General features: G+C 61.5%; 47 protein-coding genes and 1 pseudogene (2 of these 48 cut by a window edge). 27 read left to right on the top strand and 21 right to left on the bottom strand.

The features are described from left to right. Positions 1-648 carry the 3' portion of an imidazole glycerol phosphate synthase subunit HisF gene (hisF, locus tag INQ47_RS09720; protein WP_252461077.1) on the top strand. It extends 123 nt beyond the left edge of the window, so only the last 648 of its 771 coding nucleotides appear in the window; its start codon lies off the left edge, out of view; the stop codon is at positions 646-648. Positions 649-765: 117 nt separating this feature from the next. Here the strand turns inward: hisF and choV are convergent, their stop codons facing one another. The 3 genes from choV to INQ47_RS09705 form a co-directional block, all read right to left on the bottom strand. Next, positions 766-1,944 (bottom strand): choline ABC transporter ATP-binding protein, encoded by a 1,179-nt coding sequence (gene choV / locus INQ47_RS09715; RefSeq protein ID WP_404701587.1) that lies wholly within the window; start codon positions 1,942-1,944, stop codon positions 766-768. Then, entirely contained in the window at positions 1,941-2,789 is an 849-nt protein-coding gene (gene choW, locus INQ47_RS09710; protein WP_252461091.1) for a choline ABC transporter permease subunit, read from the bottom strand. Before choW ends, choV begins: the two co-directional genes overlap by 4 nt. A gap of 81 nt (positions 2,790-2,870) precedes the next feature. Next, positions 2,871-3,818 (bottom strand): choline ABC transporter substrate-binding protein, encoded by a 948-nt coding sequence (locus INQ47_RS09705; protein WP_021782637.1) that lies wholly within the window; start codon positions 3,816-3,818, stop codon positions 2,871-2,873. A 452-nt stretch (positions 3,819-4,270) separates the two neighbouring features. Between INQ47_RS09705 and INQ47_RS09700 the strand changes: the two genes are divergently transcribed. Together INQ47_RS09700 and INQ47_RS09695 are read left to right on the top strand one after the other, a co-directional pair. Next, entirely contained in the window at positions 4,271-5,647 is a 1,377-nt protein-coding gene (locus INQ47_RS09700) for an L-serine ammonia-lyase (protein WP_404701586.1), read from the top strand. Between the two features lie 501 nt (positions 5,648-6,148). Then, a complete protein-coding gene (locus tag INQ47_RS09695) occupies positions 6,149-7,255 on the top strand; it encodes a GlxA family transcriptional regulator (protein ID WP_176683577.1) in 1,107 nt (368 codons plus the stop codon). Positions 7,256-7,376: 121 nt separating this feature from the next. On the opposite strand, the gene INQ47_RS09690 is transcribed toward INQ47_RS09695, so the two are convergent. The 5 genes from INQ47_RS09690 to choX form a co-directional block, all read right to left on the bottom strand. Beyond that, positions 7,377-7,634 (bottom strand): hypothetical protein, encoded by a 258-nt coding sequence (locus INQ47_RS09690; protein WP_021782639.1) that lies wholly within the window; start codon positions 7,632-7,634, stop codon positions 7,377-7,379. 810 nt (positions 7,635-8,444) lie between these two features. Then, positions 8,445-8,915, bottom strand: coding sequence for a thioesterase family protein (locus tag INQ47_RS09685; protein WP_252461081.1), 471 nt, complete (start codon positions 8,913-8,915; stop codon positions 8,445-8,447). 10 nt (positions 8,916-8,925) lie between these two features. After that, on the bottom strand, positions 8,926-9,891 hold the full coding sequence (locus INQ47_RS09680; protein ID WP_252461082.1) for an L-carnitine dehydrogenase: 966 nt from the start codon (positions 9,889-9,891) through the stop codon (positions 8,926-8,928). Between the two features lie 149 nt (positions 9,892-10,040). Next, complete coding sequence (locus INQ47_RS09675) at positions 10,041-10,925, bottom strand: 3-keto-5-aminohexanoate cleavage protein (protein WP_252461083.1); 885 nt, start codon at positions 10,923-10,925, stop codon at positions 10,041-10,043. A 123-nt stretch (positions 10,926-11,048) separates the two neighbouring features. Beyond that, positions 11,049-11,993 carry a choline ABC transporter substrate-binding protein gene (gene choX / locus INQ47_RS09670; protein WP_404701585.1) on the bottom strand — a complete coding sequence of 315 codons (945 nt, stop codon included), beginning with the start codon at positions 11,991-11,993 and terminating at the stop codon, positions 11,049-11,051. 144 nt (positions 11,994-12,137) lie between these two features. Between choX and INQ47_RS09665 the strand changes: the two genes are divergently transcribed. After that, positions 12,138-13,085 (top strand): GlxA family transcriptional regulator, encoded by a 948-nt coding sequence (locus INQ47_RS09665; RefSeq protein WP_404701584.1) that lies wholly within the window; start codon positions 12,138-12,140, stop codon positions 13,083-13,085. Positions 13,086-13,088: 3 nt separating this feature from the next. Here INQ47_RS09665 and INQ47_RS09660 read toward each other — a convergent pair whose 3' ends face one another. The 3 genes from INQ47_RS09660 to INQ47_RS09650 form a co-directional block, all read right to left on the bottom strand. Beyond that, a complete protein-coding gene (locus INQ47_RS09660) occupies positions 13,089-13,706 on the bottom strand; it encodes a hypothetical protein (RefSeq protein WP_021782646.1) in 618 nt (205 codons plus the stop codon). Positions 13,707-13,779: 73 nt separating this feature from the next. Continuing rightward, a complete protein-coding gene (locus tag INQ47_RS09655; protein WP_003255705.1) occupies positions 13,780-14,472 on the bottom strand; it encodes a hypothetical protein in 693 nt (230 codons plus the stop codon). 138 nt (positions 14,473-14,610) lie between these two features. Next, the gene (locus tag INQ47_RS09650; protein ID WP_404701583.1) at positions 14,611-15,027 is read right to left on the bottom strand and encodes a lysozyme inhibitor LprI family protein; all 417 of its coding nucleotides are present in this window, start codon (positions 15,025-15,027) and stop codon (positions 14,611-14,613) included. A gap of 285 nt (positions 15,028-15,312) precedes the next feature. On the opposite strand from INQ47_RS09650, the gene INQ47_RS09645 reads away from it, so the two are divergent. The 6 genes from INQ47_RS09645 to INQ47_RS09620 all read left to right on the top strand — a co-directional run bounded on the left by INQ47_RS09645 (position 15,313) and on the right by INQ47_RS09620 (position 23,118). After that, a complete protein-coding gene (locus tag INQ47_RS09645; protein WP_209968655.1) occupies positions 15,313-16,290 on the top strand; it encodes a dipeptidase in 978 nt (325 codons plus the stop codon). Between the two features lie 76 nt (positions 16,291-16,366). Further along, positions 16,367-16,897, top strand: coding sequence for a DUF5943 domain-containing protein (locus INQ47_RS09640; protein WP_003255698.1), 531 nt, complete (start codon positions 16,367-16,369; stop codon positions 16,895-16,897). Between the two features lie 15 nt (positions 16,898-16,912). Further along, positions 16,913-18,973, top strand: coding sequence for a dimethylglycine demethylation protein DgcA (dgcA, locus tag INQ47_RS09635; RefSeq protein WP_323600710.1), 2,061 nt, complete (start codon positions 16,913-16,915; stop codon positions 18,971-18,973). A 179-nt stretch (positions 18,974-19,152) separates the two neighbouring features. Continuing rightward, positions 19,153-21,105 carry a dimethylglycine demethylation protein DgcB gene (gene dgcB / locus INQ47_RS09630; protein ID WP_021782649.1) on the top strand — a complete coding sequence of 651 codons (1,953 nt, stop codon included), beginning with the start codon at positions 19,153-19,155 and terminating at the stop codon, positions 21,103-21,105. Then, positions 21,105-22,337 carry an electron transfer flavoprotein subunit alpha/FixB family protein gene (locus INQ47_RS09625; RefSeq protein ID WP_404701582.1) on the top strand — a complete coding sequence of 411 codons (1,233 nt, stop codon included), beginning with the start codon at positions 21,105-21,107 and terminating at the stop codon, positions 22,335-22,337. Before dgcB ends, INQ47_RS09625 begins: the two co-directional genes overlap by 1 nt. 10 nt (positions 22,338-22,347) lie before the next feature. After that, positions 22,348-23,118, top strand: coding sequence for an electron transfer flavoprotein subunit beta (locus tag INQ47_RS09620; protein ID WP_252461089.1), 771 nt, complete (start codon positions 22,348-22,350; stop codon positions 23,116-23,118). 1,236 nt (positions 23,119-24,354) lie between these two features. On the opposite strand, the gene gbcA is transcribed toward INQ47_RS09620, so the two are convergent. Continuing rightward, positions 24,355-25,647, bottom strand: coding sequence for a glycine-betaine demethylase subunit GbcA (gbcA, locus tag INQ47_RS09615; protein WP_112251420.1), 1,293 nt, complete (start codon positions 25,645-25,647; stop codon positions 24,355-24,357). 295 nt (positions 25,648-25,942) lie between these two features. On the opposite strand from gbcA, the gene gbcB reads away from it, so the two are divergent. Continuing rightward, on the top strand, positions 25,943-27,043 hold the full coding sequence (gbcB, locus tag INQ47_RS09610; RefSeq protein ID WP_176683566.1) for a glycine-betaine demethylase subunit GbcB: 1,101 nt from the start codon (positions 25,943-25,945) through the stop codon (positions 27,041-27,043). 108 nt (positions 27,044-27,151) lie between these two features. Here gbcB and INQ47_RS09605 read toward each other — a convergent pair whose 3' ends face one another. Next, positions 27,152-28,777 carry a methyl-accepting chemotaxis protein gene (locus INQ47_RS09605; RefSeq protein WP_404701581.1) on the bottom strand — a complete coding sequence of 542 codons (1,626 nt, stop codon included), beginning with the start codon at positions 28,775-28,777 and terminating at the stop codon, positions 27,152-27,154. A gap of 265 nt (positions 28,778-29,042) precedes the next feature. Between INQ47_RS09605 and INQ47_RS09600 the strand changes: the two genes are divergently transcribed. From INQ47_RS09600 to mcpH, 4 genes and pseudogenes are all read left to right on the top strand, one after another. Then, on the top strand, positions 29,043-29,273 hold the full coding sequence (locus tag INQ47_RS09600; RefSeq protein ID WP_003255686.1) for a hypothetical protein: 231 nt from the start codon (positions 29,043-29,045) through the stop codon (positions 29,271-29,273). Next, a complete protein-coding gene (locus tag INQ47_RS09595; RefSeq protein WP_003255684.1) occupies positions 29,270-29,572 on the top strand; it encodes a cell division protein ZapA in 303 nt (100 codons plus the stop codon). The genes INQ47_RS09600 and INQ47_RS09595 overlap by 4 nt, the downstream gene beginning before the upstream one ends. Before the next feature lie 91 nt (positions 29,573-29,663). After that, positions 29,664-29,744, top strand: a pseudogene (locus INQ47_RS09590) (cell division protein ZapA); the annotation flags it as partial. A gap of 179 nt (positions 29,745-29,923) precedes the next feature. Further along, a complete protein-coding gene (gene mcpH, locus INQ47_RS09585) occupies positions 29,924-31,861 on the top strand; it encodes a methyl-accepting chemotaxis protein McpH (protein WP_404701580.1) in 1,938 nt (645 codons plus the stop codon). Between the two features lie 34 nt (positions 31,862-31,895). Here mcpH and INQ47_RS09580 read toward each other — a convergent pair whose 3' ends face one another. Next, positions 31,896-32,936: a low specificity L-threonine aldolase gene (locus tag INQ47_RS09580; RefSeq protein WP_404701579.1), complete on the bottom strand. Its 1,041-nt coding sequence runs from the start codon at positions 32,934-32,936 to the stop codon at positions 31,896-31,898. Between the two features lie 338 nt (positions 32,937-33,274). Here INQ47_RS09580 and INQ47_RS09575 point away from each other — a divergent pair, with 338 nt between their 5' ends. The 7 genes from INQ47_RS09575 (at position 33,275) to fdhA (ending at position 42,329) form a co-directional block, all read left to right on the top strand. Beyond that, positions 33,275-34,528, top strand: a complete 1,254-nt coding sequence (locus INQ47_RS09575) for a serine hydroxymethyltransferase (protein ID WP_021782655.1) — start codon at positions 33,275-33,277, stop codon at positions 34,526-34,528. A 15-nt stretch (positions 34,529-34,543) separates the two neighbouring features. Further along, positions 34,544-35,794 (top strand): sarcosine oxidase subunit beta family protein, encoded by a 1,251-nt coding sequence (locus tag INQ47_RS09570; protein ID WP_003255680.1) that lies wholly within the window; start codon positions 34,544-34,546, stop codon positions 35,792-35,794. A gap of 14 nt (positions 35,795-35,808) precedes the next feature. Further along, positions 35,809-36,144 (top strand): sarcosine oxidase subunit delta, encoded by a 336-nt coding sequence (locus tag INQ47_RS09565; protein ID WP_103443359.1) that lies wholly within the window; start codon positions 35,809-35,811, stop codon positions 36,142-36,144. Further along, entirely contained in the window at positions 36,141-39,155 is a 3,015-nt protein-coding gene (locus INQ47_RS09560; RefSeq protein WP_021782656.1) for a sarcosine oxidase subunit alpha, read from the top strand. Before INQ47_RS09565 ends, INQ47_RS09560 begins: the two co-directional genes overlap by 4 nt. A 170-nt stretch (positions 39,156-39,325) precedes the next feature. Then, the gene (locus INQ47_RS09555) at positions 39,326-39,958 is read left to right on the top strand and encodes a sarcosine oxidase subunit gamma (RefSeq protein ID WP_014589391.1); all 633 of its coding nucleotides are present in this window, start codon (positions 39,326-39,328) and stop codon (positions 39,956-39,958) included. 12 nt (positions 39,959-39,970) lie between these two features. Next, complete coding sequence (gene purU / locus INQ47_RS09550; RefSeq protein WP_003255675.1) at positions 39,971-40,828, top strand: formyltetrahydrofolate deformylase; 858 nt, start codon at positions 39,971-39,973, stop codon at positions 40,826-40,828. 301 nt (positions 40,829-41,129) lie between these two features. Then, a complete protein-coding gene (gene fdhA, locus INQ47_RS09545) occupies positions 41,130-42,329 on the top strand; it encodes a formaldehyde dehydrogenase, glutathione-independent (RefSeq protein ID WP_011953256.1) in 1,200 nt (399 codons plus the stop codon). A gap of 156 nt (positions 42,330-42,485) precedes the next feature. Here the strand turns inward: fdhA and INQ47_RS09540 are convergent, their stop codons facing one another. Further along, positions 42,486-43,049 carry an RHS repeat-associated core domain-containing protein gene (locus INQ47_RS09540; RefSeq protein WP_404701578.1) on the bottom strand — a complete coding sequence of 188 codons (564 nt, stop codon included), beginning with the start codon at positions 43,047-43,049 and terminating at the stop codon, positions 42,486-42,488. 227 nt (positions 43,050-43,276) lie between these two features. On the opposite strand from INQ47_RS09540, the gene INQ47_RS09535 reads away from it, so the two are divergent. Then, positions 43,277-43,849 carry a DUF2780 domain-containing protein gene (locus tag INQ47_RS09535; RefSeq protein WP_252461515.1) on the top strand — a complete coding sequence of 191 codons (573 nt, stop codon included), beginning with the start codon at positions 43,277-43,279 and terminating at the stop codon, positions 43,847-43,849. 124 nt (positions 43,850-43,973) lie between these two features. On the opposite strand, the gene INQ47_RS09530 is transcribed toward INQ47_RS09535, so the two are convergent. Beyond that, positions 43,974-44,861 carry an acyltransferase gene (locus INQ47_RS09530; RefSeq protein ID WP_404701577.1) on the bottom strand — a complete coding sequence of 296 codons (888 nt, stop codon included), beginning with the start codon at positions 44,859-44,861 and terminating at the stop codon, positions 43,974-43,976. A gap of 181 nt (positions 44,862-45,042) precedes the next feature. Here INQ47_RS09530 and INQ47_RS09525 point away from each other — a divergent pair, with 181 nt between their 5' ends. The 4 genes from INQ47_RS09525 (at position 45,043) to creD (ending at position 49,242) form a co-directional block, all read left to right on the top strand. Beyond that, complete coding sequence (locus INQ47_RS09525; RefSeq protein WP_021782660.1) at positions 45,043-45,543, top strand: ATP-dependent zinc protease; 501 nt, start codon at positions 45,043-45,045, stop codon at positions 45,541-45,543. A gap of 147 nt (positions 45,544-45,690) precedes the next feature. Next, positions 45,691-46,371: a two-component system response regulator CreB gene (gene creB / locus INQ47_RS09520; RefSeq protein WP_404701576.1), complete on the top strand. Its 681-nt coding sequence runs from the start codon at positions 45,691-45,693 to the stop codon at positions 46,369-46,371. Next, positions 46,371-47,807, top strand: a complete 1,437-nt coding sequence (creC, locus tag INQ47_RS09515; protein ID WP_252461511.1) for a two-component system sensor histidine kinase CreC — start codon at positions 46,371-46,373, stop codon at positions 47,805-47,807. The genes creB and creC overlap by 1 nt, the downstream gene beginning before the upstream one ends. A 106-nt stretch (positions 47,808-47,913) precedes the next feature. Continuing rightward, complete coding sequence (gene creD / locus INQ47_RS09510; RefSeq protein WP_404701575.1) at positions 47,914-49,242, top strand: cell envelope integrity protein CreD; 1,329 nt, start codon at positions 47,914-47,916, stop codon at positions 49,240-49,242. Positions 49,243-49,408: 166 nt separating this feature from the next. Here creD and INQ47_RS09505 read toward each other — a convergent pair whose 3' ends face one another. The 5 genes from INQ47_RS09505 to aceE form a co-directional block, all read right to left on the bottom strand. Continuing rightward, complete coding sequence (locus tag INQ47_RS09505; protein ID WP_021782663.1) at positions 49,409-50,032, bottom strand: glutathione S-transferase; 624 nt, start codon at positions 50,030-50,032, stop codon at positions 49,409-49,411. A 3-nt stretch (positions 50,033-50,035) separates the two neighbouring features. After that, positions 50,036-50,704, bottom strand: coding sequence for a peptide-methionine (S)-S-oxide reductase MsrA (msrA, locus tag INQ47_RS09500; protein WP_003255654.1), 669 nt, complete (start codon positions 50,702-50,704; stop codon positions 50,036-50,038). A 166-nt stretch (positions 50,705-50,870) separates the two neighbouring features. Then, complete coding sequence (locus tag INQ47_RS09495) at positions 50,871-53,561, bottom strand: bifunctional diguanylate cyclase/phosphodiesterase (protein ID WP_252461508.1); 2,691 nt, start codon at positions 53,559-53,561, stop codon at positions 50,871-50,873. A gap of 285 nt (positions 53,562-53,846) precedes the next feature. Continuing rightward, positions 53,847-55,481, bottom strand: a complete 1,635-nt coding sequence (gene aceF / locus INQ47_RS09490; RefSeq protein WP_404701574.1) for a dihydrolipoyllysine-residue acetyltransferase — start codon at positions 55,479-55,481, stop codon at positions 53,847-53,849. Between the two features lie 13 nt (positions 55,482-55,494). Continuing rightward, positions 55,495-57,671: the 3' portion of a pyruvate dehydrogenase (acetyl-transferring), homodimeric type gene (gene aceE / locus INQ47_RS09485; RefSeq protein WP_404701573.1), read on the bottom strand. The gene runs 469 nt beyond the window's last position; the window shows 2,177 of its 2,646 coding nt (coding positions 470-2,646); the start codon falls outside the window, past its right edge; the stop codon is at positions 55,495-55,497.

Genomic DNA, 57,671 nt, shown 5'->3' with positions numbered 1-57,671 from the left:
GAGCAAGGTGCCGACGAAATCACCTTTCTCGACATCACCGCCAGCGTCGATGGCCGCGACACCACGCTGCATACCGTCGAGCGCATGGCCAGCCAGGTGTTCATCCCGCTGACGGTCGGTGGTGGCGTGCGTACCGTGCAGGACATCCGCAACCTGCTCAACGCCGGTGCCGACAAGGTCTCGATCAACACCGCCGCGGTGTTCAACCCGGAGTTTGTCGGCGAGGCGGCGGACCGTTTCGGCTCGCAGTGCATCGTTGTCGCCATCGATGCCAAGAAAGTGTCCGGGCCAGGTGAAGAGCCGCGCTGGGAGATTTTCACTCACGGCGGGCGCAAGCCGACCGGGCTGGATGCAGTCGAGTGGGCGAAGAAGATGGAAGGCCTGGGCGCTGGCGAGATCCTGCTGACCAGCATGGACCAGGACGGCATGAAGAACGGCTTCGACCTGGGGGTCACCCGCGCTATCAGTGATGCGCTGGGCATTCCGGTGATTGCCTCGGGGGGTGTGGGTAGCCTGCAGCACCTGGCAGACGGCATTCTGGAAGGGCACGCCAGCGCGGTGCTGGCGGCCAGCATCTTCCACTTTGGCGAGTACACAGTGCCGGAGGCCAAGGCCTACATGGCTTCGCGCGGGATTGTCGTTCGCTGATCCATTGATCGGGGCTGCTTTGCAGCCCTTCGCGGGCACGCCCGCTCCCACAGAGATCTCAGCAAACCTGTGGGAGCGGGCGTGCCCGCGAAGGGCCGCGAAGCGGCCCCAATTACCTCAGCCGAGGGTCTTGCCGAGCAGCGCGTGGTAAAGCTCGGTATCCCCGAGAATCCCCACCACCTTGTCGTTATCCTGCAGCACCAGCTTGTTGCCGGTCTGATAACGAATCTGCAGTGCGTCACGCATGCCAATATCGGCGTGCACCACAGTCGGCCTGCGCTCCAGCAACTCCACATCTTGCCCCGGTGCCCATTTCTGCATGTCCAGACCGTTCTGGCCCTGGCGTGCACGCTTGAGCGCGCCGCCTTCGCCAAGGTCCAGCCACGAGTCGATACCTGGGTCCAGGCACACCGAGCCATTGACCCGTTTGCAGTTGTCCAGGCTGCGCATCAGGCTGCGGCCGCACAGCACGTTAAGCGGGTTGGTATGGGCGACGAAGGTGCGCACGTATTCGTCGGCCGGGTTCAGCACGATCTCCTCCGGCTTGCTGTACTGGATGATCCGTCCGTCTTTCATGATCGCAATGCGGGTACCCAGTTTCAGCGCTTCGTCCAGGTCGTGGCTGACGAACACGATGGTTTTGCTCAGCTTGGCCTGCAAGCCAAGCAGCTCATCTTGCAGGCCCTGGCGGATCAGGGGATCCAGCGCCGAGAACGGTTCGTCCATCAGCAAGATGTCGGCATCCATCGCCAGCGCCCGGGCCAGACCCACGCGCTGTTGCATGCCGCCAGAAAGCTCATCCGGCTTCTTGTTGCGCCACTGGGTCAGGCCCACCAGCTCAAGCTTCTCGTCGACCAGCTTGCGCCGTTCCTTTTCCGGACGACCCTGCATTTCCAGGCCAAAGCTGATGTTCTCGCGCACCGTCAGCCAGGGCATCAGGGCAAACTTCTGGAACACCATGGCGATGCGCTTGGTGCGCATCATCTTCAGTTCGGCCGCGGAGCAGTTGGCAATGTCGATGTGCCTGCCTTCGTGCTCGACGAACAACTTGCCGCGGCTGACGGTGTTGAGGCCGTTGATGCAGCGCAGCAGGCTCGACTTGCCCGAGCCGGACAAGCCCATCAGCACGCAGATCTCGCCTTTGTTGATATCGAGGTTGGCCTTTTCGACACCCACCACCAGGCCGGTCTGCTTGAGGATCTGCTCGCGGGTCTGGCCTTGGTCCAGCAGCGACAGTGCCTCGCGCGGCTTGTTGGAGAAGATGACGTCGACGTCTTCGAAACGAATGATGCTCATGCCTCACCCCTTACCGGCAGTTCCGGTTGCTTGCAGATACGGTCGAGCATGATTGCCAGCAGCACGATCGCCAGGCCCGCTTCGAAGCCCAGGGAGATATCGGCGGTGTTCAGTGCGTTGACCACAGGTTTGCCCAGGCCGTCAGCGCCGACCAGGGCGGCAATTACCACCATCGACAGCGACAGCATGATGCATTGAGTGACACCGGCGGCGATGCTTGGCATCGCGTGCGGCAGTTCGATACGGGTAAGCAGTTGACGACGCGAGCAGCCAAAGGCCTTGCCGGCGTCCATCAACTCTTGCGGCACGTCGCAGATGCCCAGGTAGGTCAGGCGAATGGGCGCGGCGATGGCGAACACCACGGTGGAGATCAGCCCCGGTACCACGCCCAGACCGAACAGGGTCAGGGTAGGGATCAGGTAGACGAAGGTGGGCACCGTCTGCATCAGGTCGAGCACCGGGCGCATGGCGGTATAGAACATCGGTTTGTGCGCGGCGAGGATGCCCAGTGGTACGCCGATCAACACACATACCACCGTGGCGAAGGTGACCTGCGCCAGGGTTTCCATGGTTTCCTGCCAGTAACCCAGGTTGAGGATCAGCAGGAACGACAGGGCAACGAACGCCGTCAGCGCCCACTTGCGCTGGATCAGGTGCGCCAGGGCGGCGAACAGGGCGATGAGAACGAGCGGGTTGAACCAGGTAAGGGTACTGGTGACCCCGTAGATCATGAACTCCAGGCCTTGCGCGATGGCGTCGAAGTAATTCGCGCCATGCTGGGTCAGCCATTCGACGAACGACGCGATGTACTGGCCCAAGGGTATTTTCTGATCGATAAGCATGATAGCGAGCTTCCACCTGCATAGATTGAAATCAACCCGGAGCAGGCACGGTCCTGCCCCGAGGTAGCGCCACTGCGTAGTTCGTTATTGCGTAAGCTTGGCCTTGGCCGCCTCCAGGCCGGGTTTGCCATCAACGGTGGTTACGCCGGCCAGCCAGGCATCCAGCTTGCCTGGGTTGTCCTTGATCCATTTCCTGGCGGCGGCTTCGGGTTTCATCTTGTCGTCCAGGACATAGCCCATCATGGTGCTTTCATCCTTGAGCTCAAACGACAGGTTTTTAAGCAGTTGGCCAACGTTGCTGCATTCCTGCGTATACCCCTTGCGGGTGTTTGTCAGCACGGTGGCCTTGCCGAAGTCGGGGCCGAAGAATTCGTCCCCGCCGGTCAGGTACTGCATCTTGAAGCGGGTGTTCATCGGGTGTGGCTCCCAGCCCAGAAACACCATTGCCTCGCCGCGTTTCTGCGCGCGATCAACCTGCGACAGCATGCCCGCCTCGCTGGACTGCACGATCTTGAAACCGGCGTCCTTCAAGCCAAAGGCGTTCTTGTCGATCATGCTCTGGATGGTGCGGTTGCCGTCGTTACCCGGTTCGATGCCGTAGATCTTGCCGTTCAGTTCCTTCTTGAACTTGGGAATGTCGCTGAAATCCTTCAGGCCCTTGTCATACAGCGCCTGAGGGACTGCCAGGGTGTACTTGGCGTTTTCCAGGTTGGCGCGCACGGTTTCTACCGTGCCGGCGTCGCGGTATTGCTTGATGTCGTTCTCCATGGTCGGCATCCAGTTGCCGAGAAACACGTCCAGGTCCTTGCCGGTGGCCAGCGACTTGTAGGTCACCGGTACCGAGATCATGGTGGTGTGGGTCTTGTAACCCAGGGCTTCGAGCACAACGCTGGTGGTCGCGGTCGTGACTGTGATGTCGGTCCAGCCGACATCGGAGAAGCGTACAGTCTGACACTGCTCGGGTTCGGCTGCCTGGGCCAGCAATGGCGCGGACAGCAGCGCAACCAGCAACAGCGAGGGTGAACCTTTCATGGATGGACTCCTGAGATATTGTCTTCGGGTTCGCGTGGGTCGCCGGGCTTTCTGAGGGTCCGGTCGACCAGGCCTGCAGAGGGCAGGATGCGTGGCCGTGCTTTACGAGTCGCTTTCGATAATCCTCCAGCGCCGGGCAATCGCCTACTGGTGGGGTCGTATCCAGTACGGAACGGGTCGTATCCAGTATGGGCGATGTCGCTTATGGATTTTTCCACCCCCTCACACGCATTTTTGCGTCACCAGGCCGCTGGAAAACGGCGCGGTGGCCTCAGTTTTCGGTTGAAAACAGCGCGGCGCTGCTGGACAAAAGTACGTCGGTTGCAGACGGCGAGGTAGGCGGTAAAAGCCCGATGATGCTGGCATTCAAGGCGGCCCGCTGTTTGAGCCTAGCAGCTAACCCGCCCTGCGCATGGCGCGCAGAGACAAGCCCAGCAAGAGGTGATTCGACAATGGCCATCAGCGTGTTCGACCTGTTCAAGATCGGTGTCGGGCCCTCCAGCTCCCACACCGTCGGCCCCATGCGTGCTGGCGCCCTGTTCGTTCAGGGCCTGCGCGAACGCGGCGAGCTGGAACGTGTAAAACGGATCGAAGTGCGCCTGTATGGCTCGCTGTCGGCCACCGGTATTGGTCATGGCACCGACAACGCCACCATCATGGGCCTGATGGGCGAGTGGCCTGACGCCATTGACCCGACCCAGATCGTGCCGCGTATCGCCGACCTGCGCGAAACCAACACCCTGCAGCTGGATAGCCGCTTGCCCATCGAGTTTGTCTGGGCCCGCGACATGCTGCTGCTGGACGAGAACCTGCCGTATCACCCCAACGCCATGACCCTGATTGCCGAAGGCGAGCAGGGCGAGTTGCACCGCGACACCTATTACTCGGTGGGTGGCGGCTTTGTGGTCGATGCAGCCCAAGCCGCCAGCGGTGTGCTGGATGCTGACCAGACAGTGCTGCCGTACGACTTCAACAGCGCCGCCGAACTGCTGCGCCTGTGCAAACAAAACGACCTCAGCGTGTCGCAATTGATGATGGCCAACGAGAAGGTCTGGCGCAGCGAGGAAGAAATTCGCGCTGGCCTGCACAAGCTCTGGGAGGCCATGCAGGAATGCGTCAACAACGGCCTCAAGTACGAGGGCACGCTACCCGGCGGGCTGAACGTGCGCCGCCGCGCCGCCAAGCTGCACCGCAGCCTGCAGGAAATCGGCAAGCCCAACGTGATCGGCTCGACCATGAGTGCCATGGAATGGGTCAACCTGTTCGCCTTGGCGGTCAATGAAGAAAACGCCGCTGGCGGGCGCATGGTGACCGCGCCGACCAACGGCGCGGCGGGCATCATCCCGGCTGTGCTGCATTACTACATGCGTTTCAGTGATGAGGTTGATGAGTCCAGCGTTGTCGACTACTTCCTGGCTGCCGCCGCCGTGGGCATCCTGTGCAAGAAGAACGCCTCGATCTCTGGTGCCGAAGTGGGCTGCCAGGGGGAAGTCGGCTCGGCCTGCGCGATGGCCGCAGCGGGCCTTGCCGAAGTCCTCGGCGCCACTCCGCCACAGGTTGAGAACGCCGCTGAAATTGCCCTGGAACACAACCTTGGCCTGACCTGCGACCCGGTTGGCGGGTTGGTGCAAGTACCCTGCATCGAGCGCAACGCGATTGCAGCGGTGAAGGCCATCAACGCAGTGCAGATGGCGTTACGCGGTGATGGTGAGCACTTCATTTCCCTCGACCAGGTAATCCGCACCATGCGCGATACCGGGGCCGATATGCACGACAAGTACAAAGAGACCTCGCGCGGCGGCCTCGCGGTCAGCGCTATCGAGTGCTGATTTGCTGATCTGACCTCCAGTGCGTCTTCGCGAGCAAGCCCGCTCCTACAGGAACTGTGCAATCCCTGTAGGAGCGGGCTTGCCCGCGAAGACGCCCTTGAGGCTGATGCGGGTGCAACACAACCGCCAATGCCTCTTTATGGTGCAGTGATGAGCGCCCCGTCTACCGTTCGTCGGATGTCGCGATCAGTGTTGGCGTTGTCGGTGACACTTAAGGGTGTCGCTTCTGGGAAACCCACGCGGCGCGTGTCACTAAACTGCTCAACCGTTACAGGCAACGCGCTAGCTCGCCTGTTTTGGACGACTGGCCAACACGATGCAAGTACTTGAAATGCCCAATAAAGGCGTCGTTTTCAGGTTTTTTTGGATGGCCGTTCAAGTTTAGGCACGGCGTTTGCGTTGAGATTGGCAAGCCTACCCCCGGAAAATGACCGAGGGGTCATAACAAGAAGTAAGTGCCCGCCTGAGGCACACCCTGCATTTGTGTGAGGAGAAATCGCGATGACGTCGTACAACTCCGGGAATCCAACCCAGAACCGCACAACACCCCAGTCCATCGGGTTTCTTCTATTGGACAATTTCACCCTGATTTCCCTGGCATCGGCGGTCGAGCCGCTGCGCATGGCCAACCAGCTGTCTGGCCGTGAGCTGTATCGCTGGCACACGCTGACGGTCGATGGCGGTCAGGTGTGGGCCAGCGATGGTCTGCAAATCACACCGGATGCCGCAATCAGCAATGCTCCGCCCATCGATACCGTGATTGTCTGTGGGGGTGTTGGCATCCAGCGTTCCGTCACCCGTGAGCACGTCACCTGGTTGCAAGCCCAGGCCCGTCAGTCGCGCAGGTTGGGCGCCGTGTGCACCGGCAGTTGGGCGCTGGCCTGCGCTGGCCTGCTCGACGGCTTCGATTGCAGCGTGCACTGGGAATGCCTGGCCGCAATGCAGGAAGCCTTCCCGCGGGTGAACATGAGCACCCGTCTGTTCACCCTTGACCGCAACCGCTTCACCAGCTCCGGTGGCACCGCGCCGCTGGACATGATGCTGCACCTGATCAGCCGTGATCACGGCCGCGAGCTGTCGGCGGCGATCTCCGAGATGTTCGTCTACGAGCGTATTCGCAACGAGCAGGATCACCAGCGTGTGCCGCTCAAGCACATGCTTGGCACCAACCAGCCGAAGTTGCAGGAAATCGTCGCGCTGATGGAGGCCAATCTGGAGGAGCCGATCGACCTGGACGAACTGGCGGTGTATGTGTCGGTTTCGCGACGCCAGCTGGAGCGCCTGTTCCAGAAGTACCTGCACTGCTCGCCGTCGCGCTACTACCTGAAGTTGCGCCTGATCCGTGCGCGGCAGTTGCTGAAGCAGACGCCGATGTCGATCATCGAAGTGGCATCGGTGTGCGGCTTCGTGTCGACCCCGCACTTCTCCAAGTGCTATCGCGAGTACTTTGGCATTCCGCCGCGTGACGAGCGTGTGGGCTCCAACACCGCGCAGCAGGTGGCCATGATGCCGATTCCTCAGGCCATGACCCTGTCGCCGCACAGCGGGCCGATGGCGGCCCTGAGCCAGGCGCGCAACGAGTCGACATTTGCCAGTGTAAGGCTCTGATATCGAGTCGACTTTTTCACGGGACAAGCCCACCCCCACAGATCACCCGCTGAACTTGAGTCAGCGGGTGATCTGTGGGGGTGGGCTTGTCCCGTGAAGGGGCCGTTTTGGGGTAAATGAATTACGCGCGTTTGTTGAACTGCGCCAGCGCCGGCAACAGCTGCTTGTCGATGGCCTGGCGCACTGCCGGCAGGATCGTCGCACTACCGGTGTACATCTGCTCCACCATCCCCTTCAGCGCTCGCGCATTGGGCTCGTTCAGTCCACGAACCACCGCTTCACAAGCCTGTTCGGCACTGGCCCCGGCAGGAATATCGAAACCGCGCGCGCGCAAATGGCCGGCGAGGTCGTCCTGATCAATCAAATCCGCATGCATCATGGCTGTTGTCCCTTTTATCGCTAAGAGAGTGCTGCTGTGATTTACGACCGATTCTGTGACGTGCGCGACAGCCTCGCAAGGACAGAATGTCGCCATGGCTGCTTTGGCTAAGAACAGGTCGTTTACGACTAAATCCCCTACCAGGCAAGCACGCACACTGAAGCCATTCACGGTACAGAGGGTTTGGTCACCCTCGCTCACGCACAGTGGATGTTGCTCGCTCTTGGCCCCGGTAGCTCACGGCTTTCCGGGGTTATTTTTTTGCAACTTTTATTTATATTGGTTTTTGGGAATCGATGTCCGTGGACGTGTAAGGCTCCGATATCTGGAGCATGGACATGGACCGGAAAAATTAAAGTTTTGCTTGTTAGGTGCTGTGTTTATTTTTTGTAGGGTGTACAGCCTCGGAGCATTCGAATTATCTCGAAGGTTTAGCCGGCACGCTATTTCAGATTAAACCTGATCAGCGCCGTGAAGCACTTGAAAGTGCTAGCAAGGATAATGATGTCGATCCCGTGTGGGCTGAGGTAAAGACTTCGACAGTGGATTACCCCGAGCAAGTTATGTCCGTCAACATTTTTACAAGGTAAAGAGTTGTTAGGCGGGAAATAACTTCTCTGGGGGGCATAACCACGGATGTACATTCTGGCGGTGGTAAACCAGAAGTGTTCAGATTTACAAGAAGACTGACCGGGCCAATATATAGAGCGTTCGCTATGGTTGTCCGCTTCTGTACTGTCTGATTGTTGCGAGTGAAGGCGCCAGGGTGCTTCGTATCTATGGAGACCTTGGCGCCGGCTCCCTGGTCATTCAAGAAGGAAGCTTTAAGGTGCGGCCGATGTATTGCGGCGCCGGCGCCCCCTCCTGTTGCTCTACCAAGTGGTTCAATTGGTAAACAGTGGTGTGCCCAAAAGGCGCTGACTGCGGCCCCGCCAGGTCCACGTGCAGTAACATCTGCTCGCTCGCCGCCAGGACCTCGTCGAACCCTGCCCGGTGCAGGCTGTGATACACGTGAAGACGCTTGTGGTCGAACCCGATGATCTGCGTTTGCACCCACACCTCAGTATCCAGCTTCACCTCGTGCAGATAATTGATATGCGCCTCCAGCGTGAACAGCGAATTACCGCTTTGCCCGCGGCTATCGGCGTCCAGGCCGATGCGCTCCATCAGGGCATCGGTCGCGTAGCTGAAGATCAGCAGGTAGAAGGCATCCCGCAGGTGGCCGTTGTAATCGACCCAGTCCTCCTGGACCGTGGTGCGGTAGGTGATCAGAGCGGGCATCGTGGCCTCCTTAATCGCTGAATGACAGGCCGTGGCTGGCCTTGCTGGTTTTCACCGCTTCGAGCACCGCCAACAAGGTATCGTCACGGTAGCGTTCCAGTGCAGCGATACTGCGCTCGCCCTGTTGCTCAGAGGTGCCGCTCACCACATCGTCGATCAGCTTGTCGGTCAGTTCCGGTGCTGGCAAGTACGTCCAGGGCAGCTTCAGGGCAGGGCCGAACTGTGACATGAAGTGGCGCATGCCGGCATCGCCACCGGCCAGGGTATAGGTCAGAAACGTGCCCATGAACGACCAGCGCAAGCCTGCGCCGAAGCGAATCGCGTCGTCGATTTCGCCCGTGGTGGCAACGCCGTCGTTGACCAGGTGCAGGGCCTCGCGCCAGAGGGCTTCGAGCAGGCGGTCGGCGATGAAGCCTGGCACTTCCTTGCGCACATGCAGCGGGCGCATGCCGAGTGCGGTGTAGATGGTTTTGGCAGCTTCAATGGCCTCGGGTGAGGTGCGGCTGCCGCCGACGATCTCGACCAGCGGCAGCAGGTACACCGGGTTGAACGGGTGGCCGACAACGCAGCGCTCAGGGTGAGTGGACGACTCGTAGAACTCGCTGGGCAGCAGGCCCGAAGTGCTTGAACCGATGATTGCGTCAGGCTTGGCTGCGGCGCTGATTTTGGCGTGCAGGTCGAGCTTGAGGTCCAGGCGCTCTGGTGCGCTTTCCTGGATGAAATCGGCGTTGCGCACGCATTCCTCGATGGTTGCCACGAACTTCAGGCGGTCTTGCGATGCGCCAGGGGCCAGGCCTTGCTTTTCCAGTGCCGGCCAGGCGTTGGCGACACGTTTGCGCAGTGCCTGTTCGGCGCCGGGCGCCGGGTCCCAGGCCACCACGTCCAGGCCATGGGCCAGAGCGCGTGCGACCCAGCCGCTGCCGATCACGCCGCTACCCAGGGCGGCGAAGGTTCTGATTTCAGTGATAAAGGGCATAGCTAGTCCTCAGGGTAAAACACAGTCATCAGGGTTAATGCCTAACCCTGTGGGAGCGGGCATGCCCGCGAACACCGGCGCGGCCGGTGCCATCCATCGCGTTGCCCGCTCCCACAGGGTCTTCGGCGCATTTGCGATCGTTGAAAGGATCAGCGGCGCTTGAGGTTCATTTTTTCCCGGCCTTCTGCCGGGCTGAGCACGCGGCCACCCATGCGGGTGATGATCTCGCTTGCGCGTTCCACCAGTTGGCCATTGCTGGCCAGCACGCCACGGTCCAGATACAAGTTGTCTTCCAGGCCAACCCGCACATTGCCGCCGAGCAACACGGCCTGCGCGGCCATGGGCATCTGCATGCGGCCGATGCCGAAGCCGGCCCAGGTGACGTTGGCAGGCAGGTTGTCGACCATGGCCTTCATGGTGGTGGTGTCAGCCGGTGCGCCCCACGGGATGCCCAGGCACAGCTGGAACAACGGGTCTTCGAGCAGGCCTTCCTTGATCATTTGCTTGGCGAACCACAGGTGGCCGGTGTCGAAGATTTCCAGCTCGGCCTTCACACCCAGTTCGGTAATGCGCTTGGCGCCGGCGCGCAGTTGGGCCGGGGTGGACACGTAGATCGAGTTGCCGTCACCGAAGTTGAGGGTGCCGCAATCGAGGGTGCAGATTTCCGGCAACAGTGCTTCGACATGGGCCAGGCGCTCCAGCGGGCCGATCAGGTCGGTGCCCGGGCCGAACGCCAGCGGCGTTTCACCCGGGCCGATTTCCAGGTCGCCGCCCATACCTGCGGTGAGGTTGACGATGATGTCCACGTCGGCTTCGCGGATACGCTCCATGACTTCACGGTACAGCGCCACATCGCGGCTGAAACGGCCGGTCTGCGGGTCGCGGACGTGGCAGTGGACCACGGTGGCACCTGCTTTGGCGGCTTCCACGGCGGCTTCGGCGATCTGCTTGGGGGTAACCGGGACCAGGTGGCTTTTCGAGGCGGTGTCGCCTGCGCCGGTAAGGGCGCAGGTGATGATGACGTCGTGGTTCATGGTGCAGTTCCTTGTGATGTCGGTGTTGGCTTTTTCGCGGGCATGCCCGCTCCCACAGGATCAATGTGATCCCGAGTGTGGCGCTGTACCTGTGGGAGCGGGCGTGCCCGCGAAAGGGCCCTGTCAGTTGGCGGTAAGCTTGAGGTTGTCCGCGGCCGGCTTGCCATCGAAGGTGGTCACACCCTCAAGCCAGCGGGCCTTGTCCTCTGGGTGGTCCTTGAGCCACTGGCGGGCTGATTCCAGCGCGTCCTTGTGGTCGAGCAGTGGCTGCATCATGCGGCTCTCGTCCTCGGCGCTGAACTTCAGGTTGGCCAGCAGGCGGTGGGCATTGGGGCAGCGTTCGGCGTAGTCCGGCGCCGTCACCGTCCACACCGTCGCACGGCCTTCGTCAGGGCCAAGCGCATCCTGGCTGTCACCCAGGTAGGCCATGTCGATGTTCACGTTCATCGGGTGCGGCGCCCAACCGAAGAACACCACGGCCTCCTTGCGCCGCACCGCGCGGTCGACGGCGGCGAGCATGCCGGCCTCGCTGGACTCGACCAGCTGGAACTTGCCCAGGTCGAACTGGTTCTTGGTGATCATTGCCTTGATCTGGGTGTTGGCGCCGGAACCCGGTTCAATGCCATAGATCTTGCCGCCCAGCTCTTTCTCGAACTTGTGGATGTCGGCGAAGGTCTTCAGGCCCTTGTCGTAGAGGTATTTCGGCACGGCCAAGGTGGCGCGCGCGTCTTCCAGGCTTGGCTTGTCCAGCACTTTGACCTGGTTGGCATCGATGAACGGGGTAATGGTCTGAGTCATGATCGGGTTCCAGTAACCCAGGAACATGTCCAGGCGTTTGTCGCGGATGCCGGCGAAGATGATCTGTTGCGAGGCACTGGTCTGTTTGGTCTGGTACCCCAGGCCGTCGAGCAGTACCTGGGCCATGGCGCTGGTGGCAATGACGTCGGTCCAGTTGACCACACCAAGGCGCACGTTTTTGCACGCGGCGGGCTCGGCGGCGAAAAGCGGGGTGGCAACGATGCTGCTCAGGGCAAGGGACAACAGGCTGCGGCGGATCAAGCTTTGCATGGTGGCTCTCCATCGGCAGTGCATATTGTTATTGAGGGCGGCCTCTGCGGACCGTGTGAATACGCTACGCTGGCGCTACCTTGCCCAAGCGCACGCTAGCGACAGGAATTAGCACCTGGGCGACCAGTTTCTGTGGAGGAGGGGATGATGGAGACGATAGCCTTTCTGTTGGTGCCCGGGTTTTCCGCCATGGGGTTCATTTCGGCGGTGGAGCCACTGCGGGTGGCCAATCGTTTTGGTGGGCAGTTGTACCGGTGGCAGGTGCTAAGCCTGGATGGTGAGGCGGTGCTGGCGAGCAATGGCATGTCGATCAATGCCGATGCCGCCTTGGGGGAGGGGGAGCCGGCCAACATCCTGCTGGTGGTTGCGGGCTTCGAGCCACTGGCCAATGTCGCACCCAAACTGCTGCATGCGCTGCGCCGGCTCAACCACGAAGCTGTCATGCTCGGTGGTATCGACACGGGCGCGATGGTGCTGGCCGAGGCAGGGCTGCTCGAGGGCTACCGGGCGACATTGCATTGGGAGGCGCTTGAGGCATTCAAGGAACGCTATCCAGGCCTTCAAGCCACCCAGGAACTGTTCGAGATTGACCGCAGCCGCATCACCTGTGCCGGCGGAACGGCCTCGATCGATTTGATGCTGCACCTGATTGCCCAGTCTCACGGCAGCGAACTGGCGGTCAAGGTGTCCGAGCAGTTCGTGCTGGGTCGTATCCGTCAGCGCCAGGACCACCAGCGCATGCAGATCGGTGCGCGTTATGGCATCAGCAACAAGAAGCTGATCCATGCCATTGGCGAAATGGAAAAGCACATCGAGCCACCACTGAGCACGCTGGATCTGGCTGCCGCGATCAAGGTGACAAGGCGTCAACTGGAGCGTTTGTTTCGCATGCACCTTGATGCAACACCGAGCAGTTTCTATCTCGCGTTACGGCTGGACAAGGCGCGGCAGCTGCTGGCCCAGACTGACATGTCGGTGACTGAAGTCAGCCTTGCCTGTGGGTTTGAACTGCCATCGTATTTCACGCGGCGCTACAAGCTCAGGTTTGGAAGGTGCCCGCGGGAGGAGCGTCGGCCTGGGGGTACAAAGTGAGCTTCAATCCAGCTCGCGCTCGAGAATCGCCCTCAGTTTTTCACGATTCCTTGCTTGCAGATCCTTGCGAAGCGAGGCAAAACCCGCTGCATTGAAGCGTGCACCCAGATGGTCGAATATCAGGTTCAACTTTCTGGTGGGCTCGACCGGGTCGGTAATGCAGTAGGTGTAAAACAGGATCGCCACCGGAACCTGATCCCCTTCATGGTCCATTTCGATGCTTAGATGTGAAGAGGCGTTCATTACGGTGAAAGTATGCGTACCTGCCGACTGCAGAGCGGCTTGAACATTTTCTTCAAGGCTCTTGAACCAAGGCCCTTTCTCGCGGGGCGGGGGTAGATAGCCACTGTACACATCGCTCAATGCAAGCAGGTGCGGCTCATACACAATGGTTTTATGTGTATGTTCGAACAGGGTGAATTTCAATGATTGCAAGGTGGCGAGAGCGACAGCGAACCATTGCTGAGGCTGGGTCTCCATCGAGTATTTTTCATTGGCCATTGCTTGTGAATAACGCAGGCATAGCTGCAAATCTTCCCATGTCTCGAGTGTCAGCCAGGGCGCAGGCTTGATTCTTAGCCGCTCCTCGAATATTCGGGTGTCCAGGCTTGTATCGCCCATGTGGCATTGTTCCTCGATGGATGCATATGACCAGAACCGGGTACCAGCGCGCACTGGTACCCGGCCTCGCTAATCAGATAGCGAGAAACGCGGCGATGTCGCCTTTGATCTTCTCGTTCACAAGATCACGTGCAGCGTCGAAGTGACGAACGCTGAACGTGCCCTGCTGCGACGCGCGATAGACGCGGGTAGAGGTTTTGTCGACCTTGCGGGTCAGGGCGCCTTCACGCTCGACTTTCGAGTCGTAGCTGGCCTGGAAGCTGGTCATGTGCATCGCCGGCAGGCCTTGTGGCGTCATTTCGCACTGGGCGACCACGAAGTTGCTCGATTTGCCGGATTCGCTGTGGCTGTGCTTTTCCAGATGCGCCTTGACTTCGGGTTTCTGCACGACAATTTGCAGAACACGCCTGGCGCAGGCTGCGCGACGAGGGTCCGCGGAGACACTGATGGTGACGGACTTGGTGATCAGCTCTGCCAAGGTCAGGTTGTCCTCATCAATGGCATCTTCGGCATGTGCAGCACCTGTCATGGTCCAGCCGAACTTGATCAGGCCATCGTTGTAGAAGTTGTACCACTCGCGCTGCTGGGTTTCCTTGTCGAACTTCTTGTTGGCCAGTTCGGTCATCAAACGCATGCCGGCCAGGATGTCTTCTGCAATGTTGGCAGGGACATTGTCAGCGAAGACGCAGATGGTCTGGCCGGTAGCGGCTACGCGCTCTTGACCCTCTTTGCGGATTTTTTCCATTTCAACTTTGATGTCAGCCACTTTGTAATTCCTTGATAGTTGTGAGTTCCAAGACACACATGGTGAGCACGTGGTCTGAGGGCACTATTGAGTAATTACGCAGGGGACATCAGCGGCATGTTGTTCCTCTGGAGTTGATCGTTCACTCGCGCGTACTGATCAATCTTCGGGTGCCAGCTCGTCACTGTTTTGCAGGCCCAGGCTGCGCAAGTACTCCGCTCGCTCATCGCTGTGCTGTGCAATGCAGCTGTTCCAGGCGATCTGGTAGGCCTTGCTGCCTGGTTGTTCAGCATGGGTTTCGACCTTGCAGTCTGCATCGCGCAGTTGGCTCCAGACTTGCTCGGCTGCCTCTAATCGCGACATCAGGCCAGTCTCGTCGCCAAACTGATCACGCATGCGCGCGACCAGGTCGTCGTAGGCCGACTGCAGCTCACGCTCGGCGATCTGCTTGTTGAATGCTGCGCAGGCGAAGGTCTGCTGGTCGGTCTCCACATTGTCGCAAGGTGTGCTTTCTTCCTCGCCGGCCTGGGCCCCGCTCACGATGGCCAGCAGCACCAGCCATGCCATTGATTTCATCCGCTTTCTCCTCAACAGGCTGTCGAATCGCAGGGATTCTCGCTCAGCCTGAGGCCAGGTGGTAGCTCCCTGACCAAATGTTCATGCAGCGGTCGCAAATGGCGTTATCGAGACTGCCTCTCATCGCCGAAAGACGCGCCAGACGTGCTCATGTCGCGCATTGACGCTTTCGGCAAACCCCCTGTCGTTTTTGCACCGGGGCGCCTCGGGGCACAGGCATATGCTGGCCTCAAAGCGCCGGCAGAAGGTTTGGCGCGACCCAACTCTATAAAAGGGGACAGCCTGATGAGCCCAGCCGAATTACACTCCGACAGCATCGTCATTGATGGCCTGATCATCGCCAAATGGAACCGCGAGCTGTTCGAAGACATGCGCAAAGGCGGCCTCACTGCTGCCAACTGCACGGTGTCGGTCTGGGAAGGGTTCAAGGCTACCGTCGACAACATTGCGTCCAGCCAGAAACTGATCCGCGACAACAGCGACCTGGTGATGCCGGTGCGCACCACCGCCGACATCCGCAAGGCCAAGGAGTTGGGCAAGACCGGCATCCTCTTCGGCTTCCAGAACGCCCATGCGTTCGAGGACCAGATCGCTTATGTGGACGTGTTCAAGCAGCTGGGCGTGGGCATCGTGCAGATGTGCTACAACACCCAGAACCTGGTTGGCACCGGCTGCTACGAGCGTGACGGCGGGCTGTCCGGCTTCGGCCGCGAGATCGTTGCCGAGATGAACCGTGTCGGCATCATGTGCGACCTGTCCCATGTTGGCTCCAAGACTTCCGAAGAAGTCATCCTCGAATCGAAAAAGCCGGTGTGCTACTCGCACTGCCTGCCCTCGGGCCTGAAAGAGCACCCGCGCAACAAGTCGGACGAAGAGCTGAAGTTCATCGCCGATCACGGCGGTTTCGTTGGCGTCACCATGTTCGCGCCGTTCCTGGCCAAAGGCATTGACTCGACTATCGATGACTACGCCGAAGCCATCGAGTACACCATGAATATCGTCGGTGAAGACGCCATCGGTATCGGTACCGACTTCACCCAGGGTCACGGCCAGGACTTCTTCGAATACCTGACCCATGACAAGGGCTACGCCCGCCGTCTGACCAACTTCGGCAAGATCATCAACCCACTGGGAATTCGCACCGTCGGCGAATTCCCCAACCTCACCGAGACCTTGCTCAAGCGCGGCCACTCCGAGCGTGTGGTACGCAAGATCATGGGCGAGAACTGGGTAAACGTCCTCAAGGATGTCTGGGGCGAGTAAGCCGCTCTCCAAGCCTGATAGCCCCTGCCAGCAACGCCGGGGCACCCACAAAAAATTTTTATGGAGTTGAGTTTCCATGGCCAAAATCGCCCCGCAATTGCCAATCGAAGTCGACAGCGAGACCGGTGTCTGGACCAGCGACGCCTTGCCGATGCTGTATGTGCCTCGGCATTTCTTCGTCAATAACCATATGGGCATCGAGGAAGTGCTGGGTGCCGACGCCTATGCCGAAATCCTCTACAAGGCTGGCTACAAGTCCGCCTGGCACTGGTGTGAAAAAGAGGCCGAGTGCCATGGTCTGGAAGGCGTAGCGGTGTTCGAGCACTACATGAAGCGTCTGAGCCAGCGTGGCTGGGGCCTGTTCGAGATTCAGGATATCGACCTGGATAAAGGTACCTGCAGCGTCAAGCTCAAGCACTCTGCGTTCGTGTACGTCTATGGCAAGTGCGGCCGCAAGGTCGACTACATGTTCACCGGCTGGTTCGCTGGCGCGATGGACCAGATTCTCGCTGCCCGCGGCAGCAAGATCCGCACCGTGGCCGAACAGGTCTATGGTGGGTCGGAAGAAGGCCACGAAGATGGCCTGTTCGTTACAAAGCCGTTGTAAGCCGGAGATAGCGTCATGGCATTCGAAGCAATGTTCCAGCCGATCCAGATCGGCAAACTGACCATCCGCAACCGTGTGCTCAGCACCGCGCACGCCGAGGTCTACGCCACTGACGGCGGCATGACGACCGACCGCTATGTGAAGTACTACGAAGAGAAGGCCAAGGGTGGCATCGGCCTGGCCATCTGTGGCGGCTCGTCGGTGGTGGCCATCGACAGCCCGCAGGAGTGGTGGGCATCGGTCAACTTGTCGACCGACCGCATCATCCCGCACTTCCAGAACCTTGCCGACGCCATGCACAAGCATGGCGCCAAGATCATGATCCAGATTACCCACATGGGCCGTCGCTCGCGTTGGGACGGCTTCAACTGGCCGACGCTGATGTCGCCATCGGGCATTCGCGAACCTGTGCACCGCGCCACCTGCAAAACCATCGAGGTGGAAGAGATCTGGCGGGTAATCGGCAACTACGCGCAGGCTGCGCGTCGCGCCAAAGAGGGTGGCCTGGACGGCGTGGAATTGTCGGCGGTGCACCAGCACATGATCGACCAGTTCTGGAGCCCGCGGGTCAACAAGCGTACCGACGAATGGGGCGGCACCTTTGAAGGCCGCATGAAATTTGGCCTGGAAGTACTGAAAGCCGTACGCGCCGAAGTGGGTGACGACTTCTGCGTGGGCATGCGTATCTGTGGTGACGAGTTCCACCCCGATGGCCTCAGCCACGAGGACATGAAGCAGATCGCCGCCTACTACGACGCCACCGGCATGCTCGACTTCATCGGCGTGGTCGGCTCGGGTTGCGATACTCACAACACCCTGGCCAACGTCATCCCCAACATGAGCTACCCGCCGGAGCCGTTCCTGCACCTGGCGGCCGGTATCAAGGAAGTGGTCAAGGTCCCGGTACTGCACGCGCAGAACATCAAAGACCCGAACCAGGCCACGCGCATCCTTGAAGGCGGCTACGTGGACATGGTCGGCATGACCCGTGCGCACATTGCAGACCCGCACCTGATCGCCAAGATCAAGATGGGCCAGATCGACCAGATCAAGCAGTGCGTCGGTGCCAACTACTGCATCGACCGCCAGTACCAGGGCCTGGATGTGCTGTGCATCCAGAACGCCGCGACCTCCCGTGAATACATGGGTGTGCCGCACATCATCGAGAAGACCACCGGCGTCAAGCGCAAGGTGGTGGTGGTTGGTGCCGGCCCTGCCGGTATGGAGGCGGCCCGCGTGGCTGCCGAACGCGGCCACGACGTGACCCTGTTCGAGAAGAGGGACCAGATCGGCGGGCAGATCACCATCGCCGCCAAGGCCCCGCAGCGTGACCAGATTGCCGGTATCACCCGCTGGTACCAGCTTGAACTGGCTCGCCTGAAAGTCGACTTGCGCCTGGGCACTGCCGCTGATGTGGCCGCCATTCAGGACCTGCGCCCGGACGTCATCGTGCTGGCGGTAGGTGGGCACTCGTTCCTGGAGCAGAACGAGCACTGGGGCGCCGCTGAAGGGCTGGTGGTCAGCAGCTGGGATGTGCTCGATGGCAAGGTCGCGCCGGGCAAGAACGTGCTGGTGTACGACACCATCTGCGAATTCACCGGTATGTCGGTGGCCGACTTCATCGCCGACAAAGGCAGCCAGGTCGAGATCGTTACCGACGACATCAAGCCAGGCGTGGCCATGGGTGGTACCACTTTCCCCACCTACTACCGCAGCATGTACCCCAAAGAAGTGATCATGACCGGCGACATGATGCTGGAAAAGGTCTACCGCGAAGGCGACAAGCTGGTGGCGGTACTGGAGAACGAATACACCGGCGCCAAGGAAGAGCGCGTGGTCGATCAGGTAGTGGTCGAGAACGGCGTGCGCCCTGACGAAGAGCTGTACTACGCGCTCAAGGAAGGTTCGCGCAACAAGGGTCAGATCGACGTGGAGGCGCTGTTCGCCATCAAGCCACAGCCGATCCTGAGCCAGCCGGGCGAAGGCTACCTGCTGTACCGCATCGGCGACTGTGTGGCCCAGCGCAACGTGCATGCGGCGATCTACGACGCCTTGCGCCTCTGCAAGGACTTCTGATCGTTAACAGTCGCCGCCATCGGGCGCGATCCCTGTAGGAGCGGGTTCACCCGCGAATGCGTCAGCACTGACAACACTGTTGCCTGACCGGATGCATTCGCGGGTGGACCCGCTCCTACATGGGGCCAGTCTCGCCCTCTGGTCGGCGCAAGAATCCAGCTGTTTGTGGGGAGTCTCCCATGTTGAACACCCTTCTACCCATCCTGCTGTTCGCTGCCCTTGGCCTGGCAGTGCTCGGTGCCTTGCGCCGGGTGCGCATGTGGCGCCGTGGCCGGCCGTCCAAGGTCAACCTGATCGGCGGCCTGCTGGCCATGCCGCGTCGCTACCTGGTGGACCTGCACCACGTGGTTGAGCGCGACAAATACATGTCCAAGACCCACGTGGCTACTGCGGGCGGCTTTGTGCTGTCTGCCGCCCTGGCCATTCTGGTGCATGGTTTTGGCCTGCAGAGCAAGATCCTCGGCTACGCACTGCTGGTTGCCACGGTGATCATGTTCACCGGTGCCATCTTTGTCTTCAAACGCCGCCTCAACCCGCCCTCTCGCCTGTCCAAGGGCCCGTGGATGCGCCTGCCGAAGAGTTTGCTGGCATTCGCCGTGAGCTTCTTCATTGCCACCCTGCCGGTCGCCGGTATCCTGCCGGCCAACACCGGTGGCTGGGTGATGGTCGCCATTCTGGGCCTGGGCGTGCTGTGGGGTGTGTCGGAGCTGTTCTTTGGCATGACCTGGGGCGGCCCGATGAAGCACGCCTTCGCCGGTGCCTTGCACCTGGCCTGGCACCGCCGTGCCGATCGCTTCGGCGGCGGCCGCTCCACCGGCTTAAAGCCGCTGGATCTGGAAGACCCGAACGCCCCTCTGGGGGTGGAAAAACCGGTGGACTTCACCTGGAACCAGCTGCTTGGCTTTGATGCCTGCGTGCAGTGCGGTAAATGTGAAGCCATGTGCCCGGCCTTTGCCGCTGGCCAGCCGCTGAACCCGAAAAAACTCATCCAGGACATGGTTATCGGCCTTGCCGGTGGCACTGACGCGCAATTCGCCGGCAGCCCGTACCCTGGCAAACCGATCGGCGAACACGGCGGCAATCCGCACCAGCCGATCGTCAATGGCCTGGTCGACGCCGAAACGCTGTGGTCCTGCACCACCTGCCGTGCCTGCGTCGAAGAGTGCCCGATGATGATCGAGCACGTCGATGCCATCGTCGACATGCGCCGCCACCTCACCCTGGAAAAGGGCGCTACCCCGAACAAGGGCGCCGAGGTGCTGGACAACCTGATCGCTACCGACAACCCCGGCGGCTTCGCCCCTGGCGGGCGCATGAACTGGGCTGCCGACCTTAACCTGCAACTGCTGTCTGAAGTCAAAGCGACCGAAGTGTTGTTCTGGGTTGGCGATGGTGCCTTCGACATGCGTAACCAGCGCACTTTGCGTTCGTTTGTCAAAGTGTTGAAAGCCTCGGGCGTGGACTTCGCCGTACTCGGCCTGGAAGAGCGCGACAGCGGCGACGTGGCGCGTCGCCTGGGCGATGAGGCTACCTTCCAGCAACTGGCCAAACGCAACATCCAGACCTTGGCCAAGTACAAGTTCCAGCGCATCGTCACCTGCGATCCGCACAGCTTCCATGTGCTGAAGAACGAATACGGCGCCTTGGGCGGTGATTACCAGGTGCAGCACCACAGCACCTACATCGCCGAACTGATCGCGGCCAAGAAGCTCAACCTCGGCCAGCACAAGGGCGGCAGCGTCACCTACCACGATCCGTGCTACCTGGGCCGCTACAACGGCGAGTACGAAGCCCCGCGCGAAGTGCTCAAGGCGCTGGGGATCGAGGTGCGCGAGATGCAGCGCTCGGGCTTCCGTTCCCGTTGCTGCGGTGGTGGTGGCGGTGCGCCGATCACTGACATCCCTGGCAAGCAGCGTATTCCCGATATGCGCATGGACGACATCCGTGAGACCGAGGCCGAGCTGGTAGCTGTGGGTTGCCCACAGTGCACCGCCATGCTTGAAGGCGTGGTCGAACCGCGCCCGCAGATCAAGGACTTGGCTGAACTGGTAGCCGACGTGCTGATCGAGGAGGACGGCTCCACTGTCCCAAAGCCGCAAACGGCTAAACGTGAACCTGCGGAGGTGCACTGATGAGCGACATTATCCGCCGCGACCCACGCGCCGAGTGGATCGCCCGTAACCGTCTGCACCCGCTGCATGCCGCGATGCAGACGCAACAGACCAGCTGGATGGGGCCTAACGGCATTATCCGCAAAAACCCGCATGCGATTGCCGCAGGCTTTGTCGGCCCGGCCGGCATCAAGCGTATCGACCGCAGCGGCGCCCAGCAGGGTACCGGTGCGGGTGGGCGACGCACGACGGCGGTCGAGGTCAAGTTGCCACTGCACCAGGTGCCGGAGCCGGCGTTCTACATTGCCGTCGTGCCGGACATGGTTGGTGGCCGCCTGAGCAGCCACGACCGCGACCTGCTCGGCCTGGCCCACAGCCTGGCCGGCAGCGACGGGGCAGTGTTGGCAGTGGTGTTCAACGAGCACAAGGAAAGCAACTTTTCCACAGCCGGTGTCGACCGCCTGCTGGTTATCGAAGGCGAGGCCTTTGAAGGTTATGCACCGGAGCAACTGGTGCAAGGCCTGCGGACTGTGGATAACCAGTTCACGCCGCGCCACTGGTTGCTGCCCGACAGCCGCACCGGTGGCGGTGAACTTGGTCGGCGCCTGGGCGCAGCGCTGGGTGAGCGCCCGGCAACGCGGGTATGGCAGGTCAAGGACGGCCAGTGCATTGGCCGCGCCGGTGCCGGCCAGCAAGACCTGCAACGCGCCGTGCCGCGCCTGATCCTGGCGGCAGCCGAGTGCGCCGAGCCGGTCAGCGAGACTCGTCACGAAGCGCTGCCGGTGGAGTTGTCCACAAGTGTGGTGCGCAGCCTGCCGCGCATCGAAGACCTTGGCTCGGTGGCCGTCGACCCGGCCACCATTGCCATGGCTGAAGCCGAGTTCATCGTCTCGGGCGGCAACGGTGTCAAGGACTGGGACCTGTACCACAAGGCCACCGCAGCCCTCGGCGCTACCGAAGGTGCCTCGCGGGTGGCAGTGGACGACGGCTTCATGCCGCGTAACCGCCAAGTGGGGGCTACCGGCACCTGGGTTACCGCGCGTGTCTACGTGGCTGTGGGTATCTCGGGTGCGATCCAGCACCTGCAGGGTATCGGTGCCTGCGACAAGGTGGTGGCGATCAACATGGATCCGGGCTGCGACATGATCAAACGGGCTGACCTGTCGGTGATTGGCGACAGCTCGGCGATTCTCAAGGCGTTGATCGAGGCTGTGGAAAACTTCCGCAGCGGCGGCCAACGCGACGCGGCATAAGGGCACGAGCATGAGTACGAAAGTGATCAGCCTGGTTTCCATTGGTGCCCACCCCAGCTCCGGCCGCGCCCGCCGCGCCGAGCAGGATGCCCGCGCCGTGGAGCTGGGTTTGCAGCTGGCTGGGGATAACTTGCAGGTGGTGCATGCTGGCGATCCACAGGAAGAGGCATTGCGCGCTTACCTGGGCATGGGCCTGGACCACCTCGACGTGCTGGAGCAACCGGCCGGTGCCGATGTGCTGGGCGTGCTGGGTGATTATCTGCGTGACGCCGGTGCCCAGCTGGTGCTGACCGGCAGCCAGGCCGAGACCGGCGAGGGTTCGGGCATGTTGCCGTTCCTGCTGGCCGAAAAACTCGGCTGGCCACTGATTGTCGGGTTGGCCGAAGTGGAATCGATCGACAACGGCACCGCCCAGGTCCTGCAGGCTTTGCCGCGTGGTCAGCGGCGTCGGCTGAAGGTGCGCCTGCCGTTGCTGGCGACTGTGGATAACGCTGCGCCCAAACCGCGCCAGAGCGCTTTTGGGCCTGCGCGCCGGGGGGTATTGGCAGCGCGTAATGTGGCCATCATCGAAGATGAACTGTTGGCCGAAGCCGAGCTGCAACCGGCCCGCCCACGGCCCAAGCGCCTGAAGGTGATCAAGGCCAAGAGCGGTGCCGACCGCATGAAGGCAGCAACCGCCAAGGCCAGTGGCGGTGGTGGCAAGGTGCTGAAGGACGTTTCGCCGCAGGAAGGCGCTGAGGCCATCCTCAAGCTGTTGGTGGAAGAGGGTGTCCTGCGCTGAGCAGGGCTAGAGGTCTCTTTATGGGAGCGTTCCGGCAAGGCCGCTCCCTCATTCAATACTCAGCATTGACCGAGCGCTTTTGCCCACCGAATCTGTTCGCCAAGGTGTGGATAAAGTGTTTGTGCATGTCTACAGGCCTTTTGTGACGGGCTCTCCAGGTTTTTGATCAAAAAACGTCCAGGCACTCTTCCAGTCTTTGCATACGCGTATGTCAGCATTTTCCTGATTTTGCCCACAATCGCTGTTAGCCGGTCTGTGGATAATCTGTTCGCTTACGGCTGCAGGCTGCGTAGTTAAAGGTGTTGATAGATTTGTTCAAAAAATGATCAATCCCGTTTGAGTCCTGCTCGATCCCTGATAATCAGGACTTTGAACCGCTTATCCACAACCCGGTTCCACACAATTCATCGGTTGCTCACAAAGTCTGTTGGTGTCTCTGTGGACAAGGTGTATGAACCCCGCTGTAGCCCAGTGCTAATGCGGGCTTGGTCAATATGATCAAATAATGATCAGCGCCCTGCCTGGCATTGTTGCCAGTCCGCAAAACTCCAACCAGCCATTATCGTGCCCACAGGGCTTCATGTTTGTGGGTAACTCATGGCGTCAGTTTGCGGCCCCCGTGCTTATGCGCCTTACGGCGTCATCACGCAGCTCTGGCTCCTGGGCTGGCTTTTTGTGGACAGTATCAGGATCCAGTGACTTCACGAGGCTTGGGGATGGCGTCGAATGCGCTGACCTTGGGGTAAAACTTCCTGGGACCTTCGCCTACCGATCGTCTGGGGCTTAACGCTGCGCGAATGAGTACATTTGGCTCACTCTTGAGCTTGGGAAGCGCTGCGGCGCAATTTGCAGGAGTGGAGGGTGCAATTTTTGGGGCGAACGCCGGGGCGATGATAAGCCTGACGGCACTGGCGCACGCGCTATCAACGCTGCACTTGGCCCAAGAAGCAGTCCTCTGAAGGCAGGTCAGGAAAAATTTCGATTTATTGACAGGCGGAGTTCCGGCTGAGGTTGCTCCGGAAATTGCTTTGGAAGGCGTACAGAGCTCACTTCAGCGTGGTCTGCCGGTGCGGCAATCTGTAGTCAATCGTCCTGCTCAGGAAGTGGGCCGAGCAATAGAGAGGACTTCGGATTCATGGGCTTTTCAGAACGATACAATGATGCTTAGACAACGACGACCTTCGAGGTGAATTGGAGGGGCCATGTTTCAGCCCCTCCACACCTAAGTACAGTCGCTTACTGCGCCTGCACTTCTTTCAGATAAGCCGCCGGCTCTGCCCCCAGGTTGTTCAGGACGCGCTGGCTGTACCAGTCAATGAAGTTCACCACACCAAACTCGTAAGTCTTCGAGTAAGGGCCAGGCTGGTACGCCGTGGAGTTGATACCACGCTGGTTCTCTTCCGCCAGACGACGGTCCTGGTCGTTGGTGGCGTCCCACACCTTGCGCATGTTCTCGGGGTTGTAGTCCACGCCTTCCACAGCATCCTTGTGCACCAGCCACTTGGTGGTGACCATGGTTTCCTGCGCACTGATCGGCCACACGGTGAACACGATCATGTGGTCGCCCATGCAGTGGTTCCACGAGTGCGGCAGGTGCAGGATGCGCATCGAGCCAAGGTCCGGGTTCTTGATGCGACCCATCAGCTTCTGGCAGGCCTGCTTGCCGTCCATGGTCATCGACACAGTGCCCTTGAGCAGCGGCATGCGCACGATACGGTTACGCAGGCCGTGGCTCTTGTGCAGGTAAGGGATCTTCTCGGCTTCCCAGGCTGCAGCGGAGGCGGCCACGTGGTCCTTGAATTCCTGGCTGGCGCGCGGGTCGTTGGTATCGTCCCACTCCAGCAGGGTTTGCAGCAGTTCCGGGTGCGAACCGTTGCAGTGGTAGCACTCGCGGTTGTTTTCCAGCACCAGCTTCCAGTTGGCCTTTTCCATCAAGGTGGTTTGCACCGCCACCTTGGTGTTCTCCATGTCGTACGGTTCCATGTAATGGTCCAGGGTGGCCAGGAACTCGTCGATGGCAGGCGGGTTTTCCGCCAGGCTGATGAAGATGTAGCCGCCTGCAACCTTCACGTTCACGGGCTTGAGGCCATACTGGTTCATATCGAAGTCAGCACCCATCTCGGTGCCGGCGAACAGCAGGCGGCCGTCCAGCTCGTAAGTCCACTGGTGATATGGGCACACCAGTTTGGCCACCTTGCCTTTCTCGCTGACGCACAGGCGCGAACCGCGGTGGCGGCAGACGTTGTGGAACGCATGTACCTTGCCTTCGGCACCGCGCACTACAATGATCGGGTTCTTGCCGATCTGCAGGGTGATGTAGTTGCCCTTGGCCGGGATCTCGCAGGTCATGCCGGCGATCAACCATTCTTTATGGAAGATTTCCTGCATGTCGATCTGGAACAGACGCTCGTCGGTGTAGAAAGGCTGGGGTAGCGAGTAGGTGCGCTCGCGGGTCTGCAACATCTCGGCGGTGGCCTTGCGTGCAGGTTCAAGTGGATCGCCCAGGCTCAGGGTTGCGGTGACGTCCATCGTGTATTCCTCGGGGCCGTATGCGGCCGGCAAAAGGTGGCTAATCGTTGTTGTGGTGCCGCAAGGCTGTTTCAGACAAAACAGCGAGTTCTTTTGCCGTGGAGTGTGCGTCCGAAGACGGCGCGAACCGTATCCATGGGCGACATGGCCGATTTGAATAACGACGCGCTAGCCCTTGTGCCACGGGGCTGGTCGCGATAAGCACGTCGATGTCGCAGGCAGGAATGTACGTCGTCTTCAGCTTGCGCATTATCGCAGCCATGAAAAGGGCCATAGTCGGCCGCTGGAGATGAACATGTCCGATACCTTCCTCAATCCGGTCACTACCCAGACCTGGGCCAACGGCCGCCACATCGTGCGCTGCGTCAAGGTCATCCAGGAGACCTGGGACGTGCGCACCTTCTGCTTCATGGCCGACCAGCCGATCATGTTCTTCTTCAAACCGGGGCAGTTCGTCACCCTGGAGCTGGAGATCGAAGGCAAGCCCGTGATGCGGTCCTACACCATCTCCAGTTCGCCGTCAGTGCCCTACAGCTTCTCGATCACCGTCAAGCGTGTGCCGGGCGGCCTGGTCTCCAACTTCCTGCACGACACCATGCACGAGGGCCTCGAGCTGCCGGTGCACGGCCCTGTGGGCCTGTTCAACGCCATCGACTTCCCGTCGAGCAAGGTGCTGTACCTGTCGGGCGGTGTGGGTATTACCCCGGTGATGTCGATGGCGCGCTGGTTCTACGACACCAACGCCAATGTCGACATGGTGTTCGTGCACAGCGCCCGTTCGCCGAAGGACATCATCTACCACCGCGAGCTGGAGCAGATGGCTTCGCGCATCCCTAACTTCAGCCTGCACATCATTTGCGAAAAGCATGGCCTGGGCGAGCCGTGGGCAGGTTACCGCGGTTACCTGAACCAGCGGCTGATGGAGCTGATCGCGCCGGACTACATGGAGCGCGTGGTGTTCTGCTGCGGCCCGACGCCGTACATGACAGCGGTCAAGCGCCTGCTCGAAGCGGTCGGCTTCGACATGGCGAATTACCATGAGGAATCGTTCGGCGCGACGCCGGCGGAAGCCAAGGCCGATGCCGTGGAGCACGCCGAGCAGGCGGCCGATGCACCGGAACTGGACGTTTCCGACCTCAATCTGGTGGAGTTCATCGGCAGCGAGAAGAGCATCCGCATCGCCCCGGGCGAGACCGTGCATGCGGCGGCAGCCAAGGTTGGCCTGATGATCCCGAAAGCCTGCGGCATGGGTATCTGTGGCACCTGCAAGGTGCTCAAGCTGGGCGGCGAGGTGGAGATGGAGCACAACGGCGGGATTACCGAAGAGGACGAAGCCGAGGGCTACATCCTGTCGTGCTGCAGCGTGCCGAAAGGGGATGTGCGGATCGATTACTGATCCAGTGGCCAGTCTGGATTCTTCGCGGGCACGCCCGCTCCCACAGGGTCATCGCTATCTTCAGGACTGCGGTGAACCTTGTGGGAGCGGGCGTGCCCGCGAATGCTTCTAGGTGCGGAACCGTGCTACCAGGCCATTGAGGTCTACCGCCAGGCGCGACAGCTCGGCACTCGCCGCGCTGGTCTGATGTGCCCCGGTAGCACTCTGCACCGACAGGTCATTGATGTTGACCAGGTTACGGTCCACCTCTCGGGCCACTTGCGCCTGCTCTTCCGCTGCGCTGGCGATCACCAGGTTGCGCTCGTTGATCTGCGCCACCGCGCCGGCGATGGTGTCCAGTGCCATGCCCGCGCCACGGGCGATGTTCAGTGTCGACTCCGCACGCTCAGTGCTGGTGCGCATCGATTCTACCGCCTCTTCCGTACCGCCCTGGATGCTGCCGATCATGCGCTCGATTTCGCTGGTCGACTGTTGGGTACGGTGAGCCAGTGCCCGCACCTCATCCGCCACCACGGCAAAACCACGGCCCGCTTCACCGGCGCGCGCCGCTTCGATGGCTGCGTTGAGCGCCAGCAGGTTGGTCTGGTCGGCCAGGCCACGGATCACGTCGAGCACCTTACCAATGTCGCGCGACTGCTCGGCCAGGTGGGTGATCAGCTTGGCGGTAGCCTGTACATCACCGCTCATGCGCTCGATCGCTCCCACGGTCTCCATCACCAGGTCACGACCATCACCGGTAGAGCGGCTGGCTTCACTGGACGCTTCTGAGGTGCTCACGGCATTGCGCGCCACTTCTTCCACTGCGCTGGTCATTTCGGTGACTGCAGTGGCGGCCTGTTCAATCTCATTGTTCTGCTGCTGCAGGCCACGGGCACTTTCGTCGGTGACGGCATTCAACTCTTCTGCCGCCGAGGCCAGCTGGGTGGCGGAGCCGGCGATCTGCTGCAAGGTGTCGCGCAGCTTGTCCTGCATGCGCGCCATGGCGCGCAACAGCCGGGCGGCTTCGTCGGTGCCCTCTGCGCGGATGACGTGGGTCAGGTCGCCGTCGGCGACTTGTTCGGCGCTTTTGAGGGCTTCTTCGATCGGCTTGACGATGCTGCGGGTCAGCAGGAAGGCGCAGGCGAAGGTCAGTACGGTGGCGGCAACCAGCAGGCCGATTACCAGTGCGAAAGCGCCGGCATACTGGCTGGCGGCTTTCTCGTTGGTGGCTCGAGTCTGATCAGTGTTGATGCGTACCAAGGTGTCCATGACCTTGTTGATCTGCTCGGAGTTGGCCAGCAGGTCGCGGTTGAGCAGGTCACGCAATTCATCCAGGCGGTCGGCCTGGCTCAGTGTGCGCATGCGCGATTCCAGCTGGCGGTACTGGTTGAGCAGCTGACCGTACTGGTCGAATGCTGCCTGTTCGTCGGCGGCGACGATCATTGGGAGGTAGGCCTGGCGTGCTCGGTCGATCTGGCTGTTGCGCTGGTCCAGAAGATTGAGGGTATCGCGTTGGGTTGCCGGCTCGCGGTTGAGCAGCAGGCGATAGGAAAGCGTGCGCATGCGCAGGTTCAGCGCGGTGAGTTCGTCGAGGATCTTGATGCTGGGCACGCTGACTTGCTCGATGGCAACGCCCGCCTGGCGGATGTTGCCCATCTGCACCAGGGAGAAGATACCAAGGCCGAGCATCAGCAGGCCGATGAGCGCGAAGCCGAGAAGCGCGCGCGGGGCGATATTCATGTTGCGTAGGGACATGGAGAGGAGGATCCAGGCAAGTGGGGAAAGAGCGACAAAACATGACTTGCCGGGCTATCGGTCGTGACTGGCCAGTCTTGAATGCGTCCGGGGAAAATTGTGCAACCGCTGACCTTTTCCTGACCGGCGGTTGATCCAGGTCGGAACAAGGGGTCGATTACCCTGTCAATCTGCGGTCAGACACCTTATGAATCCGATATTTAATGGCGATAGGGCGCACTTTTCTTTATCGTGTGTGCCCCTCGCAACAACCTGAGATAGACCCATGCTGGAAGCTTCCCTGAATCAAATCGAGCAACTGGTCAGCGACCTGATGCAGAAAAACGCTCAACTCATCGAGCAGAACACCGCCCTTGGCCAGGAACTGGCCCAGGCCAAGGAAGAGAACGAAACCCTGCAGCTGTCTCTGATGGAGCAGGAAGAGAAGAACGGCGCTACCGCAGCACGCATCCAGGCCCTGGTCGAGCGCGCCAGCGCGGGCGTTGTGGGCGCATGAGACTGCAGGAGCAGCCGATCAATGTCGTGTCGATTCTCGGCATCGACTATTCGATCAAGGCGCCCGAAGGCCAGGAAGAAACCCTGGCCCAGGCGGTACGGATGCTCAACAAAGCCCTTAACGAGACCAAGCGTCAGTACCCGACCTTGATCGGTGACAAACTGCTGGTGCTGGCTGCTCTTAACCTGTGCTCCAAACAGGTTGAACTGCAGAAAGAGCATCAGCAGACCCTTGCGCGTACTCAAGCGCAGATCGATGCCACGGTGGATGCCATCGTGCGTACCATCGCTGAGCAATAAGATCCTGCACCACCCCTTGTAGGAGCGGGTTCACCCGCGAATGCGTCAGTGGCTTCAACATCGCATTCGCGGGTAAACCCGCTCCTACAGGCATCAGCAGACCCTTGCGCGTACTCAAGCGCAGATCCACGCCACGGTGGATGCCATCGTGCGGACCATTGCTGAGCAATAAGGCCGTACACCGTCCCCCGTAGGAGCGGGTTCACCCGCGAATGCGTCAGTGGCTCAACACCGCATTCGCGGGTGAACCCGCTCCTACAGGGGGCATCTGATTGCTTCAGATCACTGGATTAACTGGATACGCAAGTGTATACACTTTTCGCAGAACAATAATGTGCGGGGAGTAGGGGCATGCGTATCTGGCGTAAGAGCATTCAGTGGCAATTGATCACCAGCATGGGCGCTGCCTTGCTGGCGAGCATCTTGGTTGTAGTCATTATCTTCACCGTGGCGCTCAACCGCCTCACCGACCGCTACCTGGTCGACACTGCCCTGCCTGCCAGCATCGAAGCCATCCGCAACGACATCGAGCGCATGCTGGGCCAGCCGCTGGTCGCTGCAGCGGACGTTGCCGGTAACACCCTGCTGCGCGACTGGCTTGCTGCCGGTGAAGATCCCGCGCAGGCACCCCAATTCATCGAATACCTGGCCGCCGCCAAACAGCGCAACCACGCTTTTACTGCGCTGTTCGCCTCGACCGAAACCGGCCACTACTACAGCGAGAAGGGCCTGGACCGTACCCTCAGCCGCAGCAACCCCAAGGACAAGTGGTTTTACGGTTATATCGACAGCGGCGCCGAGCGGTTCATCAACATAGACATCGATGGTGCCACCGGCGAGCTGGCACTGTTCATCGATTATCGTGTGGAAAAGGAAGGCAAGCTGGTGGGTGTGGCCGGCATGGGCCTGCGCATGACCGAGTTATCGAAGCTGATTCACGACTTCAGCTTTGGCGAGCACGGCAAAGTGTTTCTGGTACGCAACGATGGTTTGATCCAGGTGCATCCCGATGCTGCCTTCAGTGGCAAGCGTCAGCTTGCCGAGCAGCTTGGCGCGGACGCAGCCAAAGGCGTCATGACAGGAGGCGGTAGCCTGCGTAGCAGCCGCTTCAGCCGTGACGGTGAGCGCTACCTGGCGCTGGGCCTGCCGCTGCGCGACCTCAACTGGACCCTTGTGGCCGAAGTGCCAGAGTCGGAAATTTACGCGCAAATGCATCAGGCCGTCTGGCTGACCAGCCTGATCGGTGGCGCCGTAGCCTTGGTGTCGCTGCTGTTGGTGGTACTGCTGGCGCGTGGCTTGGTGCGGCCGATCCGCCGCGTTACCGCAGCATTGGTCCAGATTGGCGGTGGAGCGGGTGATCTCAGCCACCGTCTGGACGATTCGCGCCAGGATGAGTTGGGTGACCTGGCCCGTGGTTTCAATCGCTTCCTGGACAGCCAACGCAGCCTGATCGGCGAGGTGCTGAGTACCTCCGAGCGGCTGCGGCGGGCCGTGGAGCAGGTAACCCAGGTGGTGGACAACACCGCCGAGCGCTCCGGGCGCCAGCAAGAGATGACCGAAATGGTCGCCACGGCTGTACACGAGATGGGCCTGACCGTGCAGGACATTGCCCGCAATGCCGGCGATGCGGCCCAGGCGTCGCAGTCGGCACGAGACGAGGCGTTGCAGGCCCGCGAGGTGGTTCAACGATCCATTCGTGGCATCGAGGGCATGTCGGGCGACATCGGCAAGGCGGCCGATGCGGTCAGCCAGCTGGCCGACGAAGTCGCCTCGGTCGATGAAGTGCTCGCGGTAATCCGCAGCATTTCCGAGCAAACCAACCTGCTCGCGTTGAACGCTGCCATCGAGGCCGCGCGGGCAGGGGAGATGGGGCGCGGGTTCGCTGTGGTGGCCGATGAAGTACGTACGCTGGCCCGGCGCACACAGCTGTCCACCGATGAAGTGCAGCAGATGATCCAGCGCCTGAAGCTGGGGGCAGGTTCGGCGGTGAGTTCAATGCAGGCAGGGCAGCAGGCGACCGGCAGTGGCGTGGAATCGAGCCAGCGCACCGGGGCATCGCTGAGCGCGATTACCGACCAGGTAGAGCACATCAGTGACATGAATCACCAGGTGGCCACGGCTACCGAGGAGCAGTCGGCGGTGACCGAGGAAATCAACCGGACGGTGCAGGGTATTTCCGATTTGGCGCGTGAAACGGCGGCGGAGGTGCAAGGGTGCCGCGAGGAGTGCCAGGCGTTGCGTGGGTTGGCTGATGACCTGGCGCGGCAGATGGGTGGGTTCAGGCTTTAGATCGCGGGGGCCGCAAGGCAGCCCCGGCTTTCGCTCAGCCACCAATGATCGCGCGGATATCCGCGGCCAGCTCACGCACCCGCGCTTCTTCGGTATCCCACGAGCACATGAAGCGCGCGCCACCGTTGCCGATAAAGGTATAGAAGCGCCAGCCCTTGCCCCGCAGCGCCTCGATGGCGTGCTCCGGCATCTGCAGGAACACCCCGTTGGCCTCAACCGGGAACATCAGCTCTACTCCCGGCAGGTCACTGACCAACGATGCCAGCAGCTGCGCGCAATGATTGGCGTGGTTGCCATGGCGTAACCAGGCGCCATCTTCCAGCAGACCGACCCATGGCGCCGACAAGAAGCGCATTTTCGACGCCAGTTGCCCGGCCTGCTTGCAGCGATAATCGAAGTCTTCGGCCAACTGGCGGTTGAAGAACAGAATCGCCTCGCCCACCGCCATGCCGTTCTTGGTGCCGCCAAAGCACAGCACGTCCACGCCGGCCTTCCAGGTCAGTTCGGCCGGGCTGCAGCCCAGGAACGCGCAGGCATTGGTAAAGCGTGCGCCGTCCATGTGCAGGTTCAGGCCCAGCTCCTTGCAGGTGGCGCTGATCGCCTTCAGCTCGTCGGGGCGGTACACCGTGCCTACTTCGGTGGCCTGGGTAATGGTCACCACGCGCGGCTTGGGGTAGTGGATATCCTGGCGTTTGAGCGCCACTTCACGAATAGACTGTGGCGTCAGCTTGCCGTTGACGCTGGCCGCTGTCAGCAGCTTGGAGCCGTTGGAGAAAAACTCCGGCGCACCGCATTCGTCGGTTTCGACGTGGGCGGTTTCGGAGCAGATCACGCTGTGATAGCTCTGGCACAGCGACGCCAGGGCCAGGGAATTGGCGGCGGTGCCGTTGAAGGCGAAGAACACCTCGCAGTCGGTTTCGAACAGATTGCGGAAGTACTCCGATGCACGCTCGGTCCACTGGTCGTCGCCGTAGGCGCGGTCGTGGCCGCGGTTGGCTTTTTCCATCGCCGCCCAGGCTTCGGGGCAAATACCGGAATAGTTGTCGCTGGCGAATTGTTGGCTCTTGTCTGTCATGGCACGGTCCTGTGAACGACGCAGAACAGCACTCTAAACCATCGATTCAGTACTTGCCTATACAACCAGTGCATCGGCTGATTTCTGGGTTGTCCGGGCTGGCCCTTTCGCGGGTGAACCCGCTCCCACAGGGCGCCGCAAGCCTTCAGAGCGCCACCGTCCCTGTGGGATCGGGTTCACCCGCGAAAGGGCCAGCACAAACAGCACAACAGCGAATGTCGTAAACGCGCCATTGCAAGGCGTGCGCAGGCATCTGACCCGACCCCGCCAGTCATAACATCGCCACAAAGGGCCACAGTGCCCCACGACAAAAAACGATCGCTGCCGGGAGATACACAATGTTCAGCAAGCAAGACCAGATCCAGGGTTACGACGATGCACTGCTGGCGGCGATGAATGCCGAAGAACAGCGCCAGGAAGATCACATCGAGCTGATCGCCTCGGAGAACTACACCAGCAAGCGCGTCATGCAGGCCCAAGGCAGCGGCCTGACCAACAAGTACGCCGAAGGCTACCCGGGCAAGCGTTACTACGGTGGCTGCGAGCACGTAGACAAGGTAGAAGCCCTGGCTATCGAGCGCGCCAAGCAGCTGTTCGGTGCCGACTACGCAAACGTCCAGCCGCACTCCGGCTCGTCGGCCAACGGCGCGGTCTACCTGGCCCTGCTGCAAGCCGGTGACACCATTCTCGGCATGAGCCTGGCCCACGGTGGTCACCTGACCCACGGCGCCAAAGTGTCCTCCTCGGGCAAGCTGTACAACGCTGTCCAGTACGGCATCGACACCAACACCGGCCTGATCGACTATGATGAGGTCGAGCGCCTGGCTGTCGAGCACAAGCCGAAAATGATCGTTGCCGGTTTCTCGGCCTACTCCAAGACCCTCGACTTCCCACGCTTCCGCGCCATCGCCGACAAAGTGGGCGCACTGCTGTTCGTCGACATGGCCCACGTTGCTGGTCTGGTTGCCGCTGGCCTGTACCCGAACCCGATCCCGTTCGCCGACGTGGTCACCACCACTACCCACAAGACCCTGCGCGGTCCGCGTGGCGGCCTGATCCTGGCCAAGTCGAACGAAGAGATCGAGAAAAAGCTGAACGCCGCTGTATTCCCGGGCGCCCAGGGTGGCCCGCTGATGCACGTGATCGCTGCCAAGGCGGTTTGCTTCAAGGAAGCGCTGGAGCCTGAATTCAAGGCCTACCAGCAGCAAGTGATCGAAAACGCCCAGGCCATGGCCAAGGTGTTCATCGACCGTGGCTACGATGTGGTTTCCGGTGGTACCGACAACCACCTGTTCCTGGTCAGCCTGATCCGTCAGGGCCTGACTGGCAAAGACGCCGACGCCGCCCTGGGTCGTGCGCATATCACCGTCAACAAGAACGCCGTGCCGAACGACCCGCAGTCGCCGTTCGTCACTTCGGGTCTGCGTATCGGCACCCCGGCCGTCACCACCCGCGGCTTCAAGGTCGCTCAGTGTGTGGCATTGGCTGGCTGGATTTGCGACATCCTCGACAACCTCGGTGACGCAGACGTCGAAGCCGATGTGGCGAAGAACGTCGCGGCCCTGTGCGCAGATTTCCCTGTCTACCGCTGAGTGGAGTCACACACCATGCAACGTTACTCGGGCTTCGGCCTTTTCAAGCACTCCCTCAGCCATCACGAAAACTGGCAGCGGATGTGGCGCACGCCAACCCCTAAAAAGGTTTACGACGTGGTTATTGTCGGTGGTGGCGGCCATGGCCTGGCCACGGCCTACTACCTGGCCAAAGAGCACGGCATCACCAACGTTGCCGTGATCGAGAAGGGCTACCTGGGCGGCGGCAACACCGCCCGTAACACCACCATCGTGCGTTCCAACTACCTGTGGGACGAGTCGGCGCACCTGTACGAGCACGCCATGAAGCTGTGGGAGGGCCTGTCCCAGGACCTTAACTACAACGTGATGTTCTCCCAGCGCGGTGTTTACAACCTGTGCCACACCCTGCAGGACATGCGTGACTCCGAGCGTCGGGTCAGTGCCAACCGCCTCAACGGCGTGGATGGCGAGCTGCTGAATACTGCCCAGGTTGCGGCCGAAATCCCGTACCTGGACTGCTCCAAGAACACCCGCTACCCGATCCTCGGCGCCACCGTACAGCGCCGTGGCGGCGTTGCCCGTCACGATGCCGTGGCCTGGGGCTTCGCCCGCGCTGCCGACGCCTTGGGCGTCGACCTGATCCAGCAAACCGAAGTGATCGGCTTCCGCAAGGAAAACGGCGCGGTCATCGGTGTGGAAACCAACAAAGGCTTCATCGGCGCCAAGCGCGTCGGCGTGGTCACCGCCGGTAACTCCGGGCACATGGCCAAGCTGGCCGGCTTCCGCCTGCCGCTGGAATCGCACCCGCTGCAAGCGCTGGTATCCGAGCCGATCAAGCCGATCATCGACAGCGTAATCATGTCCAACGCCGTACACGGCTACATCAGCCAGTCCGACAAAGGCGACCTGGTGATTGGTGCCGGTATTGACGGCTGGGTCGGCTACGGCCAACGCGGTTCGTACCCGGTGATCGAGCACACCCTGCAGGCCATCGTCGAGATGTTCCCCAACCTTTCGCGTGTTCGCATGAACCGCCAGTGGGGCGGCATCGTAGACACCTCGCCGGACGCTTGCCCGATCATCACCAAAACCCCGGTCAAGAACATGTTCTTCAACTGCGGTTGGGGTACTGGCGGCTTCAAGGCGACCCCCGGTTCGGGCAACGTCTTCGCCGCGAGCCTGGCCAAGGGCGAAATGCACCCACTGGCCGCGCCGTTCTCCATGGACCGTTTCTACAACGGCGCACTGATCGACGAACACGGCGCTGCCGCCGTCGCCCACTAACCGGAGACACCGTCATGTTGCATATTTTCTGTCCCCACTGCGGCGAGCTGCGCTCCGAAGAAGAGTTCCACGCCTCTGGCCAGGCGCACATCGCCCGCCCGCTGGACCCTAACGCCTGCTCCGACGAGGAGTGGGGTACCTACATGTTCTACCGTGACAACCCACGCGGTATTCACCATGAACTGTGGGACCACGTTGCCGGCTGCCGCCAGTACTTCAACGTCACCCGTGACACCGTGACCTACGAAATTCTGGAAACCTACAAGATTGGCGAGAAGCCGCAAGTGACCGCCAACGGCAAAGCCACCGGCGCAGCGTCGACCGTCAAAGGCCAAGGGGAAAAAGTATGAGCCAGACCTATCGCCTCGCCAGCGGCGGCCGTATCGACCGCAGCAAGGTCCTGAACTTCACCTTCAACGGCAAGACCTACCAGGGTTATGCCGGTGACAGCCTGGCCGCCGCGTTGCTGGCCAACGGCGTCGACATTGTCGGCCGTAGCTTCAAGTACTCGCGCCCGCGCGGCATCATCGCCGCCGGTACCGAAGAGCCGAACGCCATCCTGCAGATCGGCTCCAGCGAAGCTACCCAGATCCCCAACGTGCGTGCCACCCAGCAGGCGCTGTACGCAGGTCTTGTCGCCACCAGCACCAACGGCTGGCCGAACGTCAACAACGACGTCATGGGCATCCTCGGCAAGGTTGGCGGCAGCATGATGCCGCCGGGCTTCTACTACAAAACCTTCATGTACCCCAAATCGTTCTGGATGACTTACGAGAAGTACATCCGTAAAGCCGCCGGCCTGGGCCGTGCACCGCTGCAGAACGATCCTGACAGCTACGACTACATGAACCGGCACTGCGACGTGCTGATCGTCGGCGCCGGCCCTGCTGGCCTGGCTGCGGCATTGGCCGCTGCGCGCAGCGGTGCCCGCGTGATCCTGGCTGACGAGCAGGAAGAGTTCGGCGGCAGCCTGCTCGACACCCGCGAAACCCTCGACGGCAAGCCTGCCGCCGACTGGGTCAACGCAGTGGTCAAAGAGCTGGAAAGCCTGCCAGAAGTGACCCTGCTGCCACGTGCCACGGTCAACGGCTACCACGACCATAACTTCCTGACCATTCACGAGCGCCTCACCGACCACCTCGGCGATCGCGCCCCGATCGGCCAGGTTCGCCACCGCGTGCACCGCGTTCGCGCCAAGCGTGTGGTACTGGCTGCCGGCGCCCACGAGCGCCCGCTGGTGTACGGCAACAACGACGTGCCGGGCAACATGCTGGCCGGTGCTGTTTCCACCTATGTTCGCCGCTATGGCGTGGCCCCGGGTCGCAAGCTGGTACTGTCGACCAACAACGACCACGCCTATCGCGCCGCGCTGGACTGGCACGACGCAGGCCTGCAAGTGGTCGCCATTGCCGACGCCCGCCACAACCCACGTGGTTCGCTGGTTGAAGAAGCGCGTGCCAAAGGCATTCGCATCCTCACCTCCAGCGCCGTGGTCGAGGCCAAAGGCAGCAAGCACGTCACCGGTGCCCGTGTGGCGGCCATCGATGTGCAGGCGCACAAAGTCACCAGCCCAGGCGAAGTCCTCGAGTGCGACCTGATCGCGTCCTCGGGCGGTTACAGCCCGATCGTGCACCTGGCTTCGCACCTGGGCGGTCGCCCGGTATGGCGTGACGATATCCTTGGCTTTGTGCCGGGCGATGCGCCGCAGAAGCGTGAGTGCGTCGGTGGTATCAACGGCGTGTATGCCTTGGGCGATGTGATTGCCGATGGCTTCGAAGGCGGCGTCCGCGCAGCCACTGAGGCCGGTTTCAAGGCCACTGTCGGCACCCTGCCAAAAACCGTGGCGCGCAAGGAAGAGGCCACTGTGGCACTGTTCCTGGTGCCGCACGACAAAGGCACCAAGGGGCCGAAGCAGTTCGTCGACCAGCAGAACGACGTGACCGCAGCCGGTATCGAACTGGCCACCCGTGAAGGCTTCGAGTCGGTCGAGCACGTCAAGCGCTACACCGCGCTGGGCTTCGGTACCGACCAGGGCAAACTGGGCAACATCAACGGCCTGGCCATCGCCGCCCGTTCGATCGGCATCACCATCCCGGAAATGGGTACCACCATGTTCCGCCCCAACTACACGCCGGTCACTTTCGGCGCGGTAGCGGGCCGTCACTGTGGTCACCTGTTCGAGCCTGTGCGCTTCACTGCCCTGCATGCCTGGCACGTGAAGAACGGCGCCGAGTTCGAAGACGTCGGCCAGTGGAAGCGCCCGTGGTACTTCCCGAAAGCCGGTGAAGACATCCATGCTGCCGTGACTCGCGAATGCAAGGCCGTGCGCGACAGCGTGGGCCTGCTGGACGCCTCGACCCTGGGCAAGATCGACATCCAGGGCCCGGACGCGCGCGAATTCCTCAACCGCATCTACACCAACGCCTGGACCAAGCTCGACGTGGGCAAGGCCCGCTACGGCCTGATGTGCAAGGAAGACGGCATGGTCTTCGACGACGGCGTAACCGCCTGCGTCGGCGACAACCACTTCATCATGACCACCACCACCGGCGGCGCTGCCCGCGTGCTGCAGTGGATGGAGCTGTATCACCAGACCGAATGGCCAGAGCTGAAGGTGTACTTCACTTCGGTTACCGACCACTGGGCCACCATGACCCTGTCCGGCCCTAACAGCCGCAAGCTGCTGAGCGAGCTGACCGACATCGACATGGACAAGGAAGCCTTCCCGTTCATGACCTGGAAGGAAGGCAACGTCGGTGGCGTGCCGGCCCGTGTGTTCCGTATCTCGTTCACCGGCGAGCTGTCGTACGAAGTGAACGTGCAGGCCAACTACGCGATGGGCGTGCTGGAACAGATCATCGAGGCCGGCAAGAAGTACAACCTGACCCCGTACGGCACCGAGACCATGCACGTACTGCGTGCAGAGAAGGGCTTCATCATCGTGGGCCAGGACACCGATGGTTCGATGAACCCGGACGACCTGAACATGAGCTGGTGCGTTGGCCGCAACAAGCCGTTCTCGTGGATCGGCCTGCGTGGCATGAACCGCGAAGACTGCGTACGTGAGAACCGCAAGCAGCTGGTGGGCCTGAAGCCGGTCGACCCGACCAAGTGGCTGCCGGAAGGCGCCCAACTGGTGTTCGACCCGAAACAGCCAATCCCGATGGACATGGTCGGCCACGTCACCTCCAGCTACGCGTCCAACTCCCTGGGCTACTCGTTCGCCATGGGTGTGGTCAAAGGCGGCCTCAAGCGCATGGGCGAGCGTGTCTACTCGCCGCAGGCGGATGGCAGCGTGATCGAGGCGGAAATCGTGTCTTCGGTGTTCTTCGATCCGAAGGGTGAGCGGCAGAACGTCTAAGGCCCCCGGTCCAACCGGTGTCAGGCGTGGAATGAGGTCTCTGTGGGAGCGGGCGTGCCCGCGAAGAGGGCGGTGAATTCAACATCGCATTCGCGGGCATGCCCGCTCCCACAGGATGGCCGTCTCCCGCAGGCATCGTGGTCGAATCCAGAATTCAAGGCAGGTAAGAAATGAGCGCTATCAACGTCTTCCAGCAAAACCCCGGCGCCGAGGCCAAAGCCCAGTCGCCACTGCACCATGCCGACCTGGCCAGCCTGGTAGGCAAAGGCCGCAAGAACGCAGGCGTGACCCTGCGTGAACGCAAGTTCCTCGGCCACCTCACCCTGCGCGGTGATGGCCACAACCCGGAATTCGCCGCCGGCGTGCACAAGGCCCTTGGCCTGGAGCTGCCAGTGGCGCTGACCGTGGTCGCCAACAAGGATATGTCGCTGCAATGGGTCGGCCCCGACGAGTGGTTGCTGATCGTACCCGGCGGTCAGGAGCTGGCAGTCGAGCAAAAGCTGCGCGCGGCCCTTGAAGGCCAACACATTCAGGTAGTCAATGTCAGTGGCGGGCAAAGCCTGCTGGAACTGCGCGGCCCGAACGTGCGCGACGTGCTGATGAAGTCCACCAGCTATGATGTTCACCCGAACAACTTCCCGGTGGGCAAGGCTGTGGGCACCGTGTTCGCCAAGTCGCAACTGGTGATCCGCCGCACTGCAGAAGACACCTGGGAGCTGGTGATTCGCCGCAGCTTTGCCGACTACTGGTGGCTGTGGCTGCAGGACGCTTCTGCCGAATACGGCTTGAGCATCGAAGCTTAAGGAGACCAGAACATGAGTCGGGCACCGGATACCTGGATTCTCACCGCCGACTGCCCGAGCATGCTCGGTACCGTCGACGTGGTGACGCGTTACCTCTTCGAGCAGCGCTGCTACGTGACGGAGCACCACTCCTTCGATGACCGGCAGTCGGGGCGCTTCTTCATTCGCGTCGAGTTCCGTCAGCCGGACGATTTCGACGAGGCTGGCTTCCGGGCCGGCCTCGCCGAGCGCAGCGAAGCGTTCGGCATGGCTTTCGAGCTGACCGCCCCCAACCACCGCCCCAAGGTGGTGATCATGGTGTCCAAGGCTGACCATTGCCTGAATGATCTGCTGTATCGCCAGCGCATTGGCCAACTGGGTATGGATGTGGTGGCCGTGGTGTCGAACCACCCGGACCTCGAACCCTTGGCGCATTGGCACAAGATTCCTTATTACCACTTCGCCCTCGACCCCAAGGACAAGCCCGGGCAAGAGCGCAAGGTGCTGCAGGTAATTGAGGAGACCGGTGCTGAGCTGGTCATCCTTGCCCGCTACATGCAGGTACTGTCGCCCGAGCTTTGCCGCCGTCTGGATGGTTGGGCGATCAATATTCACCACTCGCTGTTGCCGGGTTTCAAAGGCGCCAAGCCTTACCACCAGGCGTACAACAAGGGCGTGAAAATGGTCGGTGCCACGGCGCATTACATCAACAACGACCTGGACGAAGGGCCGATCATTGCCCAGGGCGTCGAGGTGGTGGATCACAGTCACTATCCCGAAGACCTGATTGCCAAAGGCCGGGATATTGAATGCCTGACCCTGGCGCGGGCGGTGGGTTATCACATCGAGCGGCGGGTGTTCCTCAACGCCAACCGGACTGTCGTTCTGTAATAACCGGTACCGGCCTCTTCGCGGCTAAAGCCGCTCCTACAGGTACAGCACAGCCCTCGGGTTGGTGCGGTCCCCGTAGGAGCGGCTTTAGCCGGGAAGAGTCCCGCGCCGGCCGCCCCTCTGTCTGCCCATATTCCCCAACGACAACCCTGCCGCTAAAAGGCATCTCCCTGTCGCTTCCAGTCAGTGCGTCCGGCCCCATCCGGCCCACAATTCCCTGCATTCCAGTAGTACATGCCGCCCACGGATGGCGGCGCTTCAACCAACGCTGCATAAATAATAATCAAGCGAGGTACAAGCAATGTCTGGCAATCGTGGAGTGGTATATCTCGGCGCCGGCAAGGTCGAAGTGCAACACATCGACTACCCGAAAATGCAGGACCCGCGCGGCAAGAAAATCGAACACGGCGTCATCCTGAAGGTGGTCTCCACCAACATCTGCGGTTCTGACCAGCACATGGTCCGTGGCCGCACCACTGCCCAGGTCGGCCTGGTCCTGGGCCACGAAATCACCGGTGAAATCGTCGAGAAGGGCCGCGACGTCGAGCGCATGCAGATCGGCGACCTGGTATCGGTACCGTTCAACGTCGCTTGCGGTCGCTGCCGCTCCTGCAAAGAGATGCACACCGGTGTCTGCCTCACCGTCAACCCGGCGCGCGCCGGCGGTGCCTACGGCTACGTCGACATGGGCGACTGGACCGGCGGCCAAGCTGAATACGTGCTGGTGCCATACGCCGACTTCAACCTGCTGAAGCTGCCTGAGCGCGACAAGGCCATGGAAAAGATCCGTGACCTGACCTGCCTGTCCGACATCCTGCCCACCGGCTATCACGGTGCCGTGACTGCTGGCGTTGGTCCAGGCAGCACTGTCTACGTTGCCGGTGCCGGCCCGGTCGGTCTGGCCGCCGCTGCCTCGGCGCGCCTGCTGGGCGCCGCCTGCGTGATCGTCGGTGACCTGAACCCGGCCCGTCTGGCCCATGCCAAGTCGCAAGGCTTCGAAGTGGTCGACCTGTCCAAGGACACCCCGCTGCACGAGCAGATCGTCGACATCCTCGGCGAGCCGGAAGTGGACTGCGCCGTCGACGCGGTCGGCTTCGAGGCCCGTGGCCATGGCCACGAAGGTGCCAAGCACGAGGCTCCGGCCACCGTGCTGAACTCGCTGATGCAAGTGACCCGCGTAGCCGGCAACATCGGTATCCCGGGCCTGTACGTGACCGAGGACCCGGGCGCGGTCGATGCCGCTGCCAAGATCGGCGCGCTGAGCATCCGCTTCGGCCTGGGCTGGGCGAAATCGCACAGCTTCCACACCGGCCAGACCCCGACCATGAAATATAACCGCCAGCTGATGCAGGCGATCATGTGGGACCGCATCAACATTGCTGAAGTGGTGGGTGTGCAGGTGATCAACCTGGATCAGGCGCCGGAAGGATATGGCGAGTTTGATGCCGGGGTGCCGAAGAAATTCGTGATCGACCCGCACAAGATGTGGGGCGCGGCGTGATGCTGTGATGTCATGAAAAGCCCCTCATATCGAGGGGCTTTTTTCATGTCTCTGCGGGCTTTAGTGCCGCGTAATCTCACAGGCGACCAATCCCCTGATGCGACAGCGAGTTATTGCGGGGAGGCTCGCAAACAGACCAGCCTGTCTTGGCAAATCCTAACGCCTGATTCTTGAAGATTCATAACGGGCCGATCTTGTAAATTTAGGTCCGAGTTTACTGAGTTGTGTAAAGCCAATTATGAGGAGGACTACAACTACGATAACAAGTAATATAGTGGCGCCGAAAAGTGCCGCGAAATGCCCCGTAGGATCTCTATGATTTATCGGATCGCCCTTGCAATAGGCATAGGCATTTAGCCCACCCTTCTCAAACGGGCTCATGGAATCCGGTGAATGGAAGCGCATAAGTACCGGGTTATAAGCGCGATACCCATTGCCCAGCAGGTACAAGCCGAGCGGATTTCTGTGTTCACCATTGAAGCCCAGCGACGACGTAGCTTCAATCCCGTCGGGCAGGCGCCCGTACGGGGTATAAGAAAAAGGTGTTAGTGAAGATGAGTGATGGCCCATCAGTACCGATCGAGCAAGGTCGGAGCCAAGTAAACTCGCTTGGCTTGCCCCGCGCCGTTCCGCGAGTGGCCTGTCCTGATGACGAAACAGTAAGTTTGTCTGCGTGCTCGACTTGATACTATGTAGATTGCTGCCCTGATAGAAATGCATGCTGAATGCTCATTGGCCTATCCCATTCAATATGATTGACCTGCCGGACCACGGTTAGGATGGTGGTCAGTGTCTGCCGCTCAGGATCACATGCACAACTAGCAAAAATGCTAGGTGGGATAGTTTTCGAGCAGCCACGCAGCCCGATATATGGTTTGGAACAAATCTTTAAACATTCAGTCGAATGCCTCGTTTCCCAGGCCATTCCGGCCGACGAGGTCCCTTCGATGAAAGCACTCACCCTGGCAACCCTGATGACCCTGGCCGCAAGCCCGGTGTTCGCCTTCAACCTCAGCGATGCCGCCAACGCCGTCTCGGCCATGCAGAACCCAAAACAAGGCCAGGTACAGGCACCTGAAGCGCAGGCCAACTTGCTCAATACCTTGGGCAGCCAGCTGAACATTACCCCTGAACAGGCGGTAGGCGGAGCAGGAGCCATGTTGGGGCTGGCGCGCAACAACCTTAGCAGCGATGACTACGGGCAACTGACCAAGGCGGTGCCAGGGCTGGACCTGCTGGCCGGTGCAAATGCACTGGGCGGGTTGAGTGGGTTGGGTGATTTGCTCGGCAAGAACAGCGAAAGCCAGTCCGCCTTGAGCAATGCGCTGGGCAACGACGTGGAAAGCCGTAGCGACCTGGACAACGCGTTCAAGGCGCTAGGCATGGATACCGGAATGATCGGGCAGTTTGCGCCGCTGATTCTGCAGTACCTGGGGCAGCAGGGGATTGCCGGGTCGTTGTTGCAGAATCTGGGGAGCCTGTGGACTACCCCAGCGCCATTGGCCCAGCCTTCGGTCTGAGGATTCCAGCGTCGGCATCCCGGAGGGCGCTCAAAGCCTCAAGCCATGAGGCAGCGCATGCCTGAATGTAGCGGTTGTAGGAGCGGCTTCACCCGCGAAGAGGCCAGCTCAGGCGGCAGAGGTCTCAGCCCATCTCCGCCCGCAGCTGCTCGATCCGCTGGTCCTTCGCCACCCACAACTGGTTCACCCAGGCCTGCACCGTCTGCCTGAACTCAGGATCATTCTCGTAATCCCCCGCCCACAGCGCCGGGTCCAGTTCCCGCACCTGAATGTCGATAATCACCCGGCTAATGCTGCCATTGAGCAAGTCCCAGAACCCCGGCGCCTTGTTGCCGGGGTACACGATGGTCACGTCCAGCAGGGCATCCAGCTGCTCGCCCAATGCCGCGAGGACAAACGCCACACCACCAGCCTTTGGCTTGAGCAGATAGCGATATGGCGACTGCTGTTGCTGGCGCTTGGCTTCAGTAAACCGGGTGCCTTCCAGGTAGTTGACCACGGTCACCGGCTGGCGCTTGAACAGCTCGCAGGCTGCCTTGGTGATTTCCAGGTCCTTGCCCTTGAGCTCCGGGTGCTTTTCCAGAAATGCCTTGCTGTAGCGCTTCATGAATGGGTAATCCAGCCCCCACCAGGCAAGGCCAAGCAACGGCACCCAGATCAGCTCCTTTTTCAGGAAGAACTTGAAGAATGGTGTATGGCGGTTGAGGCTTTCGATCAGCGCCGGGATGTCGACCCAGGTCTGGTGGTTGCTCACGGCCAGATACGAGGTGTCCCTGCGCAGGTTTTCCACGCCGCGGATGTCCCACTGGGTTGGGATGCACAGGGCGAAGATGGCTTTGTCGATTTCCGACCAGGTTTCGGCCACCCACATCACCGCCCACGACGCGTAGTCGCGGCCACGGCCTGGCAACACCAGCTTGAGCAGGGCGAAGACCAGCAGCGGGCAGATCAACACCACGGTATTGAGCAGCAGCAGGGTGGTAGTGAGAATGCCGGTCAGCAGGCGACGCATAAAGAGACTCTTGTTGTGGGAGATAAACGGTTGGCAATGATAAGCAGGGCGGTGGCCTACGCCAAATGTCCAATGCCCGGCGGCGGGAACAAATGTTTCACGTTATGTTATTTAGTCTTGTGTAAGCGAACCTCTCTTGCCAGTGCAGTCTAAGCACTGACCCTTTCAAGGAAGCCTGCCTGTGAAACCACTGCTTGCCCTGTTGTCGTTGTTGGCGCTGCCGGTAATGGCAGCCGAACCCACTATCTACGGCCGTTACGAGAACATTGCCCTGCCTGAACTGGGCGAAACCCTGAAGGCCAAGATGGACACCGGCGCCTTCACCGCGTCGCTGTCGGCCAAGGATATCGAGCTGTTCACCCGCGATGGCGACGAGTGGGTGCGCTTCCGCCTGGCGACCAAGGACTCGGACGGCAAGGTGTACGAGCACAAGGTCTCGCGCATCAGCAAGATCAAAGGCCGTGCCGATGAAGAGGACGAAGGGGATGCGCCAGAGGTCTCCAAGCGCCCGGTGGTCGACCTGGAGCTGTGCCTGGGGGATGTGAAGCGTACCGTCGAGGTGAATCTGGTGGACCGCAGCAACTTCAACTACCCGCTGCTGGTGGGTTCCAAGGCCCTGCGTGAGTTCAAGGCTGCGGTTAACCCGGCGAAGAAATTTACTGCTGGCAAGCCAGGCTGTTGAACTGAAGCGTGCGCCATACAATGTAGGAGCGGGCTTGCCCGCGAACACACATAATGTGGTGTCAGGCACCGGCTTCGCTGGTGTTCGCGGGCAAGCCTGCTTCTACACTGAGATGTGCCAACCTTCAAAACCGCAAGGCCGGACGCCATGCCTCATATCCTCATCGTCGAAGACGAAGCCGCCATCGCCGACACCCTGGTCTACGCCCTGCAGGCCGACGGTCACAGCACCGAGTGGGTAACCCTGGGCAGTGCCGCCCTCGACCAGCAGCGCCAGCGCCCGGCCGACCTAGTTATCCTCGACATCGGCCTGCCCGACATCAGTGGCTTCGAAACCTGTCGCCAGCTGCGCCGGTTCACCGAGGTGCCAGTGATGTTTCTCAGCGCCCGGGACGGTGAAATCGACCGCGTAGTAGGCCTGGAAATCGGCGCCGACGACTACGTGGTAAAACCTTTCAGTCCTCGTGAAGTGGCAGCGCGCGTTCGGGCGATCCTCAAACGCATGGCCCCGAGGGCCGAGGCTGCCGGCGGAACCTCCTTGTTCCAGCTCGACACCCTGCGCATGCAGATCACCTACCGCAGCCAGCCGCTCACGCTGACCCGGCATGAGTTCCGCCTGCTGCAATGCCTGGTCGAACAACCACAGCGGGTGTTCAGCCGCGAACAGTTGCTCGACGCTTTGGGTGTGGCCTCCGATGTGGGCTATGAGCGCACCATCGACAGCCATATCAAGAGCCTGCGCGCCAAATTGCGCCAGGTAGCGGGTGATGCCGAGCCGATCCAGACCCATCGCGGCCTCGGTTACAGCTATAGCCCGGACCACGCCTGATGCGCTTGGGCATTCGCATCTTTCTGGTGTACTTCCTGTTTGTCGGCTTGGCCGGTTACTTCTTGCTCAATACCGTACGCGAACAGATTCGCCCGGTGGTGCGCCAATCCTCCGAAGAAACACTGGTAGACACTGCCAACCTGCTGGCAGAAATCCTGCGGGATGAGGTCAAGGCCGGCACCCTGGACCAGGGCCGCCTGCCCGAGGTGCTCAAGGCCTACGGCTCGCGCAGCCCGGGGGCACAGATTTGGGGCCTGGCCAAGAACCAGGTCAGCCACCGCATCTATGTCACTGACGCCAAGGGCATCGTGTTGCTGGACTCCAGTGGCGAGGCCCTGGGCAAGGATTACTCGCAGTGGAATGACGTGCTGCTGACCCTGCGTGGCCAGTATGGCGCCCGCTCCACCCGCAGCGACCCCAACGACGAAAGCACCTCGGTGATGCACGTTGGCGCTCCAATCATCGACAACGGCAAGATCATCGGCGTTGTCACTGTCGCCAAGCCAAATAGCTCATTGCAACCCTACATCGACCGCTCCGAGCGACGCCTGCTCACCCTGGGGCTGGGGCTGATCGGCCTGGGCTTGCTGATCGGCGCGGCTCTGTCGTGGTGGCTTGCGCGCTCGCTGCGTAAGTTGGCAGGTTATGCGCAGGCGGTCAGCGAAGGCGAGCGTGCGGAGCTTCCGCATTACAAGGGCGGCGAGCTGGCGAACCTGGCACAGGCAGTGGAGCGCATGCGCACCCAACTGGAAGGCAAGGCCTATGTCGAGCGCTACGTGCATACCCTGACTCACGAGCTGAAAAGCCCGCTGGCGGCCATCCGTGGTGCTTCCGAGCTGTTGCAGGCCGAGGACATGCCCGCTGATCAGCGGGCGCGCTTCGCCGGCAATATCGAGCGCGAGAGCGAGCGTTTGCAGCAGATGATCGAGCGGCTGCTCAACCTGGCCAGGGTCGAGCAGATGCAGGCGCTGGAGGACGAGCAGCAGGTGGCGCTGGCGGCGTTGGTCGATGAGTTGCTGCTGGCCCATGCGGCGCGTATCGAAGGCGCCCGTTTGCAGGTACGTCAGCGGGTGCCTGCCACTTTGCGTTTGCTCTGCGATCCGTTCCTGATGCGCCAGGCGTTGGCCAATCTGCTCGACAACGCACTGGACTTCACTCCGGAAGGTGGCACGCTGCTTTTCGACCTGGAGCGCGATGGCGAGCGGGTGGCGTTGAGTTTGTTCAACCAGGGGCAAGCGATACCGGCCTATGCCATCGGGCGGGTCAGCGAGCGGTTCTACTCGCTGCCGCGGCCCGGGAGCGGGCGCAAGAGCACCGGGCTGGGGCTGAACTTCGTGGCCGAAGTGATGCAGCTGCATGGCGGGACGTTGGCGGTGGACAACGTCGATGGCGGGGTGCGGGTGCGGTTGTGGCTGCCGGTGCGGCGCATTAGCTGAGATAGGCGGGGCGCGCAGCAGCCCCAAATACACATAAGTCACACACGCTCTCCACAAAGCCTCCATGCACGGCGCAGACACTGCGCCCACTGCCACAGGAGGCCACATGAACAAGACCCTCGGTTTTAAACTCGGCATGATCGCCATGCTGATGTTGCTGCTGCTCATCCCGCTACTGCTGATCAACGGCCTGATCGACGAACGCCAGGCCATGCGCGACGGCGTGTTGCGCGATATTGCCCAGAGCACCAGCTTCGACCAGCAACTCAGCGGCCCGCTGCTGGTGGTGCCGTACCGCAAGTACCAGCGCCGCTGGATCGAAAAGGACGGTGAGCGTACCCAGGAAACCAGCACCATCGCCGGCCACCTGTACTTCCTGCCGGAAACCTTCGACGCCGACTTGGGTGTGGACACCGAACTGCGCGCCCGAGGCATCTATCAGGCGCGGTTGTTCCACGCCAAAGGCCGTATCAGCGGCCGCTTCAAGCTCCCGGAGCATTGGGGGATCGACAAGGACTTTGACGACTACCGCTTCGACACGCCGTTCCTGGTGGTGGGCATCAGTGATATCCGCGGTATCGAAAGTGCTCTGGAGCTGAGCATGGACGAGCAAAAAGTGCCGTTCGAGGCCGGCACCCAGCTCGACTGGATGCGTGGCGGCGTGCACGCCAGCCTGCCGGGGCTGGACGGGCTACAGGCGCGAGCGTTCAGCTATGGCTTTGACCTGGCGCTGCAAGGTACCGGCCGGTTGCACGTGGTACCCGTGGGCCGTACCAGCAGCGTGGACATGCGCGCCAACTGGCCGCACCCGAGCTTCGTCGGCAACTACTTGCCCAACCGCCGCGAGATCGATGCTCAAGGCTTCAGTGCCCACTGGCAAACCTCGTTCTTCGCTACCAACCTTGAGGACGCCATACGCCAGTGTGCTAACGCCGGGCAGTGTGCAGATTTCAGTGAGCGCAGCTTTGGCGTGAGTTTTATAGACCCGGTGGACCAGTACCTGAAAAGCGAGCGGGCGATCAAATACGCGTTGTTGTTCATTGCCCTGACCTTTGCTGGCTTCTTCCTGTTCGAGGTAATGAAGAACCTGAGTGTGCACCCGGTGCAGTACATCCTGGTGGGTGTGGCGCTGGCGTTCTTCTATCTGCTGCTGCTGTCGTTGTCCGAGCACATTGGCTTTGGTTTGGCGTATGGGCTGTCGGCCTCAGCCTGTGTGCTGCTGATCGGCTTCTACCTGAGCCATGTGTTGCGCAGCATGGGGCGAGGGGTGGGTTTTGCAGCGGGTTTGGCGGCGTTGTACGCGCTGCTCTTCGGGCTGCTGAGTGCCGAAGACTATGCCCTGCTGATGGGGTCGCTGTTGTGTTTCGGCTTGCTTGGGGTGTTCATGGTGCTGACCCGGCGGCTGGACTGGGCGCGTGTGGGGAGGGCGGCATGAGGGAGGATAGAGAGATCGGGCGCTGGTTGGCGCTCAGGATCGGGCTGTTGTTTCCTGTGATACCTAGGTGAAGCTTTCGCGGGCAAGCCCGCTCCCACAAGCCCACCACAGATAGCGAACACTGTGGAGAACCTGTAGGAGCGGGTTTACCCGCGAAGGGGCCCTGTCAGGCCACTGGCGCTGTAGCGACCATCGACGGCCGCTTGACCACCTCGGCATACCACGCCGCCAACCCAGGCTGGCGCTCACGCCAGCCGAACCCGGGCTGGCGCAGATCCAGATAGCCCAGCGCACAGGCCACGCCAATCGCCGCCAGGTCGAAGCCGGACATCAGTTCAGGCAAGTGCTCCTGCTCCAGGTTGGCCAGGCTACGGCGGATCTTGTCACCCTGTGCCTGCAGCCAGCCATCCCAGCGCTTGTCTTCTGGCCGCAGGAAGCTCTCATAACGGCTCGACACCGCCGCATCCATGATCGCATCGGCCTGTGATACCAAGGTCATGCGCCGCCAGCGCGCCGAGCCTTCACGTGGCAGCAGCGGCAGGCCAACGTGCTGCAGATCGAGGTACTCGCAGATCACCCGGCTGTCATGCAGCACGGTGCCGTCTTCCAGGCGCAGGGCCGGGATCTTGCCGATCGGGTTGTCCAGGTTGAGCTGCGGGTCGCCGCTCACCGGGCTGATGTTCACTGGCTGCAGTTGCACCCGCTCAAGCTGGCCGGTCTCGTGCAACACCACCATGACCTTGCGCACGAAAGGCGACAACGGCGAGTGGAACAGGGTCATCGTGCTCATGCGTCAGTTACCTTGCAGGCTGGGTGGCAGGCACACGCCGGTGCCGCCGATGCCGCAATAGCCGTCCGGGTTCTTGGCCAGGTACTGCTGGTGGTAGGCCTCGGCGAAATATACGGTCGGTGCCTGGTCGATTTCGGTGGTGATTTCGCCGAAGCCGGCCTTGCTCAGCTCGGCCTGGAAGGCGTCGCGGCTGGCCTTGGCCTGTTCCAGCTGTTCCGGGCTGGTGCAGTAGATGGCCGAGCGGTACTGGGTGCCGATATCGTTGCCCTGGCGCATGCCTTGGGTCGGGTTGTGCAGCTCCCAGAACATTGCCAGCAGTTCGCGGTAGCTGACCTTGTCCTTGTCGAACACCACCAGCACCACTTCGGTGTGGCCGGTCAGGCCCGAGCAGACTTCTTCGTAGGTAGGGTGCGGGGTGAAGCCGCCGGCGTAGCCCACCACGGTGCTGACCACACCTTCACGCTGCCAGAAGCGGCGCTCTGCGCCCCAGAAGCAACCCAGGCCGAAGATGGCGAAGTCGATGGCGCCTTCGAAGAACGGGCCGAGCAGTGGGGTATCTTTGAAGACGTAGTGGAACTCGGGCAGGCTCATTGGCGTTTCGCGGCCAGGCAGGGCCTGTTCCGCAGTTGGCATGACGTTTTTGTTCACCAGGATTTCCGAGCGCAGGACCATGGCCGTTCCTCTGTATGTCATTGAGATGGGGGCTGGGGCCTTCGCGGGTAAACCCGCTCCCACAGTTGCCCCCACAAATACCGAATACTGTGGCGTACCTGTGGGAGCGGGTTTACCCGCGAAAGGGCCCGAATGGCTTCTATAGTGCCCGAGGATTACGCCGCTGTCAGGCCACCGGGCCACGCGGATAACGCTTCAGCCGTTCGGCCAGTTCGCGCCCGGGAATCGGCCGGTCGAACAGGTAACCCTGGCCCACGTCGCAGCGGTGACGGCGCAGAAACGCCAGCTGCTCCGGCGTTTCGATCCCTTCGGCCACCACCTTCAGCTTCAGGTTGTGGGCCATGGCTACCACCGCCGAGGTGATTTCCATGTCGTCCTGGTTGTCGGGGATCTCGTTGATGAAGCTGCGGTCGATCTTGAGGATGTCGATCGGAAACTTCTTCAGGTAGCTCAGCGACGAATAACCGGTGCCGAAGTCGTCCATGGCCAAGGTGAGGCCCAGAGCCTTCAGCTCGTCCAGCTGGCGGTGGGTGTCTTCGCTGGCTTCCAGCAGCAGGCCTTCGGTCAATTCCAGCTCCAGCAGGTGCGGGGGCAGGGCTTCTTCCTTGAGGATGGTGCTGATCGACGCCACCAGGTCCGGGTCGGAGAACTGTTTGGGCGACAGGTTGATGGCTACATGCAGGTTGCCCATGCCGGCCTTGCGCAGTTGCTGGCTCATGCAGCACGCCTGGCGCACCACCCATTTGCCGATGGGGATGATCAGGCCGGTTTCCTCGGCCACGCTGATGAACTGGTCCGGGCGGATCATGCCGCGTTCGGGGTGGTTCCAGCGCAGCAGCGCTTCCAGGCCCAGCAGGCGACCGCTGCGCAGGCACAGCTTGGGCTGGTAGAACACTTCCAGCTCATTCTGGGTCAGGGCACGGCGCAGGTTGTTCTCGACGAACAGCTTGTAGCTGGCTTCGGCATTGAGCACTTCGGTAAACACCTGTACCTGGTGTTTACCGTTGGCCTTGGCCTTGTGCAATGCAAGGCCGGCATTCTTCATCAGGCTGGCCGGGTCGACGCCGTGCAACGGTGCACAGGCCAAGCCTACCGAGGCGGTGACGTTGATCAACTGGTTATCGACGAACATCGGCTTGTCGAGGGTGCACAGCAACTGCTGGGCAACGCCTTGGCCATCTTCAAGGCTGGTGTCGTCGAGCAGCACGGCGAACTCGTTACTGGCAAAGCGCGCGAGGATGCCACCGCTGTGCAGGCTGTTGCGCAGACGCCTGGCCAGGCTGATCAGCAGCTTGTCGCCGGTCTGGTGGCCAAGGCTGTCGTTGATGCGCTTGAAGTTGTCGATGTCCACCAGCAGCAGGCACATCGAGCTTTCGCCATCGCGGGCGAAGCGCTCGTCCAGGCTGCGGATGAACGCCGGGCGGTTGCCCAGGTTGGTGAGGTTGTCGGTGTAAGCCAGGCGCTCGATGCGTTGCTGGGCCAGCTTGGTCTGGGTGACGTCTTCGTAGATGCCGATGTAGTGGGTCAGCTCACGGTTGTCACCGTACACCTTGGAAATCGACAACTGGCCCCAGTACGGCTCCAGGTTCTTGCGCCGGCTCTTGAACTCGCCCTGCCAACTGTTGCCCATGGCCAGGCTCGACGGCGAGTCGAACAGCAGTTCGCTGAGGTTCTCCAGTGCCGGCAGCTCACCCAGCTGGCGGCCCTGCACTTCGTCGGTACTGTACTGGGTGATGGCGGTGAAGCTGGGGTTGACGTACTCCACCCGGCCGTCGCGATTCACCAGCAGGAAGGCGCTGGCGCTCTGCTCGACCGCACGCTGGAACAGGTGCAGGGCACTGGCCGCGGCCCGCCGTTTGTGGTTTGTGATCACTTGGGCGAACTGGTCGGCCAGTTCGCCGGCAAAGGCAATTTCGTCCGACTGCCAGGCTCGTGGCTGGCCGGTTTGCTCCAGGCACAACACGCCGATCACCTGGCCATCGACGCGGATGCTGGCGTCGAGCATGGCCTTGTTTTCCGGGCGCATGCTTTGCGCCAGGGCCCGGGTGCGCGGGTCGTGGCCGGCGTTGTGAGCGTCGATGGCGCGGCTAGCGTGCAGCGCATCCAGGTAGTCGGGGAAGCGGCTGGCATCGATGGCTTCGGGCTGGCGGTGCTCCTGTGCGTCGCGGTACCAGGCGATGATCGGTTCCAGGCGTTGGTCTTCCAGGTGCCAGATGCTGGCGCTGTCGACCTTGTAGATTTCGCAGGCGCTCTGGGTAATCAGCTGGGCCGCTTCAAGCAGCGAGTTGCCCGCGCTATAGCGCTGGCGGGCAAGGCGCAGGATAAGGTCCTGCTGGCCGCGCACGCGCTCCAGGTGCTCCAGCTGTTCTTGCTGCGTGCGCTGGTTCAGTTGCAGGGCCAGCTGCAGGCGGTTGTTGCGTGACTCCAGGTCACTGGCGCCTAGTTCGCCGCTATCTTCCAGCTGGTCGTCGAGCACGCTCAGGTAGCCGCGCAACAGCTGGCGGTTGTGTTGCTTGTAGGCCTCACCCGCTTCCAGCAGGCGCAGCGAGGTGCTCGGCGTGTGCAGGGTGTAGCGCACGCGGTAGTAACCGCGCTGGGCCAGTTGCAGCTGGATTTCGTCGTGCAGCCGGTAGCGTGCTTCGGGTTCCATCAGGCTGGCGTAGGGCGCGTCAATCAGTGCACACAGCTCGCCGGTTTGCAGGCCGAACTGGCGCTCACAGGCCGGGTCAAGGTAGAGCATGGCCCAGGTGGCTTCGTTGAGCCTTTCGAAACGCAGCATGCCGAGCCGCGAGGGCACGGGTAACTGCGTCACGACCTCGGCCGCCACACGGCTGACGGCATCGGGTTGGCTTTTCATCGAAGACTCGCTTGAAGAGGGAACGCTGCCTTGTGGCTGCGGCGGATTTGGCAAGGTTGCATCATGTCCCGAGGGCTGGCAAGCGGCCATGCGCGATGCTGTAGACGGGTTATCGGCTGATGGGCGGGAATCTGTAGTTCGCCTTGATTTTTCGCCGCTCGATCCCTCAGGCGCAAGAACCTTGTCGTCGGGCAAAAAAAAGCCCCGCCAATCGACGGGGTTGAGGTACGAGCGTGGCAGCTCGAAAAGGGAACTGCCCCTCGCAAGAAGGGGCAGTGTGTTGCCTTACAGCAGCATGGTGCGGATATCGCCCAGCACGTCGCCCAGGCGCTTGGTGAAGCGCGCGGCGGCAGCGCCGTTGATCACACGGTGATCGTAGGACAGCGACAGCGGCAGCATCAGCTTTGGCTGGAAGGCCTTGCCATCCCAGACTGGCTGCATGGTCGCCTTGGAGACGCCCAGGATAGCCACTTCCGGCGCATTGACGATCGGCGTGAAGCCGGTGCCGCCAATGTGGCCGAGGCTGGAGATGGTGAAGCAAGCGCCTTGCATCTCGTCGGCCGACAGCTTCTTGGTGCGAGCCTTCTCAGCCAGTGCAGCGGCTTCGGCAGCCAGTCGCAGCAGGCTCTTCTGGTCGACGTTCTTGATCACAGGGACCAGCAGGCCGTCCGGGGTGTCCACGGCGAAGCCGATGTGCACGTACTTCTTGCGGATGATGGCCTTGCCGCTTGGCGCCAGCGAGCTGTTGAAGTCCGGCAGTTCCTTGAGCAGGAAGGCGCAGGCCTTGAGCAGCAGTGGCAGCACGGTCAGCTTCACCCCAGCCTTCTCGGCCACGGCCTTCTGCGCAACGCGGAAGGCTTCCAGCTCGGTGATGTCGGCGGAGTCGAACTGGGTGACGTGCGGCACGTTCAACCAGCTGCGGTGCAGGTTGGCAGCACCGACCTGCATCAGGCGGGTCAGGGCCACTTCTTCCACTTCACCGAACTTGCTGAAGTCCACGGCAGGGATTGGCGGGATGCCGGCGCCGCCGGTTGCGCCGGCGGCTGCCGGCGCTTCCTTGGCCTTCTGCATCATGGCCTTGACGTAGACCTGCACGTCTTCTTTCAGGATGCGACCGTGCGGGCCGGTGGCAGCAACTGCACCCAGCTCGACACCGAATTCACGGGCCAGCTGACGAACAGCGGGGCCTGCGTGAACCTTGGCATTGCTGCCAGCGGCTGGTGCGGTCGCAGCCGGTGCAGGGGCAGCAGCCGGTGCGGCAGCGGCAGGTGCGGCAGCCGGAGCAGCCTCAGCCTTGGCTGGTGCAGGAGCAGCAGCCGGTGCGGCAGCCGGGGCGGCACCCGCCACTTTCAGCTTGAAGATCAGGTCGCCAGTGCCGACTTCGTCTTCCAGCTTGCACAGTACTTCTTCGACCACGCCAGCGGCCGGCGACGGGATTTCCATGGAGGCCTTGTCGGACTCCAGGGTAATCAGCGACTGGTCAGCTTCGACGGTGTCGCCGACTTTGACCAGCACTTCGATGATCTTGGCCTTGCCCGACGAACCGATGTCCGGCACGTGGATGTCCTGCACGCTGGCGGCAGCCGGAGCTGCAGCCGGAGCAGGGGCGGCTTCGGCGGCCGGAGCCGGCGCAGCTGCCTGAGCTGGAGCGGCAGCAGCTGGCGCCTCAGGGGCCGCAGCAGCGGCGCCCTCGGCTTCCAGGACCAGCAGCTCGTCGCCTTCTTTCAGGCGGTCGCCCAGCTTGACCTTCAGCTCCTTGATGACGCCGGCCTTGGGAGCCGGGATTTCCATGGAGGCCTTGTCGGACTCCAGGGTCAGCAGGCTCTGGTCAGCCTCGATACGGTCACCGACCTTGACGAACAGCTCGATGATTTCACCTTCACCGCTGCCGATGTCAGGTACGCGAATGAGTTCGCTCACTTAAAAATACTCCTCAGCAGTCCAGTGGGTTGCGCTTGTCCGGGTCGATACCGAACTTGACGATAGCGTCTGCAACAACCTTGGGTTCGATCTCGCCACGGTCAGCCAGGGCTTCCAGGGCAGCCAGCACTACGAAGTGGCGGTCGACTTCGAAGAAGTGACGCAGCTTCTTGCGGCTGTCGCTGCGACCGTAACCGTCGGTACCCAGGACTTTGAACTCTTTGCTCGGTACCCACTGGCGAATCTGCTCGGCGAACAGCTTCATGTAGTCGGTAGAGGCGATGACCGGGCCTTTGCGACCGTTCAGGCACTGCTCGACGTAGGTCTGCTGTGGCTTCTGGCCAGGCTTCAGGCGGTTGGCGCGTTCCACGGCCAGGCCGTCGCGACGCAGTTCGTTGAAGCTGGTGACGCTCCATACGTCGGCACCGACGTTGAACTCGTCACGCAGGATCTTCGCGGCTTCGCGGACTTCGCGCAGGATGGTGCCGGAGCCCATCAGCTGTACGTGGTGTGCGGCTTCGCGGGTGTCCTCTTCCAGCAGGTACATGCCCTTGATGATGCCTTCCTCGACACCGGCCGGCATGGCTGGCTGCTGGTAGGATTCGTTCATCACGGTGATGTAGTAGAAGATGTCCTGTTGCTCTTCGGTCATCTTCTTCATGCCGTCCTGGATGATCACCGCCAGCTCGTAGCCGTAGGTCGGATCGTAGGTGCGGCAGTTCGGGATGGTGCCCGCCATCATGTGGCTGTGACCGTCTTCGTGCTGCAGGCCTTCACCGTTGAGGGTGGTACGGCCGGCGGTACCGCCGATCAGGAAGCCACGGGTGCGGCTGTCGCCAGCGGCCCAGGCCAGGTCGCCAATACGCTGGAAACCGAACATCGAGTAGAAGATGTAGAACGGCAGCATCGGCTGGTTGTGGCAGCTGTACGAGGTACCGGCAGCGATGAACGACGACATGGCGCCGGCTTCGTTGATGCCTTCCTCGAGGATCTGGCCCTTCTTGTCTTCGCGGTAGAACATCACCTGGTCTTTATCGACTGGCTCGTAGAGCTGGCCGACCGACGAGTAGATGCCCAACTGGCGGAACATGCCTTCCATACCGAAGGTACGGGCTTCGTCCGGGATGATCGGGACGATGCGCTGGCCAATGTCCTTGTCCTTGACCAGCTGCGCCAGAATACGCACGAAGGCCATGGTGGTGGAGATTTCGCGGTCGCCCGAGCCGTCCAGGATCGCTTTCAGCGTTTCCAGTGGCGGGGTCGGCACGCTGAAGCTCTTGGCACGGCGCTGTGGCACGAAACCGCCCAGGGCAGCACGGCGCTCGGCCAGGTACTTGGCTTCGGCAGAACCTTCTTCCGGCTTGAAGAACGGCAGGTTCTCCAGGTCGGCATCCTTGACCGGGATGTCGAAGCGGTCACGGAAGTGACGCAGGCTGTCGACGTCGACCTTCTTGGTGTTGTGCGCGGTGTTCTTGGCTTCGCCAGCACCGGTGCCGTAACCCTTGATGGTCTTGGCCAGGATGACGGTCGGCTGCTCTTTGTGGTTAACAGCCTGGTGATACGCCGCGTAGACCTTGTACGGGTCGTGACCGCCACGGTTGAGCTTCCAGATCTCTTCGTCGGACAGGTCTTCGACCATGGCCTTGAGTTCCGGGGTGTTGAAGAAGTGCTCGCGAACGTACGCGCCGTCTTTGGCTTTGTAGTTCTGGTATTCGCCGTCGATGACTTCGTCCATGCGGCGCTGCAGGGCACCGTTGGTGTCCTTGGCCAGCAGTGGGTCCCAGAAACGGCCCCAGACGACTTTGTTGACGTTCCAGCCACCGCCACGGAACACGCCTTCGAGTTCCTGGATGATCTTGCCGTTGCCGCGAACCGGGCCGTCGAGGCGCTGCAGGTTGCAGTTGATGACGAAGATCAGGTTGTCCAGCTTCTCGCGGCCGGCCAGGGCGATTGCACCCAGGGATTCCGGCTCGTCGCATTCACCGTCGCCCATGAAGCACCAGACTTTCTGCTTGCCGGCCGGGATGAAGCCACGGGCTTCCAGGTACTTCATGAAGCGAGCCTGGTAGATCGCCTGGATCGGGCCCAGACCCATCGAAACGGTCGGGAACTGCCAGAAGTCAGGCATCAACCATGGGTGTGGGTACGAAGACAGGCCGTTGCCGTCCACTTCCTGACGGAAGTTGTTCA

The organism is Pseudomonas sp. 3HC3, assembly GCF_044904505.1.
Classification (GTDB): Bacteria; Pseudomonadota; Gammaproteobacteria; order Pseudomonadales; family Pseudomonadaceae; genus Aquipseudomonas; species Aquipseudomonas putida_Y.
Note: the sequence above shows the minus strand (reverse complement) of the source record. Positions and strands in the feature narration are given on the sequence as shown.

Excerpts from the sequence above, each read along its gene's own strand:
- creD (WP_404701575.1), top strand. The coding sequence starts at position 47,914 with ATGAACAAGACCCTCGGTTTTAAACTCGGCATGATCGCCATGCTGATG.
- INQ47_RS09570 (WP_003255680.1), top strand. The coding sequence starts at position 34,544 with ATGCAACGTTACTCGGGCTTCGGCCTTTTCAAGCACTCCCTCAGCCAT.
- INQ47_RS09620 (WP_252461089.1), top strand. The coding sequence starts at position 22,348 with ATGAGTACGAAAGTGATCAGCCTGGTTTCCATTGGTGCCCACCCCAGC.
- INQ47_RS09650 (WP_404701583.1), bottom strand. The coding sequence starts at position 15,027 with ATGAAATCAATGGCATGGCTGGTGCTGCTGGCCATCGTGAGCGGGGCC.
- INQ47_RS09685 (WP_252461081.1), bottom strand. The coding sequence starts at position 8,915 with ATGCCCGCTCTGATCACCTACCGCACCACGGTCCAGGAGGACTGGGTC.
- INQ47_RS09705 (WP_021782637.1), bottom strand. The coding sequence starts at position 3,818 with ATGAAAGGTTCACCCTCGCTGTTGCTGGTTGCGCTGCTGTCCGCGCCA.
- INQ47_RS09680 (WP_252461082.1), bottom strand. The coding sequence starts at position 9,891 with ATGCCCTTTATCACTGAAATCAGAACCTTCGCCGCCCTGGGTAGCGGC.
- INQ47_RS09640 (WP_003255698.1), top strand. The coding sequence starts at position 16,367 with ATGGCCAAAATCGCCCCGCAATTGCCAATCGAAGTCGACAGCGAGACC.
- INQ47_RS09665 (WP_404701584.1), top strand. The coding sequence starts at position 12,138 with ATGATGGAGACGATAGCCTTTCTGTTGGTGCCCGGGTTTTCCGCCATG.
- INQ47_RS09700 (WP_404701586.1), top strand. The coding sequence starts at position 4,271 with ATGGCCATCAGCGTGTTCGACCTGTTCAAGATCGGTGTCGGGCCCTCC.
- purU (WP_003255675.1), top strand. The coding sequence starts at position 39,971 with ATGAGTCGGGCACCGGATACCTGGATTCTCACCGCCGACTGCCCGAGC.
- INQ47_RS09625 (WP_404701582.1), top strand. The coding sequence starts at position 21,105 with ATGAGCGACATTATCCGCCGCGACCCACGCGCCGAGTGGATCGCCCGT.
- creC (WP_252461511.1), top strand. The coding sequence starts at position 46,371 with ATGCGCTTGGGCATTCGCATCTTTCTGGTGTACTTCCTGTTTGTCGGC.
- INQ47_RS09540 (WP_404701578.1), bottom strand. The coding sequence starts at position 43,049 with ATGCATTTCTATCAGGGCAGCAATCTACATAGTATCAAGTCGAGCACG.
- INQ47_RS09560 (WP_021782656.1), top strand. The coding sequence starts at position 36,141 with ATGAGCCAGACCTATCGCCTCGCCAGCGGCGGCCGTATCGACCGCAGC.
- fdhA (WP_011953256.1), top strand. The coding sequence starts at position 41,130 with ATGTCTGGCAATCGTGGAGTGGTATATCTCGGCGCCGGCAAGGTCGAA.
- INQ47_RS09495 (WP_252461508.1), bottom strand. The coding sequence starts at position 53,561 with ATGAAAAGCCAACCCGATGCCGTCAGCCGTGTGGCGGCCGAGGTCGTG.
- INQ47_RS09660 (WP_021782646.1), bottom strand. The coding sequence starts at position 13,706 with ATGGGCGATACAAGCCTGGACACCCGAATATTCGAGGAGCGGCTAAGA.
- choV (WP_404701587.1), bottom strand. The coding sequence starts at position 1,944 with ATGAGCATCATTCGTTTCGAAGACGTCGACGTCATCTTCTCCAACAAG.
- INQ47_RS09595 (WP_003255684.1), top strand. The coding sequence starts at position 29,270 with ATGAGACTGCAGGAGCAGCCGATCAATGTCGTGTCGATTCTCGGCATC.
- INQ47_RS09695 (WP_176683577.1), top strand. The coding sequence starts at position 6,149 with ATGACGTCGTACAACTCCGGGAATCCAACCCAGAACCGCACAACACCC.
- INQ47_RS09530 (WP_404701577.1), bottom strand. The coding sequence starts at position 44,861 with ATGCGTCGCCTGCTGACCGGCATTCTCACTACCACCCTGCTGCTGCTC.
- msrA (WP_003255654.1), bottom strand. The coding sequence starts at position 50,704 with ATGGTCCTGCGCTCGGAAATCCTGGTGAACAAAAACGTCATGCCAACT.
- INQ47_RS09690 (WP_021782639.1), bottom strand. The coding sequence starts at position 7,634 with ATGATGCATGCGGATTTGATTGATCAGGACGACCTCGCCGGCCATTTG.
- INQ47_RS09575 (WP_021782655.1), top strand. The coding sequence starts at position 33,275 with ATGTTCAGCAAGCAAGACCAGATCCAGGGTTACGACGATGCACTGCTG.
- INQ47_RS09675 (WP_252461083.1), bottom strand. The coding sequence starts at position 10,925 with ATGAACCACGACGTCATCATCACCTGCGCCCTTACCGGCGCAGGCGAC.
- INQ47_RS09505 (WP_021782663.1), bottom strand. The coding sequence starts at position 50,032 with ATGAGCACGATGACCCTGTTCCACTCGCCGTTGTCGCCTTTCGTGCGC.
- dgcB (WP_021782649.1), top strand. The coding sequence starts at position 19,153 with ATGTTGAACACCCTTCTACCCATCCTGCTGTTCGCTGCCCTTGGCCTG.
- INQ47_RS09580 (WP_404701579.1), bottom strand. The coding sequence starts at position 32,936 with ATGACAGACAAGAGCCAACAATTCGCCAGCGACAACTATTCCGGTATT.
- INQ47_RS09600 (WP_003255686.1), top strand. The coding sequence starts at position 29,043 with ATGCTGGAAGCTTCCCTGAATCAAATCGAGCAACTGGTCAGCGACCTG.
- INQ47_RS09605 (WP_404701581.1), bottom strand. The coding sequence starts at position 28,777 with ATGTCCCTACGCAACATGAATATCGCCCCGCGCGCGCTTCTCGGCTTC.
- INQ47_RS09555 (WP_014589391.1), top strand. The coding sequence starts at position 39,326 with ATGAGCGCTATCAACGTCTTCCAGCAAAACCCCGGCGCCGAGGCCAAA.
- creB (WP_404701576.1), top strand. The coding sequence starts at position 45,691 with ATGCCTCATATCCTCATCGTCGAAGACGAAGCCGCCATCGCCGACACC.
- choX (WP_404701585.1), bottom strand. The coding sequence starts at position 11,993 with ATGCAAAGCTTGATCCGCCGCAGCCTGTTGTCCCTTGCCCTGAGCAGC.
- gbcA (WP_112251420.1), bottom strand. The coding sequence starts at position 25,647 with ATGGACGTCACCGCAACCCTGAGCCTGGGCGATCCACTTGAACCTGCA.
- mcpH (WP_404701580.1), top strand. The coding sequence starts at position 29,924 with ATGCGTATCTGGCGTAAGAGCATTCAGTGGCAATTGATCACCAGCATG.
- INQ47_RS09535 (WP_252461515.1), top strand. The coding sequence starts at position 43,277 with ATGAAAGCACTCACCCTGGCAACCCTGATGACCCTGGCCGCAAGCCCG.
- INQ47_RS09645 (WP_209968655.1), top strand. The coding sequence starts at position 15,313 with ATGAGCCCAGCCGAATTACACTCCGACAGCATCGTCATTGATGGCCTG.
- gbcB (WP_176683566.1), top strand. The coding sequence starts at position 25,943 with ATGTCCGATACCTTCCTCAATCCGGTCACTACCCAGACCTGGGCCAAC.
- INQ47_RS09565 (WP_103443359.1), top strand. The coding sequence starts at position 35,809 with ATGTTGCATATTTTCTGTCCCCACTGCGGCGAGCTGCGCTCCGAAGAA.
- dgcA (WP_323600710.1), top strand. The coding sequence starts at position 16,913 with ATGGCATTCGAAGCAATGTTCCAGCCGATCCAGATCGGCAAACTGACC.